Origin of the sequence: Massilia sp. DJPM01, from assembly GCF_030348125.1 — a bacterium.
GTDB lineage: Bacteria > Pseudomonadota > Gammaproteobacteria > Burkholderiales > Burkholderiaceae_D > Telluria_A > Telluria_A frigida.
Map to the genome: position 1 here is coordinate 57,672 of NZ_JAQOZV010000023.1, position 41,909 is coordinate 99,580.

The window sequence follows — 41,909 nt, forward strand, 5'->3', positions numbered from 1 at the left end:
GCTTTTCAGCTTGGTCAGCACGCCGAACGAATTCCAGTATTCCAGGAACTTGGCCTTGTCGATGCCCTGCTTGGGAATCCACTCAAGAATGGCCTCCTCCTTGTTCAGGCGAAGGCGCTCGACATGAAAGGCATGCAGCACTTTCGGATGCATTTCTTCGGCCTTGCCCATCGCTTCGAGCGTCAGGTGCAGATGCGCCTCCGGATCGGTACCGCTGGAGGCGAAGTGCACGCGCCGCAACAGGACGTTGTCGCCCTGCTTTTTGACCCATTCGGCCAGATGCGGTTCAAGCGTATAGCAATGCGGGCAGTGGTACATGAAAAATTCGATGACTTCGACTTTTTTGCCGGTCGCCTTGGTCGGCTGCGGCGCGGCCAGCGTCACAAACTCGACGCCCTCTTTCGGATCGGTGGGCGAAGCGAACGCCGTACTGACGGCCAGACTGGCCACGGCCAGAGCAATACGCAGGAAACGCATAAATATCCTTCATGTTAAGTTGAGACGACGATCGCGAGATTACCACTTTTTGCGGCAGGTCAGAGGCCAGGGACCCGCATTTTACATTGCGTTGCACATGCCGGCCCAGTGATCGCCCGGTCATGCAGTAAACGCAGGCCTACTTGCGGCGTTGACGCGCCAGGTCGAGTTTTTCGCACAGGATGGCGGCGCCGTCGGGCAGGCGCGGCCCGGCGCGGGTCAGCAATTCCCCGTCCAGGGTGAACAGATTGCCCTGGCGCACCGCCAACAGGGTTTTGTAAGGCGCCCAGATCGCCAGGCCCTGTTCCGAGGCGTCGTGCGGTTCGCTGCCGACGATCGCTTCCGGATTGGCCTGCAACACCGCCTCGATGCCAACCGAGGGCGCCTTGAGCGCCAGCGCGGCGAAGATATTCTCGCCGCCGCACAGGCGGATGGCGTCGCTGGCGATCTGCTGGCCATTGAGGGTGTACAGCGGCTTTTCCCACACCTGGTAAAACACCTTGACCGGCGCTCGCTTGCTGTAGCGCGCCTCCAGCGCCGCGATGCGGGCGCGGAACGACGCTGCCGCCGCCTGCGCCACTGTTTCAGTGCCGAGCAGCTGGCCGAAGCGCAGCATGCTGCCGGCCACCTGGTCCATCCGCGCCGGCTCGCTGTAAAACATTGGAATGCCGAGCTGGCGCAGTTGCTCCAGCTGGCGCGCCGTGTTCCCGCTCTGCCAGACCACCAGCAGGTCGGGTTTGAGCGCCAGCACGCGTTCGATGTCGATCTGGCTGTTGTCGCCGACCAGCGGGATGCCGCGGGCGGCCGGCGGATAGTCGCTGTAGCTCATCGCCCCGACGATGCGCGCGCCGCCGCCGGCCGCGAACAGCAGCTCGGTGACGTGCGGCGCCATCGACACGATGCGCCGGGCCGGCGCGGCCAGCAGCACGCGCCGGCCGGCGTCGTCGACCACCGTGATCGCGGCGCCGGCAAGGCCAGCCCACAGGGCCAGCGCGGCGAACAGGAAGCGCTGGCGCATCAGAAGTCGTAGCGCGCCGACACCTTGAGCTGGCGCCCGTCGCTCGGGTAGATGCCGCTGTTGCAGCCGTAGGCATTGCTGGTGTAATGCTTGTCGGCCAGGTTCAGGCCCGCCACCGCGAATTCCCAGGCGCCGACCTGGCGCGCGTAACGGGCCTCGAAGGTGGTGCTCGATGCCATGAGCGCACCGCAGTTGTTGGCGAAGTCGGCGCCGAAACGCTGGCTGCCGGCCCATTGAAAGCCGATATCGGCACTGTGGCCATTGCCCGGAACCCAGGCCAGGCGCGCCGAGACCACGTTCTTCGGTACCAGCACCATCTCGCGCCCGGCGTTCGGGCCGCCGGTGAAGCGCGCCAGCACGTGCTGCCAGTTGCCGCTCACGCGCCAGTCGCGCGCGATGCTGGCGTGGACATCGAACTCCACGCCTTTGCGCTCGGTCGGATCGAGGTTGGTGTTGGCGCCGTAGCCGCCGTTCACGGTCGGGTCGTAGAAAATCTCGTTATGCAGCTGATGGCGGAATACGCGCGTATTCGCGCCCAGGGCCGCGTCGCCGTAAGCTAAGCCCAGTTCCAGGTCACGCGAGGTTTGCGGCGCCAGCACGCCGGGCGCGGCGCGGTAGCCGTTCTCGTCGACATTGGCTACGCGGTAGCTGCGCCCTGCCTTGGCGTACAGGTTCACCAGCGGCATGACATCAACGCTGCCCTGCACTTCCCAGGCGTTGAGGGTGGTCTTGCTGGCGTACGGCGCGGCGAAGGCGCGCGCGTCGGTGGCATCCTTCTCGAAGCGTTCGCGGCGCGCGCCCACGGCCACGCGGGCCTTGTGCGCGCCGCCGAACTTGAGCTCGTCGCGCACATACAGCGCCCTCGATTTTTGCGTGGCGTCGGCATCCGAATACTCCGAATCGGTCACGCGCGACCACTTGACCAGGTCCACGCCGGCCACCAGCTCATTGAGCACGCCGCCCATTTGCGCCAGATGGCGCAGGCGCGGCGAAAACTGGGTCTGGGCGCTGTCATAGGTCGCCTTCGAGGCCATGCGCTTGCCCTCGATGGTGTAGAAATAGGTCGAACCGGCGGTGCGCTCGCGGCGCGACAGTTCGGCAGCCAGGTCGACGCTGCCGACGCGCTGCTCCACGAACGCGGTCAGGCGGTCCGAATCGAGCGCGCCGATATCGTCAGGCGTATTGGCCTGGCGCGGGTTCTCGCCGAACTGGCGTGCGCTCAGGGCGCCCGGCAAGTCCGACTCCTGGCGCGCGCGGTCGTAGCGCACCCCGGCGCGGCCGCCCTGGTAAGCCCACTGGGCGCCGCCGCTGAAGGTATCGAGCGCGAACTCGTTATGGTCACGGTAATTGTCGGTGCGCTGGCTGCCGACCGACGCGTCGAGCGCGAAGCCGTTCCACGACTGGGCCATGGCGGCGCGCAGGTCGCGCAGGCCGAACTGGCCGGCTTCGGCGCGCAGCATGCCGCGCCGGCCATTGGCCTCGGGGCGGCGCGTGACGATGTGGATCACGCCGCCGGTGGCGCCTTCGCCATACAGCACGCTGGCGCCGCCGCGAATGATTTCGATGCGTTCGACGGTCTCGATCGGGATCGACGACAGCGTCGCATTGCTCAATTCACTCTCGGACATGCGCACGCCGTCGAGCGTGACCACCATGTTCTGGCTGCTGTTGGTGCCGAAGCCGCGCAGGTCGAGACTGAAATCGGGCGAGCCGTCCAGGCTCTGGCGGCCGTACACGCCGCCGATCTGGCGGATGGCCTGGTTGACGTCGGCCGCACCGGCGCGGCGGATCTCGTCGGCGCTGATGACGGTCGCGCCGATCGGGGCCAGCGCCGGGTCGCTGGCGAAGCGGGCGCCGGTCACGGTCACGGCGGGCAGGGTTTGGGTTTCAGCGGACAGCGCGGCGCTGGACAGGAAACACAGGGACAGGGCGAAAACCAGCGCGAGCGGCCTGGCGGAGAGCGCGCGGCGCGGCGATACTGCAGAAATCATGATGTCGTCTTCAGAAAAAAGAGTCCTGGCCTGCGTCCCCGCAAGCCGGATTGCACGGAACCGACGCGCGTTGCGGCATCGGGTCCACCTGTTTTGGCCGGTATCCGGGCTCGCCAGCCATCGTGATCGATGGCTGGCAGTACCGTTGCGGGGGCAGCACACTGGGTGTTTCCCGTTTAACTGCCGGCGTGAGGACGCGGGCGGGCACCAAAACTGCGCCATTATAATCGGATACGCCAGCGGGACTGCGGCCCGGCGGGCGTTGTGGCATGCTGTGCGGCCGGCTGGCCGCCTGGCTGCCGGCCCCCTCTACCCCATCGCAAGCGCCCAGCGGCGCAGGAGAATGCATGCAAGCGCGTACCCGAACCATGGCCCTCAAGGCGCTCCTGCTGGCGGCAGCCGCCATCGCCGGCGCCGAGCTGCTGGCCCAGGGCGACATCACCATCACCCCGATCCCGCAACCGGTGACCGACGTCGGCATCGGCCTGGCCCTGCCGTCGGCCAGCGCGGTGAGCGTGCCGAGCGCCCCGGATGCGTGGGGCGGGCCGCGCAGCGGCAGCGAAGCGACCCTGTCGGAGCGCGTGGTCGACTACCGCATCGAAGCCACGCTCGACCCGGTCGCCCACACGGTCGACGGCAAGCAGAAGCTCACCTGGCGTAACCGCAGCAAGGAGACCGTGCGCAGCGTCTACCTGCACCTGTACATGAACGCCTTCAAAAATGCCGGCAGCACCTACTTCACCGAACAGCGCGAGGCCGGCGGCAGCGTCACCACCGCCCCCGGCGAATGGGGCCAGATCGACCTGCGCAGCGTGACCCAGGGCGGGGCCAAGGTCGACTGGTCGTTCGTCCATCCCGACAACGGCCCGGCCTCCGACCAGACGGTGGTGCGCTTCGACCTGCCGGCGCCGGTGGCGCCGGGGGCGTCGACCAGTTTCGACATGTCCTTCCTGACCCAGCTGCCGCGGGTGGTGAGCAGCACCGGCTACTTCGGCAGCTTTCACCTGGTGGGCCAGTGGTTCCCCAAGATCGCCGTGCTGGAACTGCCGGGCGAACGCGGCGCCACCCGGACCCGCTGGAACGCCCACGAATATCACCATGAGACCGAGTTCTACGCCGACTTCGGCCGCTTCGACGTCAAGCTGACCGCGCCCAAGGGCTACACCGTGGGCGCGACCGGCGAGCTGCAGGGCGCGCCGGTGGAGCGCGGCGGCATGCTGACCCACCACTACGTGCAGGGCGACGTCCACGATTTCGCCTGGACCGCCGACAAGCGCACCGCCCAGCCCCTGCGCGCCACCTGGAGCGCGCCGGGCAGCCCGCTTGTACAGCTGTCGGTGCTGTTCCCGCCCGACCGCGCGGCCAGCGCCGCACCGGCGCTCAAGGCAGCCACCGATGCGCTGACCTATTTTTCAAAAACGCTGGGGCCGTATCCGTACAAGACGCTGACCATCGTGATCCCGCCGTTCAATGCCGACGAAGCCGGCGCCATGGAGTACCCGACCTTCATCACCACCGCCGGCCACGACAAGGTGGTGCCGCAGACGGCCGCCGCCTTCGACCTCGATTTCGTCACCATCCACGAAGTCGGCCACGGTTACTTCTACGGCATCCTGGCCTCCAACGAATTCGAAGAACCGCTGCTCGACGAAGGCTTGAACGAATTCTGGAACTACCGCATGCTGCGCGATACCGGCCAGCAGTCGTATCTCGGTTCGCCGCTGCTCAAGGCGCTCGGCTTCGCGCCGGGTTTCAAGGGCTTCGACGTCGAGCGCCACGAGGCGCCGCGCCTGGAACCGGCCGACGCGATCGGACAGAACGCCCACATGCGCCTGCAGGGCATCGGCCCGGTGTACGTGCGCAGCTCCACCATGCTGCGCGACCTGGAGGCGCGCATCGGCCAGGAGGCGACCGAACGCGCCTTCAAGGAATACTACCGGCGCTGGAAATTCCGCCATCCGAGCACCGCCGATTTGCGCGAGACGCTGGCCGAGGTGAGCGGCCAGCGCGCCGCTGTCAACGCCGTGTTCGCGCAACAGGTGTACGCCACGGCGTCCATCGACGACCGCGTCTCGCGCTTTTCGAGCGAGGAAGAGGCGGCGGCCAAGCCCGGCGCCGCGCGCTCCTGGCGCACCAGCGTCACGGTGCAGCGGCGCGGCGCCCCGGTCGCGCAAACCGTGCTGGTCAAATTCGCCGACGGCAGCAGCGAAACGGCGGTGTGGGACGACCAGCAGCGCTGGCGCACCTTCAGCTGGGTCAAGCCGGCCAGGGCGGTGTCGGCCGAACTCGATCCGCAGCGCCTGCACTACCTCGACACCAGCAAGCTCGATGACAGCCGCACCCTGGAGCCAAGCGGGCGCGCCGCGCGCCGCTGGGCCGGCGATGTGGCCGCGTTTTTCAATATCCTGTTTTCCCTGATTGCGACCGTGTAATGCATCCATCTCCTGCCTTTTCGATCGCCTCCGTTCCACGGGCGGCACGCGCGGCGCTGCAATGGCGCCTGCTGCTGCTGTGGGTGTTGTGGATGCTGGTGCCGACCCTGGTCATGGCGCTGCCAGCCTGGCACCTGTTGTCGGCCAGCCTCGATTACTCGGTGCACGCGGCGGCGCTGGCGCGCGCGCTCGACATGACGGCATTGAGCGACCTGATGGCCGTGCACGCGCGTCACCAGGTGGTGTTTACCCAGGCCGGCAGCATGGCGCTGCTGGCCACCCTGCTGATTTCACCGATGCTGTCGGGGATGGTGGCGACGGCGGCGCGCGCGCAGCAGGTGCCCGGCTTTGCGGCGCTCACGCGCGGCGGCGCCGACTATTACGCACCCATGCTGCGCCTGCTGGCCTGGGGCGCGCTGCCGCTCGGCCTGGCCTTCGTGGCCGGCATGGGCGCCATCGACGCCGCGACAGCCTACGCCGCCAAGGTCATCTCGGCGGACGACGCGGCGCTGGCGCTGATGCTGGCGCAGGCGCTGATGGTGCTGCTCATCGGGCTGGTGACTGTCTCGCTCGACGCCGGCCGCGCTTTTTTGGCCTACGACCCGCGCAAACGCTCCGCGCTGGCGGCCTGGCTGTCGGGCTGCATGCTGCTGGTGCGCCATCCGCTGGCGGCGCTGGGCAGCTACGCCGGCATCAGCATCGCCGGCCTTGCCCTGGCCGGCCTGCTGTCGCTGGCGCGCGCGAACATGGCGGGGATCGATGCGCTGGGTTTTACCGGCGCCCTGCTGCTGACGCAAGCGGCGGTCATCGCCATCGGCTGGATGCGCAGCGCGCGCCTGTTCGCGCTGATCGACCTGGCGCGCACGCGCATGACTTGATAAAGAGCGCACACGTCCCTATATTGGATAGATAAACCACCGTCTGGAGCACTGCCATGAGCCACCGCCTGCCGACCTATTTCGTCTCCCACGGCGGCGGTCCGTGGCCATTCATGAAAGAGCAGTACGGTGAAACCTACGACGTGCTGGAAGCGTCGCTGGTCGATATCCGGCGCCAGATCGGCGACGTCAAGCCGGCCGCAGTGCTGGTCATTTCCGGTCACTGGGAAGAAAAGGAGCTGATGCTCTCGTCCGGCGCGCAGCCGCCGATGATCTACGATTACGGCGGCTTTCCGGCCCATACCTACCAGATCAAATATTCCGCGCCAGGGTCGCCGCAACTGGCAGAACGCGCCGCCGCCCTGCTGGCAGCGGCCGGGCACGCGGTGTCGCTCGATCCGCAGCGCGGTTTCGACCATGGGACGTTTTCGATGCTGTATCCGGTCTACCCGGAGGCCGACGTGCCGGTGGTGCAGCTGTCGCTGCTGCACGGATTCGATCCGCTGACGCACGTGAAGATCGGGCGCGCGCTGGCGCCGCTGCGCGATGAAGGGGTACTCATTATCGGCAGTGGCCTGAGCTACCATAACCTGCGCCAGTTCGGCCCCGAAGGCAGGCTGGCATCGCACCAGTTCGACGGCTGGCTGCAATTGGTGCTCAAGCTGCCGCCGTCGGAGCGCACCATCGCCCTGCTGCACTGGGGCCAGGCGCCGTATGCGCGCAACGCCCACCCGCGCGAAGAGCATCTGCTGCCGCTGATGGTGGCGCTGGGCGCGGCCGAATCCGAGGATGCGGCCTGCGTGTATCACGAAGATGAATTTTTCGGCCACCTGGCCGTGTCGAGTTTTCGCTTCGGCGAACCGGTGGCGCCGTAACAGCGCCACCGGTTTGACCAGGCCTCGTCAGAACTGGTTGCTGCCCTTGACGACCAGGCCGCCCTGGGGCTCGGGCAGCGTTTGCAGCAGGGTGGCGCCGCCAAGACCTGTGATGCGAACCTGCATCGGACCTGCCGCAATCGGGCTCGGATACACGAAGTAATTGTATTCTTCGCGCTTGACGGCGATCCAGTTGGCGCTGCCGTTCGGGCGGATCTCGAGCTTGGTGATCGGCAGGCGGTGGTTGAGCACCTGGATGCCCTGCCAGTAGATGGTGCTGCCTTCCTTGAAGCGGTAGCTGACCGTCCCCGTCGTCTCGCCGGCGACCACATACCAGCTGATCGGCACCCTGCCCGCCGACTTCTCGGCCACCTTGACGAAAGCCTGCTCGCTCAGGTCAACATCACCCGGTTTGCATTCCGGGCAGCGGTCGGTGATGCGCACCGTGACCTTGCCTTTGGGACCGGTGACGGCGATGTACTCGCCGCACGCCCCGCTGTTGGCGTAATCCGTCTGGTTCATCGCGGCCACCATCAGGTTGCCGGGACTGGCGTCGTAGCTGCAATTGCCCTCGCCCGTGGCGCCGTAAAAGGTGCCCTCGCCTTTGTAGACTGGGGAGAGCGCGCCTGTCGGCGTTGGCGTTGGTGTCGGAGTAGGCGTCGGTGTCGGTGTTGGTGTTGGTGTTGGTGTTGGTGTTGGTGTTGGTGTTGGCGTCGGTGTCGGTGTCGGTGTTGGCGTCGGAGTAGGAGTCGGTGTTGGCGTCGGAGTAGGAGTCGGCGTCGGCGTGACGGCATCCGTCGCGCAAAAGCCGATCGACTCCATCGTCGACTTGCCCTGGATGATCTTGTTCCAATCGAGCCCGCCGCTGAAAACGATGGCGCCGCCGGACTGCTGGCCGACCGCGTTCCATAGCGACGTCACCGTGCCCCGTATCGGGAGCGAACCGCTCCACTGGACCGCCTGCGCATTCGGATTGGACACCTTGACGATGGCGCAGTACCCGCCCACCCACGGATTGTTGACGACATACGTCAGCGACACTGGCATTGCAGCCTGTGCCGAGGTGGCAAACAGGCCGGCGACGATGGTTTGACAGACGACGGTGGAACGCAGCATGAATCGCATTCGGACTCCATTTCGGTTGAAGTAATCGGTGTGCGCCAGAGCTGGGCGCAGGCAAGCGACACATTCGCCAACCGAGAGACCGATGTTCGGATATCCGCTCAGTCAACCCTCGGCCGCCTCTGAAATCGTTTGCACGATGCTTTCATTAAGCGCCATAGTTGAACAGATGTCAATGCAATGCGGGAAGCGCCGCATGCCGGCGCACGCCTTGTTCAGCGGTTCTGGACGGCATCGAAGCGCGCAAACAGGTCTTCCAGGATAGCGTCCTGGTCCATTTTGGCGCCGGATATCGGCCGGATGCCCGGCGTCATGAAGCTGAACATTTTGTGTTTCCCGACCATGCTGATGTTGCCGCCCACCGTGGTCAGGCAGAACGCCCGCCGCAAACTGCGTCCAGCCTGTTTGACCGCCACGTCGGGATTCACGTAAATGACGATATTGAGGAAACTGCCGAAAACATGCGGAAATGGATTGATGGTTGTAATTTTTTCCATGTCCGAGAACGCCACGGACAAGCCATCGGCAAAGCGGACGCCCTCGTCGCTCACCGTCATCGTGGCGTGCCTGCGATTCATGGCAAATTGAAGCACGCCCATCACGGCGGCCCACCCGCCCAGCAGGAGCCCGGCGATGAAAAAGCCCGTCTTGCCTTCCCTGAATGCTGCCACACTGAGCGCCAGGACGATGGCACTGACTGGAATACACGCCCAGGCAAATCGTTTGCCTTCGGTATAGGTGATCGGGGGACGCGCTACGTTCATGGAGGACTCCAGGCAGATGAACGGAAAGTATAGCATGTTGACGAATATGCAATATTCGTCAACATGCGCTCCCGCTCATCGGGAGATGGCGGCGCTCAGGTACCGCGCTTGCCGCGCGCCGAATTCGCCGCTTTTTCGGCTGCAATCGCTGCCGCCTTGGCGGCCTTGGCGGCCATCTCGGCGTCATGCTGGGCCAGGCGCACAGCGCGCGTTTCCGGCGTTTCGAGGCTGATGCGCCCCAAAGCGCCGGTGCGGTAATCCTGCAGGAAGATGTGCGAGGCCTTTTCGAAATCGAGGTCGCCGCCCTTCTGGCGGTAGCCGCGCCGCGCCGCCACGCCTTCGACCACGGCGATGCCGTCCATGCCCTCGGTCTTGAAGCCGTAGCGCGCCGTCAGCAGCGCCGGATAGCGCACCAGCAGTTCGTCGGCCAGGAACACGGCCACTTCATCTTCGATCAGCGCGTTCGAGCCGATGGCGTGGCTGGCGGCCAGCATCAGGCCATCGCTGGCCAGCGCGATCTTCGGCCACAGCATGCCGGGGGTATCGACCAGGATCGTGTTCTTGCCGAGGTAAAGCTTTTGCTGCATCTTGGTGACGGCCGGCTCGTCGCCCACCTTCGCCACTTTTTTCTTGAGCAGCGCGTTCATCAGGGTCGATTTGCCGACGTTGGGAATCCCCATGATCATGATGCGCAGCGGCTTGGTCGGCACGCCCCGGTGCGGCGCCAGCGACTGGCACAGGTCGGGAATCCGGGCCACGTCGCCCGGCTTCTTGGTGGTCATCGCGTAGGCGGTCACGCCTTCCTGCGCGTTGTAGTAGGCGCTCCAGGCGGCGGTGGCGGCCGGATCGGCCAGGTCGACCTTGTTGAGGATCTTGAGGCAGGGGCGCTGGCGGAACAGGCGCAGCTCTTCGACCATCGGGTTGCAGCTCGCCTCGGGCAGGCGCGCATCGAGCACCTCGATCACCAGATCGGTGTTCTCCATCTGTTCGGCCGCCTTCTTGCGGGCGGCGTTCATGTGGCCCGGGTACCATTGTATCGACATGCTGTGCTTTCGGAATTCTCGTATGAGGCGCTATTTTACCGGGGTCCGGCCGAGCTCCGGAAAACCCTACTCCAGATCGGCCAGCACCTTGACGTGCGCCACCACGCTGCGGCCCAGGGCCGACAGGTTGTAGCCGCCTTCGAGGCAGCTGACGATGCGCCCGCGCGCGTACAGGCGCGCCACCGTCATCATCTGGCGCGTGATCCAGGCGTAATCGGCTTCCACCAGGCCCATGCCGCCCACATCGTCTTCGCGGTGGGCGTCGAAACCGGCCGAGATGAAGATCATTTCCGGCTTGAAGTCGTGCAGCGCCGGCAGCCAGTGTTCGGTGATCAGCTGGCGTACCACGTCGCCCCCGCTGCGCGCCGGTACCGGAATATTGATCATGGTGGCGGTGCGCGGCTCCGGTTCGGTGTACGGATAAAACGGATGCTGGTAGAAGCTGGCCATCAGCACGCGCGGGTCGTCCCGGAACGAGGCGGCGGTGCCATTGCCGTGATGGACGTCGAAGTCGATGATCGCCACCCGTTCCAGGCCATGCGAATCGAGCGCGTGGCGCGCCGCGATGGCCACGTTGTTAAACAGGCAGAAGCCCATCGGCTCGGTCGGCATGGCGTGGTGGCCGGGCGGGCGGATTGCGCAGAAGGCGTTGGCGATGCTGCCGGCGATGACCGCGTCGGTGGCGGCCAGCGCGGCGCCGGCGGCGCGCAGCGCGGCCTGGTAACTGTACGAACACAGCGAGGTGTCGCCATCGAGCGGATAGGTGTCGCCCTCGGCCGTGGGCGTATTGTCGCGCACCAGGGCGATGGCTTCCGGCGTGTGATTGCGGCCGATCGCGGGAATTTCGGCCAGCGGCGCCTCGCGCCGTTCCAGCAGGCCGTCGAGGCGGGCCAGAATCAACTGGTCTTCGATCGCCTGCAGGCGCGCCGGGGATTCCGGATGCCATTCGCCCATGTCGTGGCGGCGGCAGTCGGGGTGGCTGTAGATTGCTGTGCTCATGTGCGTCATTTCAATAGCGGTGTCATCAATGTTGCACCGGACATGCCGTTCTCGCATAGAATCCTGAGAACGGGTCGTGATGACGGAATAGTCGGTGCCGATGGCGCTAATCTACCATGCCGTGCCCCACGCGGGTGCGCGCGACCACCCACAGCACACTGTAAAGATAACCACCATGTTCAAAAAGATGCACGCCGTCGCCCGCCAGGTCAGCCAGATTGTCGTCGGCAAGGACCTGCAAGTGCGCCAGGCGCTCACCTGCCTGCTGGCCAACGGCCACCTGCTGATCGAAGACGTGCCCGGCGTCGGCAAGACCACCCTGGCCCACGCGCTGGCCATTTCGCTGGGCCTGAAATTCAACCGCGTGCAGTTCACCAGCGACCTGCTGCCGGCCGACGTGGCCGGCATCTCGGTGTACGAACGCGAAAAGAATGGTTTCGTGTTCCATCCCGGCCCGATCTTCACGCAAGTGCTGCTGGCCGATGAAATCAACCGCGCCACGCCGAAAACCCAATCCGGCCTGCTGGAAGCGATGGAAGAGCGCCAGGTGACCGCCGACGGCGCCACGCGCGCCCTGCCCTCGCCATTTTTTGTCATCGCGACCCAGAATCCGCTGCACCAGGTGGGTACCTTCGCCCTGCCCGAATCGCAGCTGGACCGCTTTCTGATGTGCCTGTCGCTGGGCTACCCGGACGCCGCCGCCGAACGCGCGCTGCTGATGGGGGACGACCGCCGCAGCATGCTCAAGACGCTGCCGGCGGCCATGCAGCCGGCAGAACTGACGGTGGCGCAGAAAGCGCTGCGCGAGATCCACGCCTCGGCCTCGCTGATCGACTACGTGCAGGCGCTGGCGCAAGCGTCGCGCCAGAACGGCATGTTCGCCGAAGGCTTGTCGCCGCGCGCCTCGATCGCGCTGCTGCAAGCCGCGCGCGCCTGGGCCGCCATGGAAGGACGCGACCACGTGGTGCCGGAAGATATCCAGGCGGTGCTGGTGCCGGTCTGCGCGCACCGCCTGCGTCCCTTGAAGTCGGCGCACGGGGTGGCGCTGGCCAGCCGCGACCTGGTCCTGCAGCTGCAGAAATCCGTACCGGTGTGAGGCAATGGCGGCCTCCCTGAACCGCTTCATCCCCGCCGCGGTGCGCGCCAAGGCCGACACCTGGCTGTTCCAGAAGCGCGGCGTCGACCCCGGCGAAACCTTGCTGACCCAGCGCCGCGTGTTCATCCTGCCTTCCGGTGCCGGCATGGGATTTGCCGCGCTGATCCTGATCCTGCTGATCGGTTCGATCAACTATTCACTCGGCCTGGGTTTCGCGCTGACCTTCACCATGGGCACCTGCGCCATGGTCGACATCTACATGACGTATAAAAACCTGGCGCACCTGCACCTGCGCCCGGGCCGCGCGCAGCCGGTGTTCGCCGGCGAAGTGGCGCAGTTCGAACTGCACCTGGTCAACCGCACCAAGCTGGACCGCTACGCGCTGTGGGTCGACTTCATGGAGGCCGGCGAAGCGCGCCACGTGACCGACGTGGCGGCCGGCGCGAGCAGCGCCGTGCTGCTGTCGGCGCCGAGCACGGAACGCGGCTGGCTGGCCGCGCCGCGCATCCGCCTGACCACGCGTTTTCCGCTCGGCCTGTTGCGCGCGTGGAGCTACTGGCAGCCGGACCTGAACGCGCTGGTGTATCCCTTCCCCGAAGAAAACGCGCCGCCGCTGCCGATATCGGGCGTCGAGAGCGCCGACGGCCATGGCCATGCCGGCCACGACGACTTTGCCGGCATCCGCAGCTACCAGCCGGGCGATTCGCTGCGCCACATGGCCTGGCGCCAGATCGCGCGGCTCGACCCGGCCGACGGCGGCCAGCTGGTGACCAAGCATTTCGAGGGCGGCGCGGTGGATGAACTGGTGCTCGACTTTAACGCCATGCCGTCCATCATGAACCTGGAACTGCGCCTGTCGCGCATGACGCGCTGGGTGCTCGACGCCGAACAGCGCGCCCTGCCCTACGCCTTTCGCATCGGCGCCACCGACTTCGAGGCCTCCCTCGGCGAAGCGCACCAGGCGGCCTGCCTGCGCGCGCTGGCGCTGCATGGCCTGAAGCAGGCGCCATGAGCGGCGCCAGCGTCAGCGCACCGCGCGCCGGCCTGGCGCGCCTGGCCGGCCAACTGCCGCGCGACAAGGCCGACACCCTGCTGCTGCTGGGCGCGGCCCTGATGGTGCTCGCGCCCCACGCCGGCCACCTGCCGCTGTGGGTATCGAGCCTGTGCGCCCTGACCCTGCTGTGGCGTACCCTGGCCACCGTGCGCGGCACCCGCATGCCATCGGCCTACCTGCTGCTGCCGCTATCGATGGCGGCCATGGCGGGCGTGTTCATGAGCTACCGCACCCTGTTCGGACGCGATGCCGGGGTGGCCATGCTGGTGCTGCTGGTCGCTTTCAAGATGCTGGAAATGCACGCCAAACGCGACCTGTTCGTGGTGATCTTCCTGTCGCTGTTCCTGGTGCTGACCAATTTCTTTTACTCGCAGAGCATCCTGACGGCGCTGATGATGGTGGCCTCGATCATCGCGCTGCTGACCGCCCAGTTATCGTTCCAGTTCACCGGCAGCGTGCCGCCGCTGGGCCGGCGCCTGTGGATGGGCGCGCGCGTGTTCCTGCTGGCCGCGCCGCTGGCACTGATGCTGTTCTTCCTGTTCCCGCGCATCCAGGGGCCGCTGTGGGGCATGCCGAGCGACGCCCAGGGCGGGCGCACCGGACTGTCGAACAGCATGGCGCCGGGGAATCTGTCGAACCTGGCGCAGTCGGACGACCCGGTGTTCCAGGTACGCTTTCTCGATCCGGTGCCGCCCAAGCCGCAACTGTACTGGCGCGGCGTGGTGATGGGCGACTTCGACGGCCGCACCTGGACCCCGCTGCAGCGGCGTGGCCGGCGCTTCCCCGACCAGGTGTCGCTGACCGTGCGCGGGGAAGCCGTGCGCTACGAACTGACCCTGGAGCCGTCATCGAACAACTGGCTGTTCGCACTCGACCTGCCGGACCGCTTGCCTGTCCTGAGCGAGAATGCGGCCGCCGTGTCGAGCGAGATGGAACTGACGTCCAGCCTGCCAACGAGCAAGCGCGTGCGCTACGAGCTGTCGTCGCACACGGATTACGGCCTTGACGATGGCGCCGAACTGAAAGACCGCGCACGCTGGCTGGCCCTGCCGGACGGCTTCAATCCGCGGGCGCTCGAGACCGGCGCGCAGATCGCGCAGATGAGCGCCGATCCGGCCGCGCGCGCCAATGCGGTGCTGGGCATGTTCACCAGGCTGCCGTTCTCGTACACGCTGCAGCCGCCCCTGCTGGGACGCGACTCGGTCGACGAATTCCTGTTCAAGACGCGCGCCGGCTTTTGCGAGCACTTCGCCAGCGCGTTCGTGGTCTTGATGCGCGCGGCCGAGGTGCCGGCGCGCGTGGTGATCGGCTACCAGGGCGGTGAACTCAATCCCATCGACGGCTTCCTGATGGTGCGCCAGTCGGAAGCGCATGCCTGGGCGGAAATCTGGATCGCCGGGCGCGGCTGGATCCGGGTCGACCCGACCGCCGCGGTGGCGCCGGAACGGGTGCAGCGTGGCCTGTCGAGCGCGCTGGCGCAGAATACCCCGGCCTTCGCCGGCCTGGGCGGCCTGCTCGATTTCGGCGGCGAGCGCAATGCGCTGTTCGAGCAGCTGCGCTTTCGCATCGGTGCGATCAACACGGGCTGGAACCAGTGGATCCTGAACTACACCCCGGAACGCCAGAGCGGGTTCCTGGAAAGCCTCAAGCTCAGCCTGATGCACTGGCGCAGCCTCGCCATCCTGGCCGCGCTCGGCGCCGTGTTGCTGCTGTGGCGCGCGCTACGCCAGCGGCGCGAGACAGATCCGGTCGATGCGCTATACTCGGCCCTGGGTCGGCGGATGAGCCAGCTTGGCATGGCACGCGCCGCCGACGAGGGCCCGAACGCGTACGCGGCGCGGCTCGCGCAAGGCACGCTGGCGCACGACAAGCTGGCGGCCATCGACCGCTTCCTGGCGCTCTACAGCGCCCACAAATACAGTGCCCGGCCACCCGCTCCCGGGCTGGCTTCCACCTTGAAAAGTTTGCTGAACAACATTTAATGAAACTGATATCTCTCTTGCTGGCACTGGCTGTGTCGGCAAGTCCCCTGAGCCAGGCGGCGCCTGCCAAGAAACCCGGCAAGAAAAGTACGCACAGCCGCGCCAAGGCGGGGACCAGGGCCGCTGCGCGCACGGCGGCGCCGCTCGTGGCCGTGCCCGCCGCGGCCGCAGCCCTGGCCGGCGACGCCATCGTGTTCAGCGAGTCGGAGGCGGTCATTGCTTTCGCCGACGAGCTGGCCTTGCGGCACGGCTTTCCGCGCGCCGAGCTGGGTGCGCTGATCGGCCAGATCCGTTATATCGATGCGGCGGTCCAGCTGGTCAAACCGGCGCCCAAGGGCAAGCCCAAGAACTGGCAAAACTATAGCCGGGTGACCATCGAACCGATCCGCATCCGGGCTGGCGTGGCGTTCTGGAACCAGCACGCCGCCGTGCTGGCGCGCGCCCAGGCCGAATACGGCGTGCCGGCCGAGGTTATCGTCGGCATCATCGGCGTGGAAACGATTTATGGGAAGAATACGGGGCGCTTCCGCGTGCTGGACGTGCTCACCACGCTCGCCTTCGCCTATCCCGAGGCGCCCAACCAGGCGGCGCGCATGGCGTTCTTCCGGGGCGAACTGGAAAACGCGCTGCTGCTGGCGCGCAAGTCGCATATCGACCCGCTGTCCATGCTCGGCTCTTTCGCCGGCGCCATCGGCATGCCGCAGTTCATGCCGGGCAGCGTGCTGGCCTACGGGGTCGACTACGACAACGATGGCAATATCGACTTGCGCAACTCGGCGGTGGATGTGATCGGCAGCGTGGCCAGTTTCCTGGTGCAGCACGGCTGGCAGCCCAAACAGGGCGGCCCGATCGTCTATCCGGCGCGCGTGTCCGACGACCGGGTGTGGGAAAGCTTCCTCAACCAGGGCCTGGCGGCCAAGTTCCGGGGCGACGAATTGCGCGCCGGCGGCGTGAGCAGCAGCGCCGCCCTGCCCGCCAGCCAGCGCTACGGCTTGATCGACCTGCCCAACGGCAGCGAGCCGACCGAGTACCGCATCGCCACCGATAATTTTTTCGCTATCACGCAATACAACCGCTCTTACTTCTACGCCATGTCGGTCATCGAACTGGGACGCGCCATCCGCCTGGCCCGGTCGGGACAGCCTCTTGCCTCCGGGGAAACTTTGTAAAGGAATGTCACGCGCAGGGCCGGTTTTTGGCGCGCAAAGCGCGCCTTGTCCGGCTCATGCGGCTGCGGCGTATGCGCACGCATATTCATTCGTGCCCCATAGAAACCCCTCTTGCGTTAATATACTCAGAAACATGTTGCTAATAAGCCAGTTCTGTTTAGAATTGTGCGGCGGAGGCATCTAAATTGTCTTACACTTAAGTTTTCTTGGAAAACAATTAGCTTTTCAGTGATTTTGTGAGAGAATTGCAATGCGGCTATGTTGCGATCAGACAACACAACCGACATCATTTTGTAATCTGTTATTGCTTATCGGTATTAGATTACAAAACGTTGTACAATTGTGTATATTTTTTAAAAAGTGTTACCCAAGATAAATTCGCAAGCGCACTTCGACGGTGGTTGACCAGCAGCGAGAGCTCCGCGTGTTTGACTTAGCAGCACCACTCACAATAGGAATTATTGACATCATGACAAACCAAGTCGGCATTGATATGAACAGCGATTCGGACTCCGATGATCTGCTGCAATACAACCCAAATCGTTTATTGGACACGCTGATCGAAAATCTGCGTCTCAAGAACGATGCAGCCCTGTCGCGCGCGCTGGAAGTGGCGCCGCCAGTGATCTCGAAGATCCGTCACCACCGCCTGCCGGTCGGCGCCTCCCTGCTGATCCGCATGCACGAAGTAAGCGACCTGTCGATCCGCGACCTGCGCTACTTGATGGGCGACCGCCGCAACAAGTTCCGCATCAGCGACAAGCAGTTCAAGCCAAAAGAAGGCGATCCAGCGTAATAGCGGGATCGGTCGGGCCGGGCCGCGCAGGCCGGGCCGCGCAGGCCGGGCCACGTAGGCCGGGCCGGATAAGCCCGTGCATTGCCCTGTGGGGGGCGGCGCGCGGGAAGCATGCAAAAACGCCTTCCACCATGAACGGGTCCTCGACTCGTTCGCGGTGGAAGGCGTTTGTTTTTGTGCGGGCCTAGGGGGCCCGCGACGCCGCTTATGCGGGGAATACGCCGGTTGACAGGTAACGGTCGCCGCGATCGCACACGATGAACACGATGGTGGCGTTTTCCACCGTTTGTGAAATGCGCAGGGCGATCTCGCAGGCGCCGGCGGCCGAGATGCCGCAAAAGATGCCTTCTTCGGCCGCCATGCGGCGCGCCATCTGCTCGGCCGCGGCCTGGCTCACGTTCTCGATCTGGTCGACCCTGGCCTTGTCGAAGATCTTGGGCAGGTAGGCTTCGGGCCACTTGCGAATGCCCGGGATCTGCGAGCCTTCTTCCGGTTGGGCGCCAATGATCTGCACCGCCGGGTTTTGCTCCTTGAGGTACTGCGACACGCCCATGATGGTGCCGGTGGTGCCCATGGCGCTGACAAAGTGGGTGACGCCGCCCTTGGTATCGCGCCAGATCTCGGGGCCGGTCGATTCGTAGTGGGCGCGCGGGTTGTCGGCGTTGCCGAACTGGTCGAGGATGATGCCCTTGCCGTCGCGCTGCAACTGCTCGGCCATGTCGCGCGCGTATTCCATGCCGCCCGTCTTGGGCGTGAGGATGATCTGGGCGCCGTACGCCGCCATGCTCTGGCGCCGCTCGATCGACAGGTATTCTGGCATCAGCAGCAGCATCTTGTAGCCGCGGATCGCCGCCGCCATCGCCAGCGCGATGCCGGTGTTGCCGCTGGTCGCTTCGATCAGGGTGTCGCCCGGCTTGATCTGGCCGCGTTCCTCGGCGCGGCGCAGCATCGACATGGCGGCGCGGTCCTTGACCGACCCGGCCGGATTATCGCCTTCCATCTTGCCGAGGATGATATTGTTACGCGCGGCCGCATCGGCGCCCGGCAGGCGCACCAGGCGCACCAGCGGGGTGTTGCCGATCGTGTCTTCGATGGTCATGTAAGGCATGGGCTACTCTTTGCAGTTCAACGAAACACCATTCTAATCCACGATGCGCTTGTCCGTTTGAGACAGGGTCGCTTGCTGCTAGACTGACAGCTATTTCCCCTACCAGAGCCGATCTCCCATGAGCACCCTGCCCGCCCCCGACTTCTTTCCCGACAACAGCATCAACGAGCGCGTCCAGAGTTCGATGAGCAAATACGAATCGCGCCGCGACCAGATGTTCCCGGTGCTGACAGAAGCCGAAATTGCGCGCCTGCGCCGCTTCGGCAGCGAGGGACGCTGGCGCGACGGTGAAGCCATTTTCGTGGCCGGCGCCGCCAATCCCGGCATGATGATCGTGCTGGCGGGCGAAGTGCGCATCAGCCAGCGTGACGGCATGGGCAACAGCCACAAAATCGTCGACCACGCTCACGGCCACTTCACGGCGGACGTCGGCCAGCTGTCGGGCAGCCCGGCGCTGGTCAGCGCGCATGCGGTCGGCGAGGTGGACGCGCTGATCATCACACCGGAAGCGCTGCGCGCACTGGTGGTGGCCGAAGCCGAGCTGGGCGAACGCATCATGCGCGCCCTGATCCTGCGCCGGGTGGGCCTGATCGAAGCGGGCAGCAGCGCGCCGGTGCTGGTCGGCCCGCCCGGCGGCGCCGATCTGTTCCGCCTGCAAACCTTTTTGACCAGCAACGGCCATCCGCACATGGTGCTCGATCCGGCCACCAGCCCGAACGCGGAAGCGCTGATCCGCATGTACCAGCCCGGTCCGCACGAACTGCCGCTGGTGGTATGCCCGGACGGGGTGGTGAAGAAAAATCCGAGCCTGGCCGAGCTGGGATATTGCCTCGGCCTGCTGCCCGACCTGGACCCGGACAAGGTGTACGACGTGCTGGTGGTCGGCGCCGGGCCGTCCGGGCTGGCGACGGCGGTGTATGCGGCGTCGGAAGGCTTGTCGGTACTGGTGCTGGAAAACCGCGCCTTCGGCGGCCAGGCCGGCGCCAGCGCGCGCATCGAAAACTACCTGGGTTTCCCGACCGGGATTTCAGGGCGGGCGCTGGCGGGGCGCGCTTTCGTGCAATCGCAAAAATTCGGCGCCCAAGTGGCGATTCCGGCGGTGGCCGAGAAACTGCTGTGCGACCAGTATCCGCTGCGCCTGTCGCTGGCCGGCGGCGGCCAGGTACAGGCGCGCGCGGTGGTGCTGGCCTGCGGGGCGCGCTACCGCAAGCCGGACCTGGCCGATTTGGCCACCTACGAAGGCTGCGGGGTGTATTACTGGGCCTCGCCGCTGGAAGGACGCCAGTGCCAGGGCGACGAGGTGGTGCTGGTCGGCGGCGGCAATTCGGCCGGGCAGGCGGCCGTGTTTTTGTCGGGGCATGCGAAGACGGTGCACATGCTGATCCGCGGGCCAGGGCTGGCGGCGAGCATGTCGAGCTATCTGATCGAGCGGATTGCGGCCACGCCGAATATCGTGCTGCACACGCATACCAAATTGACCGGGCTGGAAGGCGATGGGCAACGGCTGACGGGCGTGCGCTGGCAGCATCGCGACGAGGAGGAACAAAGCCACGCGGTGCGCAGCGTGTTTTTGTTCGTGGGGGCCGATCCGAATTCGGGCTGGCTGGAGGACTGCGGCGTGCAGGTCGACCAGCACGGGTTCGTGATGACGGGGACCGATGTGATGATGGCGCGCTGCCGGGTGACCGGCCAGATGCTCAATACCGACGGGACGCTGCACGGGCATCTGGAGACCACGGTGCCGGGGGTGTTTGCGATTGGCGATGTGCGGGCGGGGTCGACCAAGCGGGTGGCTGCGGCCGTGGGCGAAGGCGCTGCGGTGGTGGCGCAGTTGCATGCGTATTTGGCGGTGAAGTAGGCCCCGTCCATCGCCCCCCCCGTCGGTTCTGGCAATGCCAGAGACGACGGCTCTGAGGCTACGTCAACGCGTCTTACCGCAGCGGCGTCGGATACGTCGCCACGCTCACATTGCCATCCTTGTCCACCGCCTGCACGCCGAAAAAATAGTTATCCTTCGACAGCTTGAGCGTCGCCTCAGTCACATTCCCCACAAACAAAGCCCCCTGCCACTGCGCGGCGGTGGTGTCGCGCCAGACGATGCGGTAGCCTGCCAGATCCGGCTCGCCGTTGGCCTGCCACACCAGCGACGAATCGTTTTCCAGCTTCGCGGTGCGCATCTGCACCTTCTGCGGCGCAGCGGGGGCCAGCGACAGTGTCGCCAGCGCCGCCGCGTTCACCCGGGCCACGCGCGCGATGTAGTTGTAGTCATTGAACTCGGGCAGATCGCCATACTGCAGCGCGCCTTCCTTGCGCACGTTCTGGTGCTGGTGCGTGAAGTCTTCGTTCGGCTCCGTGAAGCGCAGCGCCGCATAGCCGCGCTCCAGGAACGGCATATGGTCGCCGCCACGCAGATAACGGTCGCGCCGCTGGATCACATTCACCGTAAAGCCAGGCACGTAGCGCTCCCCCGCTTCCTTCACATGGCGCGCCAGCTGGCGCGAGGTCGAATCGTTCTCGCCGCCGGTGGCCAGCAAGGCGCGGCTGGTTTCGCTGTTCTCCTTCGTCGCGGGAATCGATTCGGCGAACAGGCGCACCTGCTTGTCGTCCACGCGGCCGTCATCGGCGCGCGAGCTGCCGATGATATCGTTGGTGAACATACCCTGCAGGTTCAGGTTCTTCAGCCTTGCCTGTTCGGCCCAATGGGCGGCGCCCAGCAAGCCCTGCTCCTCGGCCGCCACCGTCATGAAAACAAGAGTCGCGTCGAACTGGTGGCGCGCCATCACGCACGCCATTTCCATCACGGCCGCGGTGCCGGAAGCGTCGTCGTTGGCGCCGGGCGAATCGCCCGTGGCATCCATGATCTCGGTATTGCGCGAATCGTAATGGCCGCTGACGACATAGATGCGCTCTTTGGATGCCGCCTGCGTGCCGGGCAGGGTCGCCACCACGTTGACGATTTCGGTCGGACGAGAAATGCGCGCCGATATTGGCGTGATGTGGCTGTCGAAACTCACTTGCAGGCGTCCCCCGGCAGCGGCGCCGCAGCGTTCCAGTTCGGCCTTGATCCAGCGCCGCGCGGCGCCGATGCCGGCCGTGTCGGACACGGTGTCGGACATGGTGTGGCGCGTCTTGAAGCCCACCAGCTTGCGCACATGCGCCTCGATGCGCTGCGGCGAAATGTCGCCGACGATGTTGTCGATCTGCGCCTGGTGGCGCGTCACGTCGGGGCCGGCGGGAGCGGCGTCGGTGTCGGCGCAGGCGCCAGCAATGGCGGCGGCGATCAGGACAGCCAGCAGGGGTTTGGTGAGCGGAACAGATGCCATGAGGGGTCCTTTGCGACGGGCGACGGTTGAATGGGCGCCGTTATCTTCTCACGACCCGGCGCGCGCAAGTGCGTCCATACAGCGAAAAAACGTTGCCCGTACCGCGCAAATACCCATGAAAAAACCCCGCGGCGTAACGGCGGGGTTTTTAGCAAGACGCACAAGGCTTACATTTTCGCCGGCGCTGGCGCTGGCTTGGCGGCTGGCGCGGATTTGCCCGCCGCAGCGGGCGGTTTGGCCGCGCCGGCGCCGTCGAACGACTTGCCCGCTACCTGCAGCCCCGCCTGCGACAGCTTGGCGGCGCGCTTGTCACCCACACCCTTGACGCGCTTGGAAAAGTCGGCCCAGTCCTTGAACTCGCCGCCCTTGGTGCGCTCCTCCAGGATCAGCTTGGAGGTGGAGGGCCCGACACCCTTCACACTGTCGAGTGCGGCTGCGTCCGCCTTGTTTACATCGACTTGGGCAAACGCCATGCTCATCGCGGCCACCAGCGCTGCAACTGCAAGCATCAATTTACGGATCATGTTGTGTCTCCATCAGATTGTAGGGACGCGGTTGCGCCCCCAACAAGCTAACGGACGATGCAGCACAATGTTGACCGCTTCGATTGAGCGTTATCAGAACAGCAAAATGCCAATCGTGTAGGCAGGCTCGGCTTGTTTACAGGCCGAACAGTTCCTCGCGCGTCACGGTCGCCGTGCCGAGCTTGCCTACGACAATGCCGCCGGCGCGGTTGGCGGTCATGATGGCGTCGGCCATCGGCATGCCGGCGCCGAGCATCGCGGCCATGGTCGCAATCACCGTGTCGCCGGCGCCGGAGACGTCGAACACTTCGCGCGCATCGGCGTGCATGTGCAGCACTTCGGTGGCGGTGTACAAACTCATGCCCTCTTCCGAGCGCGTGAGCAGCAGCGCGTCCAGGCGCAGTTCGGCGCGCAAGGCCTGGGCCTTGGCGGTGAGCTGGTCTTCGGACGACCAGCTGCCGACGATGCGGCGGAACTCCGACTTGTTCGGCGTGAGCACGGTGGCACCGGCATAGCGCGAAAAATCGTCGCCCTTGGGATCGACCATGACGACCTTGCCGGCCGCGCGGCCCGCCTCGATCATGTGCGCCACGTTCACCAGGCTGCCCTTGTTGTAGTCGGACAGGATCACCACGTCGTAATCGGGCAGCAGCGCGTTGAACTGGGTGAGCTTGTCGCGCAGGACGGTGTCGGTGGGCGCGTCCTCGAAATCGATGCGCAGCAGCTGCTGCTGGCGGCCGATGACGCGCAGCTTGATGATGGTGGAAATGGCGGCGTCGCGCTGCAGGTAGCTGTCGATGCGCGATTCGGCCAGCAGCTGCGCCACCTGCTCGCCCGCTTCGTCGGCACCGACCACGCCCAGGAGGCCGCAGCGGGCACCGAGAGCGGCCGCATTGCGCGCCACGTTGGCGGCGCCGCCCAGGCGCTCTTCGCGCTTTTCGATGCGCACGATCGGCACCGGCGCTTCCGGCGAGATGCGGCTCACGTCGCCGAACCAGTAACGGTCCAGCATCACGTCGCCGACGACCAGGATGCGCACCGATGCCAGGTCGGGCGCGGCGATGAAGGGATGGCTGTCGGCGCTGAGCAGGCGCGCGGGAGTGGCGGTGAGATTGGTCATCGGTTTCAAATACGCTTAGTTCATGACATTGAGTTCTTCGGTGCGGCGCGGCGGGTAGGTCTCCCAGCGGCTGCATCCCGGGCACTGCCAATAGAACTGGCGCGCCTTGAAGCCGCAGTGGCTGCACTGGTAGCGTGCCAGCTTCTGGGTGTAGCCGCGCACCAGGTTCTTCACCATCGACAGCTCGTCCCAGACATCGGCGGGTGCGTCCATCAGGCGCGCTTCGAGCAGCTTGTCGAGGCCGAGCAGGGTTGGATTGCGGCGCAGTTCCTCCACCATCAGCTGCTTGGCCGCGTCCACGCCATCGAGTTCGATGACGGCCTTGAACACCACTTCGATCAGGTCGATCGAGGATGCTTCGGCCAGGTAGGAACGCAACAGGTTCACGCCTTCCTGCGGGCGGCCGACCTTGCGGTAGCCATCCATCAGGCGCTGCGCGACCAGGGCCACGTGCGGCACGCTTTGCTGCTCGACGCGGCGCCAGGTGAGCAGCGCGCCTTCGGCGTCGCCCTTCTCCAGCTGGGCGTCGCCGGTCAGCAGCGTCGCGCGCACGTTCTTGCGGTCCGCGTGCAGGGCCTTGTCGAGCAGCGCCAGGGCGTCATCGGTGTGCATGTGGACCAGCGCATCCTGGGCCAGCTCGCAGTAGAACTGGGCGATTTCCTTCTGGCGCGCACCGGCGCCCGATTCCTGCAGGCCGAGCGCGGCTTCGATGGCGCGCGGCCACTCCTTTTCGCGCTGGTAGATTTCGAGCAGGGCGCGACGGGCCTGGGCGCCGTACGAGGTTTCGAGCAGCAGGTTGAAGGTTTCCTCGGCGCGGTCGAGCAGGCCGGCCTTGAGATAATCCATGCCCAGTTCGTACTGGCCGTGGGCTTTCTCATCGGCCGGTAAATCGGGGCGCGAAAGCAGGTTCTGGTGGACGCGGATGGCGCGCTCGATCTCGCCGCGGCGGCGGAACAGGTTGCCGAGGGCGAAGTGCATCTCGACCGTTTCCGGATCGAGCTTGACGATATCGATGAAGGCATCGATGGCCTTGTCGGGCTGCTCGTTGAGCAGGAAATTCAAGCCGCGGAAATACCCGCGCGGCAAGGTGCGCGATTCGGAGAGCAATTGCTTGATATCGACGCGCGCGGCGATCCATCCCAGGGCAAAAAACAATGGGATGCCAAGCAACATCCAGATTTCAAATTCCATGCGGTTCTTTTTGTTGGTTTTTCAGATGGGTTACTGCTGGGTGTTGACGCTGTCCGGCTGCGGTTGCGACACATTGGTACGCGCCACGGTTTGCAGGGCGACGATGGTGCTCTTGTGTTTCGACGTTTCACGGCGGTGGCGGAACACGGTGGGCGTGACGGCCAGGATGCCGAGGGCGGCGCCGGCGACAAAAAAGCCCAGCAGCATCAGCACCAGGGGGCCGCGCAGTTCGTAATTCAGGAAAAAGTGCAGGTCGACTTCCTGGGTATTTTTCAGCGCGAAGCCGAAAAACAGGATAAACAGAATAAATCCAACGATGGTGGATACAAATTTCATCAGCCAGGTCCAGTCTGAAAAGGTCGCAAGTGTCGCATATTACACCAAAACAAAGGGGGGCCGGGGCAGCCAGGCAACTCCTGCGACGCCCCGTAAAGGCACAACGTTTCCCAACCGGGGTCAGAACTCCGAAGTGAAACACTCTTATTTCCAATCAGAGCTCTGACTCCGGTTGGGAAATATTGCGGGCGAAAAAAAACGGCATCCGTGGATGCCGTTCTCCTGTGTCGACAAACGACTCAGTCTTCAATAATCGGCTGCCCGACCATCGCATCTACCCGTTCGCGCAATTGCTTGCCCGGCTTGAAGTGGGGAACCCGTTTTTCGGGAACCATCACCTTGTCGCCGGACTTGGGATTGCGTCCGATGCGCGGCGGCCGGCTGTTCAGGGCAAAACTGCCGAAACCACGGATCTCGATGCGCTGACCCGTCGCCAGGGCGTTGGTCATGGCATCGAGAATGGTCTTGACAGCGTACTCCGCATCCTTGGCCACCAGCTGAGAATAGCGCTCAGCCAGGCGGTTAATCAACTCGGACTTCGTCATCTGTCGATTCCGAGTGTCTTAGTTCTTGTTGTCGAACTTAGCTTTCAACAGCGCGCCCAGGCTGGTGGTGCCCGATGCTGCATTGTTGTCGGAGGTCGAAGCCATTTTCTGCATCGCTTCCTGGGTCTCGACATTGTCTTTCGCTTTGATCGACAGCTGGATGCTGCGCGCTTTGCGGTCAATGTTGATTACCAGAGCTTCAACCGAATCGCCAACCTTCAGGTGGGTACCGGCATCTTCAACGCGGTCGCGCGAGATTTCGGAAGCACGCAGGTAGCCTTCAACTTCTTCGGACAGCTGGATCACAGCGCCCTTAGGCTCGACCGACTTGACCGTACCCGTTACCAGGGAGCCTTTGTCGTTCATTGCAGCGAAGTTGTTGAATGGGTCGCCTTCGAGTTGCTTGACACCCAGGGAAACGCGCTCGCGCTCGACGTCGATCGCCAACACGATGGCTTCCAGTTCGTCGCCCTTTTTGAAACGGCGGACAGCTTCTTCGCCGGTTTCGGTCCAGGACAGGTCGGACAGGTGTACCAGACCATCAATGTTGCCGGCCAGGCCGATGAACACGCCGAAGTCGGTGATCGACTTGATCGCGCCGCGGACTTTGTCGCCCTTCTTGTGGGTAACGCCGAAGTCATCCCATGGATTTGCTTTGCACTGCTTCATGCCCAGCGAAATACGGCGACGCTCTTCGTCGATCTCGAGAACCATGACTTCCACTTCGTCGCCCAGCTGGACAACTTTGTTTGGTGCCACGTTCTTGTTGGTCCAGTCCATTTCGGAAACGTGAACCAGACCTTCGATACCCTGCTCGACTTCCACGAACGCGCCGTAGTCGGTGAGGTTGGTTACTTTGCCGAACAGACGGGTGCTTTGTGGGTAACGACGGGACAGACCGGTCCAAGGATCGTCGCCCAGTTGCTTCACGCCCAGCGAAACACGGTTCTTTTCCTGATCGTACTTCAGCACTTTGGCGGTGATTTCCTGGCCAACGGTCAGCACTTCCGACGGGTGACGCACACGACGCCATGCCAGATCGGTGATGTGCAGCAAGCCGTCGATACCGCCCAGATCCACGAACGCGCCGTAGTCGGTGATATTTTTGACGACGCCGGTCACCACGGTGCCTTCTTTCAGCGTTTCCATCAGTTTCTGACGCTCTTCGCCCATCGAAGCTTCGATGACGGCGCGGCGGGACAGAACCACGTTGTTACGCTTACGGTCGAGCTTGATGACCTTGAATTCCAGGGTCTTGCCTTCGAACGGGGTGGTGTCCTTGACAGGACGGGTGTCGACCAGCGAACCCGGCAGGAACGCGCGGATGCCGTTGGTCAGAACGGTCAGGCCGCCCTTGACTTTGCCATTGACGGTACCGACGACGATCTCGCCCGATTCCATGGCTTTTTCCAGAGCCAGCCACGACGCCAGGCGTTTTGCCTTGTCGCGCGACAGGATGGTGTCGCCGAAGCCGTTTTCCAGCGATTCAATCGCTACGGAAACGAAATCGCCGACTTGAACTTCCAGTTCGCCCTGGTCGTTCTTGAATTCTTCGATAGGAATGAAAGCTTCGGATTTGAGGCCAGCGTTCACGATCACGAAATTGTGGTCGAGACGCACGACTTCAGCGGAAATAACTTCGCCGGAGCGCATATCTTGGCGCGACAACGATTCCTCGAAGAGCGCTGCAAAACTTTCCATACCGGTTGCTTCAGTTGTTGCTGTTGACATAGTTTGTACACGAGTTAGCCAGCAGAGATCGCACCATGCGACTTAAACTGGGTTATAGGTTGATTCAACGCTTGCAATGGCACTATTGCTACTGCAAGCACCCATTGCTACTTCAGACTACGACTGCTTAGCGTGCGCATACCATTTCAGCACTTCCTCGACCGCTTCGTCAGCGGTCATATTGGAAGTATCGAGCAGGTGCGCCCCTTCTGCCGGCATCAATGGCGCGATGGCCCGGTAAGTATCACGGTCGTCGCGCGCCTTCAAATCGGACAGGAGGTCTTCTATATTAGCAGAAAACCCCTTGTCAATCAATTGCTTATATCGGCGTTGCGCGCGCGCCTCTGTGCTGGCTGTCAAGAAGACTTTCAGTTGCGCGTGCGGAAAGATTACCGTACCCATGTCGCGGCCATCGGCGACCAGGCCAGGCGCGCGGCGAAAGCCGAGCTGGAGTGCGAACAAGGCCTGGCGCACGGCGGGCAGCGCGGCGATCTTCGATGCCATGTTGCCAACCTCTTCCGCGCGAATGAGTTGGGTGACATTTTCGTTGGCCAGCAAGATTTCGCCGCCGCTGAAGCTGGCGGGGAGGTGTTCGGCCAGCTTGGCGAGGGCGTGCTCGTCAGTAATGTCCGTAGCGCGGCGCAAGGCCATCAAGGCGGTGAGGCGGTACAGGGCACCCGAATCGAGGTAATGAAAGCCGAGGCGATCGGCCACCTTGTGCGCGACGGTGCCCTTGCCGGACGCGGTGGGGCCATCGATGGCGATGACGGGGATGTTCGAATGTGGCATGGGACGGTGTCCTGGTGAAATCACGATAAAACGTACAAAAACGGCAATCTGGCAAAAACCCTACAACCGGGACCAAAACCCTAGAACCGGGGTCTGACCTCTGATTAGAAACATTGAACCCTAGAACCGGGGTCTGACCTCTGATTAGAAATTAGTTGCAAAACCATGGACAGATACCGGCTCGCCAGCGCGTGTTTTGCAACGACGCCCGACCGTGCTTGGGCGTCTGCGTGCGCGGACGAGACGGATCTTAGTTTAGCGGCAACAGCTTCTATCGCTGTGACGCAATTAATTTCTAATCAGAGGTCAGACCCCGGTTGTAGGAGGTCTGCGCCTGGTTATAGGAGTAACCAGGGTCTGGCCCCAGCTTTTGCAACGATGTCGGCTTAAATCAGGTTCTCGTGGGCGATGCCGGCGAAGGCGTCGAAGTAATCGGGGAAGGTCTTGGCGACGCATTTCGGATCGTTGATGCGCATCGTGTTGCCGCGCCGCGCTTTGCCGTCCAGGCTCGCCAGCGAGAAACACATCGCCATCCGGTGGTCGTCATAGGTGTCGATCGTCGCGGCGCTCAGCTCGCCAACCGGCGGCGTGACCGAGATGTAGTCCGGCCCCTCCTCCACTATCGCCCCCAGCTTGCGCAATTCGGTCGCCATCGCGGCCAGGCGGTCCGTCTCTTTCACCCGCCAGCTGGCGATGTTGCGCAAGGTGGTGGTGCCCTCAGCGTACAGCGCGGCCACGGCAATCGTCATGGCGGCGTCGGGAATGTGATTGAAGTCGGCGTCGATGGCTTTCAGCACGCCGTTCGAGCGCGCTTCGATCCAGTTGTCGCCGCGCGTGATCGTCGCCCCCATCTGTTCCAGCGCTTCGGCAAAGCGTACGTCGCCCTGAATGCTGTCGCGCCCTACGCCTTCAACCCGGATCGGACCGCCGCCGATCGCGCCGGCCGCCAAAAAATACGAGGCCGACGAGGCGTCGCCTTCGACGTGGATCGTGCCCGGACTGGCATAGCGCTGCCCCGGCTGCACCGTGAACGATTGCCAGCCATCCTGCTCCACCGTCACGCCGAAACGCCGCATCAGGTTCAGGGTAATTTCGATATACGGCTTGGAGATCAGTTCACCAACGACGTCGATCGTCACCGGCTGCTCGCGCGCCATCAGCGGCGCGGCCATCAGCAGCGCCGTCAGGAATTGGCTGGAGACGTTCCCGCGCACCGACAGGCGCTGCGCGTGGATATGCCCGCGCCGGATGCGCAGCGGTGGAAAACCTTCCACGCCGGTGTACTCGATCTGGGCGCCAATCGCGTTCAAGGCGTCGACCAGGTCGCCGATCGGGCGCTCGTGCATGCGGGTGACGCCATGCAGCGTGTAGTCGCCGCCAATGACCGCCAGCGCCGCCGTCAGCGGCCGGATCGCGGTGCCGGCATTGCCCATGAACAGATCGGCTTCGTGCACCGGCAAGGCGCCGCCACCGCCATGCACGATGTGCGTATGCTCGTCGACCTGCTCCCATGCCAGGCCCAGCGAGCGCAGTGCGCCCAGCATGACCAGGGTGTCGTCCGACGCCAGCAGGCCGACGATGGTGGTGGTGCCTTCGGCCAGCGCGGCCAGCAGCAAGGTGCGGTTGGAGATGCTCTTGGACCCCGGCAGCCGCACCACGCCCTCGACGTGCATGACGGGCTTGAGATCGATATGGTGCGGGTACTGCTTCTGCTGGGTCATGCTGGGGTTCCTTGAAAGGCTGGGTTTATTCCGGGCTGCTGTCCTGCGCCGGCGGCGCTTCGGCCGTTTCGATCGCTTCGATCCAGCGGCAGCGCGCGCGCTGGGCGTTGGCGTAGACCGCTTCGATGGCAGCGCCGTCGCCATTGGCGAGCATCGCGCGCAATCCTGTTAATTGTGCCAGATATGCGTCCAACTCGCCCAGCAGGGCCGACTGGTTGGCCAGGCTGATGTCGCGCCACATCTCCGGCGAGGAGCCGGCGATGCGCGTGAAGTCCCTGAAGCCACTGGCGGCGTACTGGAACAACAAGCCGGCATGCGGCTTGCGCGCGATGTCGTCGACCAGCGCGTAAGCCAGCAAATGCGGCAGGTGGCTGACCGAGGCGAACACGGTGTCGTGTTCCTGCGGCGTGAGGCGGTGGATGATGGCGCCGCACGCGCTCCAGGCGGCGGCCACGCGGTCGATATCGCCGGCCGCATTCTCGGGCAGCGGTGTGAGCACGGTCTTTTTGCCGTGGTACAGGTCGACGATGGCGGCGTCCGGGCCATTGGTTTCGCGCCCGGCGATGGGGTGCCCCGGCACGAACTGGCCCACACGCTCTTTCATCACGGCGCGCGCGGCGGCCACCACGTCGGACTTGGTGCTGCCGGCATCGGTGACGACGGTGCCCTGTTCAAGGTACGGCAGCAAGGACGCCAGGATCGCCGCGGTCTGGGCCACCGGCGCGGCGATCAGCACCAGGTCGGCGCCCGCCATCGCATCCTGCACCGAAGCTGCCACCTGGTCGATGATACCCAGTTCGAGCGCGCGCGCCATCGCTTGCGGCGAGCGGCCAACGCCCACCAGCGTGGTCACCACGCCGGCATGGCGCAGCGCGCGCGCGAACGAACCGCCGATCAGCCCTACGCCGAAGATGACGACTTTATTGAACACGTCAGGCCAGCGCTTTCTTGAGGGCGGCGATGAAGATCGCGTTTTCCGCCGGCAGGCCGATGGAGATACGCAGCCATTGCGGCAGGCCGTAGTTGCCGACCGGGCGTACGATCACGCCTTGCTTGAGCAGCGCGAGGTTGATGCGCGCGCCGGCGCCATCGTCGTCGCCGACCTTGACCAGCACGAAGTTACCGAACGACGGCACGTACTGCAGCCCCAGTTCGTCGAACGCTTCGACAAACTGGGCGTAGCCGGCGGCGTTGTTCTTGGCGCCCTGCTCCAGGAAGGGCTTGTCGTTGAGGGCGGCGATGGCCGCGGCCTGCGCCAGCGAGTTCACATTGAACGGCTGGCGGATGCGGTTCATCAGGTCGGTCAGTGCCGGCTGGGCGATGGCGAAACCGACGCGCAGGCCGGCCAGGCCATAGGCCTTGGAAAAGGTGCGCGACACCAGCAGATTAGGATACTTGCGCGCCCACTGGGCCGATTCGAACTGGTGCTCGGGTGCCAGGAATTCGTTGTAGGCTTCGTCCAGCACCACGACCACATTGGCCGGCATCTTGTTCAAAAACGCTTCGATCCGCGCGGCCGGGATGAAGGTGCCGGTCGGGTTGTTTGGGTTAGCGATGAAGACCAGGCGCGTGTCGGCATCAATCGCGGCGGCCATGGCGTCGAGATCGTGGCCATACTCACTGGCCGGCACCACGATGGCGCGCGCGCCCACGCCTTGCGTGGCCAGCGCGTACACCGCGAACGAATACTGCGAGTACACCACGGCCTGGCCTTTTTGCACGAAGGCGTGGGCGGCGATTTCGAGGATGTCGTTGCTGCCGTTGCCCAGGGTGATCCAGTCGGCCGGCACCTCGTAGCGCTTCGACAGCGCGGCTTTCAGGTCGAAGCCGTTGGCGTCCGGGTAGCGTCCCAGGTCGGCCAGCGCGGCGGCCATGGCTTGCTGGCTCGATGGGGGCACGCCGAACGGATTTTCGTTCGACGCCAGTTTGACGATGTTCGCTTCGTCGAGGCCGAACTCGCGCGCGACTTCGGCGATCGGTTTGCCCGCCTGGTAGGGAGCGATGGCACGGACGTATTCTGGACCGAATTGCTGGGACATGGTTTATCTCTGGGTAGTTGTTATAGGTTGCAAATCAAAGACTGAGCGGGTACGACCCGAGTACCTTGAAAAACGCGGCGTTATCGCGCAGTTCGTCGAGCGCCTTGGCCACCGCCGGGTCTTGCACGTGGCCTTCGATGTCGACATAGAAGTAGTATTCCCAGGTGCCGATGCGGGCCGGGCGCGACTCGAAACGCGTCATCGACACGCCGTTCACGGCCAGCGGCGCCAGCAGGTTGTAGACGGCGCCCGCCTTGTTCGGCACCGCCAGCACCAGCGAGGTCTGGTCGGCGCCCGAGGGATTGGTCTGCAAGTGGCCAATGACGGCAAAGCGGGTACGGTTGTGCGGGTCGTCCTGGATGTGGCCCTTGACCACGCCAAGGCGGTACTGTTCGCCCGCCATTTCGCTGGCAATCGCCGCCATCGTCGGATCCTTGCTGGCCATGACGGCCGCTTCGGCGTTCGATACCACCGCGCGCCGTTCGATGCCGGGGTAGTTCTGGTTCAGCCAGACCTGGCACTGGGCCAGCGCCTGCGAGTGGGCGCACACCACCGTCACGCCTTCCATGTTGCCGGTCTTGGTCATCAGGCTGTGGTGCACGGGGATCGAAATCTCGCCGCTGATGATGGTGGTGGTGCCGAGCATCAGGTCGAGCGTGCGGTTGACCGCCCCTTCGGACGAGTTTTCGACCGGGACCACGCCGAAATCGGCGGTGCCGGCTTCGGTGGCGCGGAACACTTCGTCGATCGAGATGCAGGGCAGCCCTTCGATGGCGCTGCCGAACTGCTGGAACGCGGCCTGCTCGGTGAAGGTGCCGGATGGCCCGAGGTAGGCCACGGTGACGCGCTTTTCGAGCGAGCGGCAGGCCGACATGATCTCGCGGAAGATGGTTTGCACTTCGGCGGCCTTGAGCGGGCCGGGATTGCGTTCGGCCACGCCGCGCAGCACTTGCGCTTCGCGTTCGGGACGAAATACCGGGGCGCTGGTTTCGGCCTTGACGTGGCCGACTTCCTGCGCGAGGCGCGCGCGGGCGCTGAGAAGGCTGAGAATCTGGGCGTCGATCGCATCGATCTGTTCGCGCAATGGTGTGAGTTTGTCTGTCATGGATGCGGCATGGTTTGCGGTGAATCGGGTGTTCGCTCGGGCACAAGGCCCGCTGTTAGGTACGGCCGGCGAACTCGTTCAGGTAATCGACCAGGGCTTGCACGCCCTCGATCGGCATCGCGTTGTAGATCGATGCGCGCATACCGCCCACGGACTTGTGGCCCTTGAGCTGCAGCAGGCCGCGCGCTTTTGCACCGGCCAGGAATTTGTCGTTCAGTGTTTCGTCGCGCAGGTAGAACGGTACGTTCATGCGCGAGCGGCAGTCTTTCGCCACGCGGTTCTGGTAAAAATCATCAAGATCGAGCGCACCGTACAGCAGCTCGGCCTTGGCGATGTTGCGCTGCTCCATGGCGGCCACGCCGCCCTGGCGCAGCAGGTGCGCGAACACGAGGCCGGCGATGTAGATGCCGTAGGTCGGCGGCGTGTTGTACATCGAGTCGTGCGCGGCGACGATGCTCCAGTCGAAGGCGGACGGGCAAATCGGCAGCGCGTGCCCAAGCAGGTCTTCGCGCACAATGACCAGCGTCAGGCCGGCCGGGCCGATGTTCTTTTGCGCGCCGCCGAAAATGACGCCGTATTTGCTCACGTCGATCACGCGCGAGAGGATGTGCGAGGACATGTCGGCCACGATCGGGGTGTCGTCGCCCAGTTCGGGCACGAAGTTGTATTCGACGCCGTCGATGGTTTCGTTGGTGCAGATGTGCAGGTAGGCCGCGCCGGGCGTGCGCTTCCACTCGCTTTGCGGCGGCACGCTGGTGAAGCGCCCTGCTTCGCCGCTGGCGGCGACGTTGACGTTGGCGTAGCGCGCCGCTTCCTTGACCGATTTGCCGGACCAGGAACCGGTGTGCACGAAGTCGATGGTGGCCGGTGCAGGCACGCGCCCGACCAGGTTCATCGGCACGATGGCGTTTTCGCCCAGGCCGCCGCCTTGCAGGAACAGGATCTTGTAGTTGGCCGGCACATTCAGCAGCAGACGCAGGTCGCGCACGGCCGCTTCGTAGATCGAGATGAACTCGGGGCCGCGGTGACTCATTTCCATCACCGACATGCCGCTACCGTGCCAGTCGAGCATGTCGGCGGCTGCCTGTTGCAGCACTTCCTTGGGCAGGACGGCGGGGCCGGCGGAGAAGTTGTAGATCTGGGTCACGGGCTTCCTTGCGTAAAAGTTGGCTATTTGGCGGCGGGGACGGCTTCTTGCATGATCTTGCCCATACGCGGGTTGATGACCCGCTGGCCGATCTGTATCGACTCGTTCATGATCTGCGGCATCACCGACAGCATCTTGGCTCCCACCGGGCTACGGTGGAAGGCGGCGATCTGCTCGATCTCGGCCACCGTGAAGCGGCTGGCGTACAGCGGCACCACTTCTTCAATCATCTCCTCGGCCAGGGCCGGATCTTCCAGCACGCGCTGGACGCGCGCGGCCACTTCCGGCACTTTTTTCTCGGCGGCGGCGATGGCGGTTTTCTTTTGCGCAGGGGTCAAGCGCGGATTGGCGTTGATGATGGCAGTGGCGTTACCGAGGATCATCTGCGGCATCGATCCGCGCATCTGGGCAAAGCTGTCCTTGATCAGCTTGCGGTAATTCATGGAATCGAGCAGCGAACGTACCGCTTTGTCGGCGGCAGGATCGATCGGCGCTTTCTCGGCAAATGCGGGCGCGGCAAGCAGTGCCAGCGCGGTGCACATGATGGCGGTCAGTTTTTTCATCATGGTTCTCCAAATGAAACCGTGGGTTGGCCTGGACGAGGGTCAAAAAAAAAGGCCGGTATCATTTTCGCACGAAGTGCAAAAACAAGACCGGCCCCGCGCCGTTTTTTTACTCCGGCGGGTTTTCGAGGTCGACGTCTTCGAGATCGGTTTCGACGATGCGCTGCAAGCCACTCAGCTTGGTGCCGTCTTCGACCGCGATCAGGGTTACGCCTTGCGTGGCGCGGCCCATCTCGCGAATTTCCGACACGCGGGTGCGAATCAGCACGCCGCCGGTGGTGATCAGCATGATCTCGTCGCTCGGCTCGACCAGGGTGGCGGCGACCACGCGGCCGTTACGTTCGCTGGTCTGGATCGCGATCATGCCCTTGGTTCCGCGCCCGTGGCGGGTGTACTCGGTGATCGGAGTACGCTTGCCGAAGCCGTTCTCGGTGGCCGTCAGGACCGACTGCTGCTCGTTTTCGGCAACCAGCAGGGCGATCACGTTCTGGCCCTCTTCCAGGTTCATGCCGCGCACGCCGCGCGCGGTACGGCCCATCGGACGCACATCGTTCTCGTCGAAGCGCACGGCCTTGCCGGAGTCGGAGAACAGCATCACATCGTGCTCGCCATCGGTCAGCGCGGCGCCGATCAGGAAGTCGCCGTCGTCCAGGTCGACCGCGATGATGCCGGCCTTGCGTGGATTGCTGAAGTCCTTCAGCGGCGTCTTTTTCACGGTACCCAGGCTGGTCGCCATGAACACGTAGTGGTCTTCCGGGAAGGTGCGGTTCACGCCCGACAGCGGCAGCACCACGGTGATCTTCTCGTTGTCCTGCAGCGGGAACATGTTGACGATCGGCTTGCCGCGCGAGTTGCGCGAGCCTTGCGGCACTTCCCATACCTTCAGCCAGTACATGCGGCCGCGGTTCGAGAAGCACAGGATGTAATCGTGCGTGTTGGCGATGAACAGCTGGTCGATCCAGTCTTCTTCCTTGGTCGCCATGGCTTGCTTGCCGCGCCCGCCGCGCTTCTGGGCGCGGTATTCGGAGATCGGCTGCGACTTCATGTAGCCGGTGTGCGACAGGGTCACGACCATGTCCTGCGGCGTGATCAGGTCTTCGGTTTCCAGGTCGGTGGCATTGTGCTCGATGGTCGAGCGGCGCACGTCCTTGTTGCCGACGCCGTACTCGTTCATCACCAGCGTCATTTCGTCGGTGATGATGACCGTCACGCGTTCCGGCTTGGCCAGGATGTCGAGCAGGTCGGCGATGTGCGCCATGATGTCTTTGTACTCGTTGACGATCTTGTCCTGCTCAAGGCCGGTCAGGCGCTGCAGGCGCATTTGCAGGATCTCTTGCGCCTGTTCGTCGGACAGCTTGTACAGGCCGTCCGGCTGCATGCCGTAGTGCTTCGGCAGGTGCTCGGGACGGAACGCTTCGATGCCGCCGACGGTAGTGCCTTCGGCGGTACGCAGCAGCATTTCGCGCACCAGGGACGAATCCCAGGCGCGTGCCATCAGTTCGGTCTTGGCGATCGGTGGCGATGGCGCGGCCTTGATGATGGCGATGAAGTCGTCGATATTGGCCAGGGCGACAGCCAGGCCTTCGAGCATGTGGCCGCGTTCGCGCGCCTTGCGCAGTTCGAACACGGTGCGGCGCGTGACCACTTCGCGGCGGTGCGACAGGAAGCACTGCAGCATCTGCTTGAGGTTGAGCAGTTTCGGCTGGCCGTTGACCAGCGCGACCATGTTCATGCCGAAGGTATCCTGCAACTGGGTCTGCTTGTACAGATTGTTGAGGACCACTTCCGGCACTTCGCCGCGTTTCAGCTCGATCACCACGCGCATGCCCGACTTGTCGGACTCGTCGCGGATGTCGGAAATGCCTTCGAGCTTCTTGTCGCGCACGTTCTCGGCGATGCGCTCCAACAGCGACTTTTTATTGACCTGGTACGGCAGCTCGTCGACGATGATGGCGATGCGGCCGCCATCCTTGCCGTACTCCTCGAAGTGGGTCTTGGCGCGCATGACCACGCGGCCACGGCCGGTGCGGTAGCCGTCGCGCACGCCCGAGACGCCGTAGATGATGCCGGCGGTCGGGAAGTCCGGCGCGGGAATGATCTCGATCAGCTCATCGATGGTGCAGTCGGGATTGCGCAGTACGTGCAGCGCGGCGTTGACCACTTCGGTCAGATTGTGCGGCGGGATGTTGGTGGCCATGCCGACCGCGATGCCGGACGAGCCGTTGATCAGCAGGTTGGGAATCCGGGTCGGCAGCACCGTCGGTTCTTTTTCCTTGCCATCGTAGTTGGGCTGGAAGTCGACCGTGTCCTTGTCGATATCGGCCAGGATTTCGCCGGCGATTTTATCCAGGCGGCACTCGGTGTAACGCATGGCGGCGGCGCTGTCGCCGTCGACCGAACCGAAGTTGCCCTGGCCATCGACCAGTGTGTAGCGCAAGGAGAAATCCTGGGCCATGCGCACCAGCGTGTCGTAGATCGACGCGTCGCCGTGCGGGTGGTACTTACCCATCGTTTCGCCGACCACGCGCGCGCACTTCACGTACGGGCGGTTGTACACGTTGTTCATTTCGTGCATGGCGAACAAGACGCGGCGGTGCACCGGCTTCAAGCCGTCGCGCACATCCGGCAAGGCGCGCCCGACGATCACGCTCATCGCGTAATCGAGGTAGCTCTTGCGCATCTCTTCTTCGAGGGAAATAGGGATTGTTTCTTTTGCGAATTGATCCATTGGCGGGACTGATCTCAGGCTGTGGTTATATTAGCTGTACGCAAATGCTGCAGGTTCGATGCTGCCAGAGCGACGCGTGCACGACGATGGTGCGCGCGTCCACTTAGCGACAGACAAGCGTGGGATTTTAGCATGCGCCGTATAGCAGCTGCGCAATTGATCGATGGCCAGCCATCAGAGTAGCGTGATCGAAATCATAAAAACGTTCATCATTTGTCAACCCGGCCATGTCGCGCGAGACACGATGTTGCGTGGATACAACATGATGTAGCACATTGCGGCGTGTTTGGTTTAACAGCCTTCGTGCTAATTAAGTGCATGTGGCAAAATGATCCAGAAGTTAATTGCCTGTTTCACAAGCCGTCACGGAACTGTCACGGGTAATGGCCGGGGCAAGCTGTTACTATCTTGTCCACGCTCGAAAAGTTGCGCAGCTATAAAGCTGCGGATATCACCCCCGAAAGGAAGAAAAACTATGAAAAAACTCGTCTCGCTCATGCTCGCGGCCTCCGCGATTGCAGGCAGCGCAATGGCTCAGCAATCGCCACCGTTCGCTCCTGTAACCACCGACATCATGGCACCGAAACCAAACAGCGCCTATGTCCAGGATGCCCGTGGCGTGATCGCGCGCGATCCTTTCGGCCTGTGCTGGCGCACTGGCTACTGGACCCCGGCCGATGCGGTCCCAGGTTGCGACCTGCCCCTGTGCGTTGAGCCAGCCAAACTGGAAAACGGCAAATGCGTCACGCCGCCAGCACCGGTAGCACCGCCGCCAACCCCGGGCGTGGTCACGCCGCCGCCGGCAGTCGTGGTAGCGCCGGCAGTGACGTCGGAAAAAGTGAGTTTCTCCGCCGACGCCCTGTTCGATTTCGACAAGGCTGTCCTGAAAGCGGAAGGCAAAGGCAAGCTGGACGACCTGAGCTCGAAACTGCAAGGCATCAACCTGGAAGTCATCATCGCCGTCGGTCACACCGACTCGGTCGGTACCGATGCGTACAACCAGAAGCTGTCGATCCGCCGCGCCGAAGCTGTCAAGGCTTACCTGCAAGCCAAAGGCATCGAAGCGAACCGCATCTACACCGAAGGCAAGGGCGAATCGCAGCCAGTAGCAGACAACAAGTCCGCTGAAGGCCGCGCCAAGAACCGCCGCGTCGAAGTCGAAGTGGTCGGCACCCGCGCCAAGTAAGCTGCGCCTCTGCCAGCTCACCCGCCCCGGCGCCTGCGCCGGGCGGGCCGGCATGGCGGCGATCGACGATCGCATCGTCACTTGAACACCCCTCGCGCAGGGGTGTTTTTTTTCGCCTGCGACAAGACCAGGCCAGCTTGACGCGCCGCGCCGCGGCTTGAAATATCGCCAACCCTGGCGCCCGGAATTTATACCGGCAATATCGACCTGCGCCGTTGCGAGCTCAGCGCTGCGGGATGGCCCCGGGCGGTTTTTTTATGCTTGCGTCCGTCGCATTCCCCGAATTCCCGCTATCATTCCGCGTATGAATGCCGACCCTCTCGAAATCCAGAAATTTAGCGAACTTGCCCACCGCTGGTGGGACCCGACGTCCGAGTTCAAGCCCCTGCACGAAATCAACCCGCTGCGCCTTGAATGGATCAACGCGCGTGCCGCGCTGGCGGGCAAGAAAGTGATCGATATCGGATGCGGCGGCGGCATCCTGACCGAATCGATGGCGCGCAAAGGCGCCGATGCGACCGGCATCGACCTGTCCGACAAGGCGCTCAAGGTGGCCGACCTGCACAGCCTGGAGTCGGGCGTGCAGGTGCGCTACGAGTTGATCGCCGCCGAAGACATGGCCGCGCGCGAAGCCGGCCAGTACGACCTCGTCACCTGCATGGAAATGCTCGAGCACGTGCCCGATCCGGGCGCCATCGTCAAGGCTGCAGCGACCCTGGTCAAGCCGGGCGGGCATGTCTTTTTCTCGACCATCAACCGCCATCCCAAAGCGTATCTGTACGCCGTGGTCGGCGCCGAATACCTGCTGCGCATGCTGCCCAAGGGCACCCACGACTACGGCAAATTCATCACGCCGGCCGAGCTGGCGCAATTCGCGCGTGAAGCGGGCTTGCAGGTGGACGGACTGAAGGGCATGACCTACAATCCGCTGACCAAGATCTACTCCCTCAACAACGACACCAGCGTCAATTACATGGTGGCCTGCAGCCGCCCCCTGTAAGGCGCCGTCCCGAACCGCCGAGCAAGCCGCCATGACCCGACCCCACTCAACGCCGGCCCCGCGGGCCATCCTGTTCGACCTCGACGGCACCCTGGCCGACACCGCGCCGGACCTGGCGGCGGCGGTCAACCGCCTGCGCGCCGACCGCGGCCTGGAGCCAACGCCCTATGCCCTGCTGCGCCCGACCGCTTCGGCCGGTGCGCGCGGCATGATCGGCGCCGCCTTCGGCCTGGCGCCGGGCGACGCCGGCTACGAAGCGCTGCGGGTGAGCTGGTTCGATTATTACCAGGCCGACATGGCGTCGCACAGCACCCTGTTCGGCGGCGTGCCGGAACTGCTCGATGGCATCGTCCAGGCTGGCATGGCCTGGGGCATCGTCACCAACAAACCGGCGCGCTTCACCGATCCGCTGGTTCCCCTGATCGGGCTGGCGCACGCCGGCTGCATCGTCTCGGGCGACAGCACCGCGCACGCCAAGCCGCATCCCTTGCCGCTGCTCGAAGGCGCGCGCCGGCTCGGCATGGCGCCGGAACAGTGCTGGTATGTGGGAGATGACTTGCGCGACATCGAAGCCGGGCGCGCGGCCGGCATGCTCACCGTGGCCTGCGGCTGGGGTTATTGCGGCGCGGTCGAACCGGCCCAATGGGGCGCCGACTACCTGCTCGACACCCCGCTCGACTTGCTGGAACTGCTACGCGCGAGCATGGCGCCGGGGGTGATGGTGGCCTGAAGCGCAGCCGGCCGGCACGCCTTGCGGGCCGGTGCTGGCGCGAGCGCTTAAAACAAAACGCCTGGCCCTGCTTCATCAGCATCGGCCAGGCGTTGTTGATTCTACGAGAGACGATGCACCCGGATCGGGCGCATGGTCCTGCGGTAATCGATCAACTGATCAGCTGAGGGTCCAGTTGTATTCCACTTTGGTCCAGGTGCTGTCAGGACGGCCGTCCTTGCTGCCCGGCTTGAATTTGCAGGCGCTGATGGCGCTCATCGCGGCTTTGTCCAGGCTCTTGAAGCCGCTGGTCTTGTCCAGTTTCGCTTCCAGAACCTTGCCTTCGGCCGATACCAGGAAAGCCATGCTGACCACGCCCTGCTCTTCATTCATCAACGATGCTTTCGGATAGTCGGCCTTGCAGCTTTTGGCGTCGAACACCGCTGGTACGTCAGCTGCGAATGCCACGTTGGCGCTGGCTGCTACGATCAGTGCTGCGCAAAGGCGGAAGGTCGTCTTGGTCATCATGATGCTGGTTCTCCTGGAGAGGGTGAGAGGGTTTGACTTGACTGCGGAGTCATCGTCACAGCCAAGAGAATAGCCCGAAAAGTTCCATGTGGCAACTAATTTGATGCTTTTCAGCAATTTGATTTCCTTTTGTGTTCATTTTTGGACAGTTCGGGGTGGTGCGGACACGGTACAGAGGCGGGTGTCATGCTGTCGCGCTTTCAGGTACAATAGGGGTTCTGTGGGGGCGACCTGGTTTCGACGTGGGTTGCAAAGCAGCGCAGGGCATACCGAGGGCGGGCTACCTCGTAAATACAACCTGAAAAACTTAACTGCAAACGATAACTCGTACGCACTCGCAGCTTAATTGCTGCTAGCTCTAGAACACCTCGTCCCTGGGGTGGGCCGTTAAAAGCTCTAGAGTCATTTACAGGGACTCGTCTTGAACTGGGTTACTTAGTTCCGGACTAAATAATAGGTAACTCGCTTGTACACAGCGTGCACGTCCGCGTTGTATTGGTTAAATTAAATGGCAGTGCTAAGTATGTAGAACTGTCTGTAGAGTGCTTGCGGACGCGGGTTCGATTCCCGCCGCCTCCACCACTAAACACTTTAGAATCAATGACTTAGAAATTTATGCTGGCATTGTTTTGGGGTTATTTGGGGCTGTTTAGGCACCCGAATGACAGCAAAATGACAGCCTGTGAAGTATGAAGAAGCCGCCCTCCAGCGGCTTTTTTTACGTCCCAGGCAATGCCCCGCCGTTGCGCAAAGGGAGAGTGCAGACGCCTGCACAGTGCACGCTCATGATGCAGTAGTACTTTCACGCTATGGAGACCTT

At 63.9% G+C, this 41,909-nt stretch carries 36 protein-coding genes, 1 other RNA gene and 1 riboswitch (1 of these 38 only partly in view); of the genes, 13 read left to right on the forward strand and 24 right to left on the reverse strand.

Going from position 1 to position 41,909, the window contains the following annotated elements:
* The 3 genes from PO883_RS16415 to PO883_RS16425 form a co-directional block, all read right to left on the reverse strand.
* Positions 1-477 carry the 5' portion of a thiol:disulfide interchange protein DsbA/DsbL gene (locus PO883_RS16415; protein ID WP_289310725.1) on the reverse strand. The gene continues 252 nt to the left of window position 1, outside the view, so the window shows 477 of its 729 coding nt (coding positions 1-477); its start codon is at positions 475-477; its stop codon lies beyond the left edge, outside the window.
* A gap of 139 nt (positions 478-616) precedes the next feature.
* The gene (locus PO883_RS16420; protein ID WP_289310726.1) at positions 617-1,495 is read right to left on the reverse strand and encodes a cobalamin-binding protein; all 879 of its coding nucleotides are present in this window, start codon (positions 1,493-1,495) and stop codon (positions 617-619) included.
* A complete protein-coding gene (locus tag PO883_RS16425) occupies positions 1,495-3,486 on the reverse strand; it encodes a TonB-dependent receptor (RefSeq protein WP_289310727.1) in 1,992 nt (663 codons plus the stop codon). The genes PO883_RS16420 and PO883_RS16425 overlap by 1 nt, the downstream gene beginning before the upstream one ends.
* Before the next feature lie 77 nt (positions 3,487-3,563).
* A riboswitch (cobalamin riboswitch) is annotated at positions 3,564-3,713 on the reverse strand.
* A gap of 120 nt (positions 3,714-3,833) precedes the next feature.
* On the opposite strand from PO883_RS16425, the gene PO883_RS16430 reads away from it, so the two are divergent.
* From PO883_RS16430 to PO883_RS16440, 3 genes are read left to right on the forward strand one after another with little or no spacing between them, the layout of a single operon-like run.
* Entirely contained in the window at positions 3,834-5,918 is a 2,085-nt protein-coding gene (locus PO883_RS16430) for a M1 family metallopeptidase (protein WP_289310728.1), read from the forward strand.
* Complete coding sequence (locus PO883_RS16435) at positions 5,918-6,796, forward strand: hypothetical protein (protein ID WP_289310729.1); 879 nt, start codon at positions 5,918-5,920, stop codon at positions 6,794-6,796. Before PO883_RS16430 ends, PO883_RS16435 begins: the two co-directional genes overlap by 1 nt.
* A 56-nt stretch (positions 6,797-6,852) precedes the next feature.
* A complete protein-coding gene (locus tag PO883_RS16440; protein WP_289310730.1) occupies positions 6,853-7,671 on the forward strand; it encodes a class III extradiol ring-cleavage dioxygenase in 819 nt (272 codons plus the stop codon).
* 27 nt (positions 7,672-7,698) lie between these two features.
* Here PO883_RS16440 and PO883_RS16445 read toward each other — a convergent pair whose 3' ends face one another.
* The 4 genes from PO883_RS16445 to PO883_RS16460 form a co-directional block, all read right to left on the reverse strand.
* Positions 7,699-8,796 carry an expansin EXLX1 family cellulose-binding protein gene (locus PO883_RS16445; RefSeq protein WP_289310731.1) on the reverse strand — a complete coding sequence of 366 codons (1,098 nt, stop codon included), beginning with the start codon at positions 8,794-8,796 and terminating at the stop codon, positions 7,699-7,701.
* A 212-nt stretch (positions 8,797-9,008) separates the two neighbouring features.
* Positions 9,009-9,557, reverse strand: a complete 549-nt coding sequence (locus PO883_RS16450; RefSeq protein WP_289310732.1) for a hypothetical protein — start codon at positions 9,555-9,557, stop codon at positions 9,009-9,011.
* A gap of 95 nt (positions 9,558-9,652) precedes the next feature.
* On the reverse strand, positions 9,653-10,573 hold the full coding sequence (ylqF, locus tag PO883_RS16455; protein ID WP_373890075.1) for a ribosome biogenesis GTPase YlqF: 921 nt from the start codon (positions 10,571-10,573) through the stop codon (positions 9,653-9,655).
* A 93-nt stretch (positions 10,574-10,666) separates the two neighbouring features.
* Positions 10,667-11,599, reverse strand: coding sequence for a histone deacetylase family protein (locus PO883_RS16460; protein WP_289310734.1), 933 nt, complete (start codon positions 11,597-11,599; stop codon positions 10,667-10,669).
* A 175-nt stretch (positions 11,600-11,774) separates the two neighbouring features.
* Between PO883_RS16460 and PO883_RS16465 the strand changes: the two genes are divergently transcribed.
* From PO883_RS16465 to PO883_RS16485, 5 genes are all read left to right on the forward strand, one after another.
* Positions 11,775-12,695 carry a MoxR family ATPase gene (locus tag PO883_RS16465; RefSeq protein ID WP_167085324.1) on the forward strand — a complete coding sequence of 307 codons (921 nt, stop codon included), beginning with the start codon at positions 11,775-11,777 and terminating at the stop codon, positions 12,693-12,695.
* A 4-nt stretch (positions 12,696-12,699) separates the two neighbouring features.
* Positions 12,700-13,707, forward strand: a complete 1,008-nt coding sequence (locus tag PO883_RS16470; protein WP_289310735.1) for a DUF58 domain-containing protein — start codon at positions 12,700-12,702, stop codon at positions 13,705-13,707.
* Positions 13,704-15,731 carry a DUF3488 and transglutaminase-like domain-containing protein gene (locus PO883_RS16475; protein WP_289310736.1) on the forward strand — a complete coding sequence of 676 codons (2,028 nt, stop codon included), beginning with the start codon at positions 13,704-13,706 and terminating at the stop codon, positions 15,729-15,731. The genes PO883_RS16470 and PO883_RS16475 overlap by 4 nt, the downstream gene beginning before the upstream one ends.
* On the forward strand, positions 15,731-16,900 hold the full coding sequence (gene mltB / locus PO883_RS16480) for a lytic murein transglycosylase B (protein ID WP_289310737.1): 1,170 nt from the start codon (positions 15,731-15,733) through the stop codon (positions 16,898-16,900). Before PO883_RS16475 ends, mltB begins: the two co-directional genes overlap by 1 nt.
* Positions 16,901-17,369: 469 nt before the next feature.
* A complete protein-coding gene (locus PO883_RS16485) occupies positions 17,370-17,696 on the forward strand; it encodes a hypothetical protein (RefSeq protein WP_054266941.1) in 327 nt (108 codons plus the stop codon).
* Between the two features lie 205 nt (positions 17,697-17,901).
* Here the strand turns inward: PO883_RS16485 and cysM are convergent, their stop codons facing one another.
* Positions 17,902-18,804, reverse strand: a complete 903-nt coding sequence (gene cysM, locus PO883_RS16490) for a cysteine synthase CysM (protein WP_289310738.1) — start codon at positions 18,802-18,804, stop codon at positions 17,902-17,904.
* A 118-nt stretch (positions 18,805-18,922) separates the two neighbouring features.
* On the opposite strand from cysM, the gene PO883_RS16495 reads away from it, so the two are divergent.
* A complete protein-coding gene (locus tag PO883_RS16495) occupies positions 18,923-20,662 on the forward strand; it encodes an FAD-dependent oxidoreductase (RefSeq protein WP_289310739.1) in 1,740 nt (579 codons plus the stop codon).
* 73 nt (positions 20,663-20,735) lie between these two features.
* Here the strand turns inward: PO883_RS16495 and PO883_RS16500 are convergent, their stop codons facing one another.
* From PO883_RS16500 to gyrA, 15 genes are all read right to left on the reverse strand, one after another.
* The gene (locus PO883_RS16500) at positions 20,736-22,127 is read right to left on the reverse strand and encodes a M20/M25/M40 family metallo-hydrolase (RefSeq protein WP_289310740.1); all 1,392 of its coding nucleotides are present in this window, start codon (positions 22,125-22,127) and stop codon (positions 20,736-20,738) included.
* Positions 22,128-22,294: 167 nt separating this feature from the next.
* A complete protein-coding gene (locus tag PO883_RS16505; protein ID WP_289310741.1) occupies positions 22,295-22,651 on the reverse strand; it encodes a helix-hairpin-helix domain-containing protein in 357 nt (118 codons plus the stop codon).
* 136 nt (positions 22,652-22,787) lie between these two features.
* The gene (rfaE1, locus tag PO883_RS16510; protein ID WP_289310742.1) at positions 22,788-23,771 is read right to left on the reverse strand and encodes a D-glycero-beta-D-manno-heptose-7-phosphate kinase; all 984 of its coding nucleotides are present in this window, start codon (positions 23,769-23,771) and stop codon (positions 22,788-22,790) included.
* A gap of 15 nt (positions 23,772-23,786) precedes the next feature.
* Complete coding sequence (gene lapB, locus PO883_RS16515) at positions 23,787-24,962, reverse strand: lipopolysaccharide assembly protein LapB (RefSeq protein WP_289310743.1); 1,176 nt, start codon at positions 24,960-24,962, stop codon at positions 23,787-23,789.
* A gap of 30 nt (positions 24,963-24,992) precedes the next feature.
* Positions 24,993-25,298, reverse strand: a complete 306-nt coding sequence (locus PO883_RS16520; protein WP_167085304.1) for a lipopolysaccharide assembly LapA domain-containing protein — start codon at positions 25,296-25,298, stop codon at positions 24,993-24,995.
* A 239-nt stretch (positions 25,299-25,537) separates the two neighbouring features.
* Positions 25,538-25,843: an integration host factor subunit beta gene (locus PO883_RS16525; RefSeq protein ID WP_008446215.1), complete on the reverse strand. Its 306-nt coding sequence runs from the start codon at positions 25,841-25,843 to the stop codon at positions 25,538-25,540.
* An 18-nt stretch (positions 25,844-25,861) separates the two neighbouring features.
* Positions 25,862-27,574, reverse strand: a complete 1,713-nt coding sequence (gene rpsA / locus PO883_RS16530) for a 30S ribosomal protein S1 (protein WP_267876789.1) — start codon at positions 27,572-27,574, stop codon at positions 25,862-25,864.
* 117 nt (positions 27,575-27,691) lie between these two features.
* Positions 27,692-28,363, reverse strand: a complete 672-nt coding sequence (cmk, locus tag PO883_RS16535) for a (d)CMP kinase (RefSeq protein ID WP_289310744.1) — start codon at positions 28,361-28,363, stop codon at positions 27,692-27,694.
* A 386-nt stretch (positions 28,364-28,749) separates the two neighbouring features.
* A complete protein-coding gene (gene aroA, locus PO883_RS16540) occupies positions 28,750-30,084 on the reverse strand; it encodes a 3-phosphoshikimate 1-carboxyvinyltransferase (RefSeq protein WP_289310745.1) in 1,335 nt (444 codons plus the stop codon).
* Between the two features lie 25 nt (positions 30,085-30,109).
* Entirely contained in the window at positions 30,110-31,015 is a 906-nt protein-coding gene (locus PO883_RS16545; protein WP_289310746.1) for a prephenate dehydrogenase/arogenate dehydrogenase family protein, read from the reverse strand.
* 1 nt (position 31,016) lies between these two features.
* Positions 31,017-32,123, reverse strand: a complete 1,107-nt coding sequence (hisC, locus tag PO883_RS16550; RefSeq protein WP_289310747.1) for a histidinol-phosphate transaminase — start codon at positions 32,121-32,123, stop codon at positions 31,017-31,019.
* A gap of 34 nt (positions 32,124-32,157) precedes the next feature.
* Entirely contained in the window at positions 32,158-33,228 is a 1,071-nt protein-coding gene (gene pheA / locus PO883_RS16555) for a prephenate dehydratase (RefSeq protein ID WP_289310748.1), read from the reverse strand.
* A 55-nt stretch (positions 33,229-33,283) separates the two neighbouring features.
* Positions 33,284-34,375, reverse strand: coding sequence for a 3-phosphoserine/phosphohydroxythreonine transaminase (serC, locus tag PO883_RS16560; RefSeq protein ID WP_289310749.1), 1,092 nt, complete (start codon positions 34,373-34,375; stop codon positions 33,284-33,286).
* 23 nt (positions 34,376-34,398) lie between these two features.
* Positions 34,399-34,941 carry a DUF2059 domain-containing protein gene (locus tag PO883_RS16565; RefSeq protein ID WP_289310750.1) on the reverse strand — a complete coding sequence of 181 codons (543 nt, stop codon included), beginning with the start codon at positions 34,939-34,941 and terminating at the stop codon, positions 34,399-34,401.
* 106 nt (positions 34,942-35,047) lie between these two features.
* Positions 35,048-37,666, reverse strand: coding sequence for a DNA gyrase subunit A (gene gyrA / locus PO883_RS16570; RefSeq protein ID WP_167085284.1), 2,619 nt, complete (start codon positions 37,664-37,666; stop codon positions 35,048-35,050).
* A 475-nt stretch (positions 37,667-38,141) separates the two neighbouring features.
* Between gyrA and ompA the strand changes: the two genes are divergently transcribed.
* From ompA to PO883_RS16585, 3 genes are all read left to right on the forward strand, one after another.
* Positions 38,142-38,852 (forward strand): outer membrane protein OmpA, encoded by a 711-nt coding sequence (gene ompA, locus PO883_RS16575; RefSeq protein WP_289310751.1) that lies wholly within the window; start codon positions 38,142-38,144, stop codon positions 38,850-38,852.
* A 304-nt stretch (positions 38,853-39,156) separates the two neighbouring features.
* Positions 39,157-39,852 (forward strand): bifunctional 2-polyprenyl-6-hydroxyphenol methylase/3-demethylubiquinol 3-O-methyltransferase UbiG, encoded by a 696-nt coding sequence (ubiG, locus tag PO883_RS16580; RefSeq protein WP_289310752.1) that lies wholly within the window; start codon positions 39,157-39,159, stop codon positions 39,850-39,852.
* A gap of 31 nt (positions 39,853-39,883) precedes the next feature.
* Complete coding sequence (locus PO883_RS16585) at positions 39,884-40,582, forward strand: HAD family hydrolase (RefSeq protein WP_289310753.1); 699 nt, start codon at positions 39,884-39,886, stop codon at positions 40,580-40,582.
* Between the two features lie 159 nt (positions 40,583-40,741).
* Here the strand turns inward: PO883_RS16585 and PO883_RS16590 are convergent, their stop codons facing one another.
* Positions 40,742-41,086, reverse strand: a complete 345-nt coding sequence (locus PO883_RS16590; protein ID WP_126077019.1) for an energy transducer TonB — start codon at positions 41,084-41,086, stop codon at positions 40,742-40,744.
* A 225-nt stretch (positions 41,087-41,311) separates the two neighbouring features.
* On the opposite strand from PO883_RS16590, the gene ssrA reads away from it, so the two are divergent.
* Positions 41,312-41,671: a transfer-messenger RNA gene (ssrA, locus tag PO883_RS16595) on the forward strand.
* Positions 41,672-41,909 lie beyond the last annotated feature (238 nt).

What these genes read in the sequence shown, in the direction of transcription:
- rfaE1 (WP_289310742.1), bottom strand. Translation starts at nt 23,771, where the DNA reads ATGACCAATCTCACCGCCACTCCCGCGCGCCTGCTCAGCGCCGACAGC.
- PO883_RS16525 (WP_008446215.1), bottom strand. Translation starts at nt 25,843, where the DNA reads ATGACGAAGTCCGAGTTGATTAACCGCCTGGCTGAGCGCTATTCTCAG.
- PO883_RS16520 (WP_167085304.1), bottom strand. Translation starts at nt 25,298, where the DNA reads ATGAAATTTGTATCCACCATCGTTGGATTTATTCTGTTTATCCTGTTT.
- PO883_RS16590 (WP_126077019.1), bottom strand. Translation starts at nt 41,086, where the DNA reads ATGACCAAGACGACCTTCCGCCTTTGCGCAGCACTGATCGTAGCAGCC.
- lapB (WP_289310743.1), bottom strand. Translation starts at nt 24,962, where the DNA reads ATGGAATTTGAAATCTGGATGTTGCTTGGCATCCCATTGTTTTTTGCC.
- pheA (WP_289310748.1), bottom strand. Translation starts at nt 33,228, where the DNA reads ATGACAGACAAACTCACACCATTGCGCGAACAGATCGATGCGATCGAC.
- PO883_RS16500 (WP_289310740.1), bottom strand. Translation starts at nt 22,127, where the DNA reads ATGGCATCTGTTCCGCTCACCAAACCCCTGCTGGCTGTCCTGATCGCC.
- PO883_RS16475 (WP_289310736.1), top strand. Translation starts at nt 13,704, where the DNA reads ATGAGCGGCGCCAGCGTCAGCGCACCGCGCGCCGGCCTGGCGCGCCTG.
- PO883_RS16445 (WP_289310731.1), bottom strand. Translation starts at nt 8,796, where the DNA reads ATGCGATTCATGCTGCGTTCCACCGTCGTCTGTCAAACCATCGTCGCC.
- PO883_RS16485 (WP_054266941.1), top strand. Translation starts at nt 17,370, where the DNA reads ATGACAAACCAAGTCGGCATTGATATGAACAGCGATTCGGACTCCGAT.
- PO883_RS16585 (WP_289310753.1), top strand. Translation starts at nt 39,884, where the DNA reads ATGACCCGACCCCACTCAACGCCGGCCCCGCGGGCCATCCTGTTCGAC.
- PO883_RS16425 (WP_289310727.1), bottom strand. Translation starts at nt 3,486, where the DNA reads ATGATTTCTGCAGTATCGCCGCGCCGCGCGCTCTCCGCCAGGCCGCTC.
- hisC (WP_289310747.1), bottom strand. Translation starts at nt 32,123, where the DNA reads ATGTCCCAGCAATTCGGTCCAGAATACGTCCGTGCCATCGCTCCCTAC.
- PO883_RS16460 (WP_289310734.1), bottom strand. Translation starts at nt 11,599, where the DNA reads ATGAGCACAGCAATCTACAGCCACCCCGACTGCCGCCGCCACGACATG.
- PO883_RS16505 (WP_289310741.1), bottom strand. Translation starts at nt 22,651, where the DNA reads ATGATCCGTAAATTGATGCTTGCAGTTGCAGCGCTGGTGGCCGCGATG.
- cysM (WP_289310738.1), bottom strand. Translation starts at nt 18,804, where the DNA reads ATGCCTTACATGACCATCGAAGACACGATCGGCAACACCCCGCTGGTG.
- gyrA (WP_167085284.1), bottom strand. Translation starts at nt 37,666, where the DNA reads ATGGATCAATTCGCAAAAGAAACAATCCCTATTTCCCTCGAAGAAGAG.
- PO883_RS16440 (WP_289310730.1), top strand. Translation starts at nt 6,853, where the DNA reads ATGAGCCACCGCCTGCCGACCTATTTCGTCTCCCACGGCGGCGGTCCG.
- PO883_RS16435 (WP_289310729.1), top strand. Translation starts at nt 5,918, where the DNA reads ATGCATCCATCTCCTGCCTTTTCGATCGCCTCCGTTCCACGGGCGGCA.
- rpsA (WP_267876789.1), bottom strand. Translation starts at nt 27,574, where the DNA reads ATGTCAACAGCAACAACTGAAGCAACCGGTATGGAAAGTTTTGCAGCG.
- PO883_RS16450 (WP_289310732.1), bottom strand. Translation starts at nt 9,557, where the DNA reads ATGAACGTAGCGCGTCCCCCGATCACCTATACCGAAGGCAAACGATTT.
- ylqF (WP_373890075.1), bottom strand. Translation starts at nt 10,573, where the DNA reads ATGAACGCCGCCCGCAAGAAGGCGGCCGAACAGATGGAGAACACCGAT.
- aroA (WP_289310745.1), bottom strand. Translation starts at nt 30,084, where the DNA reads ATGACCCAGCAGAAGCAGTACCCGCACCATATCGATCTCAAGCCCGTC.
- ubiG (WP_289310752.1), top strand. Translation starts at nt 39,157, where the DNA reads ATGAATGCCGACCCTCTCGAAATCCAGAAATTTAGCGAACTTGCCCAC.
- cmk (WP_289310744.1), bottom strand. Translation starts at nt 28,363, where the DNA reads ATGCCACATTCGAACATCCCCGTCATCGCCATCGATGGCCCCACCGCG.
- PO883_RS16430 (WP_289310728.1), top strand. Translation starts at nt 3,834, where the DNA reads ATGCAAGCGCGTACCCGAACCATGGCCCTCAAGGCGCTCCTGCTGGCG.
- ompA (WP_289310751.1), top strand. Translation starts at nt 38,142, where the DNA reads ATGAAAAAACTCGTCTCGCTCATGCTCGCGGCCTCCGCGATTGCAGGC.
- PO883_RS16470 (WP_289310735.1), top strand. Translation starts at nt 12,700, where the DNA reads ATGGCGGCCTCCCTGAACCGCTTCATCCCCGCCGCGGTGCGCGCCAAG.
- mltB (WP_289310737.1), top strand. Translation starts at nt 15,731, where the DNA reads ATGAAACTGATATCTCTCTTGCTGGCACTGGCTGTGTCGGCAAGTCCC.
- PO883_RS16420 (WP_289310726.1), bottom strand. Translation starts at nt 1,495, where the DNA reads ATGCGCCAGCGCTTCCTGTTCGCCGCGCTGGCCCTGTGGGCTGGCCTT.
- PO883_RS16465 (WP_167085324.1), top strand. Translation starts at nt 11,775, where the DNA reads ATGTTCAAAAAGATGCACGCCGTCGCCCGCCAGGTCAGCCAGATTGTC.
- PO883_RS16495 (WP_289310739.1), top strand. Translation starts at nt 18,923, where the DNA reads ATGAGCACCCTGCCCGCCCCCGACTTCTTTCCCGACAACAGCATCAAC.
- PO883_RS16565 (WP_289310750.1), bottom strand. Translation starts at nt 34,941, where the DNA reads ATGATGAAAAAACTGACCGCCATCATGTGCACCGCGCTGGCACTGCTT.